The following is a 57,671-nucleotide window of genomic DNA, read 5'->3' on the forward strand; positions in this document are numbered from 1 at the left end:
AAAGATTGGCAAGCACTGTCTGGTAATAAATCGGGAAATCCTATTGCAGATGATGCTGCTAGTTTCCGTGGTGTAAGTTCTCTGCAATGTGGTTTGTATGATTTAACGGAAAATAACGAAGTAGACAGGTTTAAAACCTATGATTTACCCGGCATTTTGGGTAATTTAGAGATTGAAGTCTGGACAGAGGCGGGATTTATACGGACACTTAAGGAAACGGCAGAACGTACAGGACAAGCGATCGCTAAAGGTAGATTTGCTCACTGTTTAGCATTTATGAAGTTGCGTTCCTACCGTGAGGAACGGCTGAACTGGAAGTTTACATATTCTGGGGATTTGCAGGCGATCGCAGATACTTGGAAGGTGCAAGTTTTAAAGGGTGTGGAAGTTTGGCAACCTGAGAACTACTGGATTGGGGAAATTAACAAACGACTGAAGAAGGAAGGTTTAGTCTGTTACGTAATTCGCCGTCCTGTAGCGGAAGTGCGGATGCGGCTACGGCTACCGATGCACTTTCAGATTTACCCAATTAGCGATCGGTACAGCTTTCATGATGCGACAGCGCCGTACTCTATGGCTTTTGGCCACTCTGCGCTGTTGCTGGATACTTTGGCTTACACCTTTAAAAGCAAAGGAGATGAGATATGGGTAGCTTGAAGTTTCAATCCCTAATAGGGAGTTTAGTCAATTGAGTAGGAAGTTTAGAGCAACGACCACCATTAGGCTCGCAGTGAATTGTTTCAATCCCTGATAGGGATTAAAAAATTTCATAATGAATTATGAAATTTTTCCTAACTTCACCTACCACTATTATCGTAAATCGTAATAGCAATGATTACAAGGGCTATGTGGGCTGACATAAATATTTTATACGGACACATAAATACGGACATATCTTGTCAAATTCTATTTTGCGTGTCAATATTGTTTTTAGCAACCATGTTTTTTAATCCCTTATACTTTAAAAGGGGAAAGCTTTACAGCTATCTGAGAAACGAGCGCGAGTAGGAACACAGAGATGTCATCCTCGCCCTTCTTGATATATTCACGGAACGGCTTGGTGTCAGTCTATCTGGGGGGGTAAAACCCCACCTATCGTCTTTAGGTAAGGGGTAGCTGTGGGGTTTTCCACCTTCTAAATAGACAGACAAAAGGAGAACTAAATATGCCAAAGCCACGCGGTTCTAAATCTCAAGAGCCGTTGCAATTGTTCATTCCATATTCCTGGAAGCCATACCTGGACAACAAGAAAAAAGTCCGGGGTAAAAACAGGAAAATCTTTGAGCAGTTACAGGAAGTTGTTATCCAACTACAAATAGCGCTTGAAAGAGATGAATTTGAGTCATTTGAGGTTAAGGAAGCAACTCGTGATTTCTTAACACTTGTTCAGGGAAATAAAAAATAGATATAAATTATCTATAAACTCTGAAGTTGTTGAAATAAGGCTCTACAGGGGTAGTTTTATTACACTTGAGCCTGTAGAGCTTTTTTGTCAAAAAATACCAATAAATTCACTTGTCGGGTGAGCCAACGAGAGCGTAATACTTTTACCTTGTTAACTTCTTTTCATCTTTCAAATATGAACGAACAAGAACTTTTGGAACGAATCACAGTGAAACCACAAATATTTGGTGGTAAACCTATTATTCGCGATCGCCGCCTTGCAGTTGAACATATTTTAGAAATGCTGGCGGCGGGAGACACTATCGAAACCTTACTAGAAGCTTACCCCTGGTTAGAACAAGAAGATATACAAGCCTGTTTAATCTGTGCGTCTCGACTAGTTAATCATGACTAAATTGAAAATCCACAGCTATGAGTAAACCAATTCCAGACGAGTATGGAAATTTGCTAGTGGAAGTGAAACAACGTATTCGTTCTGCACAGTATAAAGCACTGAAAGCAGTCAATAAAGAACTCATTACCCTCTACTGGGATATTGGACAGATGATTGTTAGCCGACAGCAGGAAGCAGGCTGGGGTAAATCAGTAGTGGAACAGTTAGCAAAAGACTTGCAAAGAGAATTTGCGGGAATTAGTGGCTTTTCTGCCCGTAATATCTGGAATATGCGAAATTTTTATCTAGCATATAGCCAAAATGAAAAACTGCAACCATTGGTTGCAGAAATTGGATGGACTCACAATCTAGTAATTTTAGAGAAATGCAAAGATGACCTAGAACGAGAGTTTTATATTAAAATGACTCGCAAATTTGGCTGGACAAAGAATGTTTTGATTCATCAAATTGAAAATCAAACCTATGAAAAAACTTTACTCAACCAAACAAATTTTAACCAAACTGTTCCCGCAGAAATTCGTAATCAATTAAAACTAGCCGTCAAAGATGAGTATACTTTTGATTTCTTAGAGTTAGCAGATGAACACAGCGAACGGCAGCTAGAACAAGCAATTTTGGCGAGAGTTGAACCATTTTTACAAGAAATGGGTGGCAGGTTTACCTTTGTTGGTAGCCAGTATCGCTTAGAAATTGGTGATCAAGAATTTTTTATTGATTTATTGCTTTATCATCGGCAATTGAAGTGTTTAGTTGCAGTTGAGTTAAAAACGGGAGAATTTTTACCTGAATATGTAGGAAAAATGCAGTTTTATTTGGCGGCTTTGGATGATTTATCTCGACTACCCGATGAAAATCTATCAATTGGAATTATTCTCTGTAAGTCTAAAAATAAAACTGTTGTTGAATATGCACTACGAGAATCAAATAAACCGATTGGTGTAGCAACTTATAAAGTATTTTCAACATTGCCTCAAGAATTAAAAAATCAGCTTCCCGCACCAGAACAAGTTGCCAAATTACTGGAAGGTATTGAATAGAATTGTAAAGTGAGGAAATAAATGTTAATCCCTATGGAGAATCATCAAATGCAAAACAATACTCCAACAATCAGAGAACTGCAAGAACTTTCTTTACAAATACCTGAAAAAATTCCTTACTTAAAAATGTTAGTTTTGTTTGGTTCTAGGGCTACTGGTAACATCAACGCTAAGAGTGACTGGGATTTTGCTGTTCTGTATGATCAAGAACAACGTGAGGCTTATGTAAAAGATAATAGTTTCCGTTTATTTGAATTACCTCTAATAATTGGCGAAGTATTCAAAGTAAATTCAGATCAAATTGACGTTGTAGACCTTGATCATTGTTCAGAACTTATATCACATTTTATTGCTCGTGATGGAATTATGTTATTTGAAAAAGATAACGGAGAATTTGAAAAGTTTAGATTAAGGTCACTTAAATCTGAATCTGAGTTAAAACATTTCCGTAAAGAACAACATAAAATTATTGAAATGGAATTGAAAAGGTGGGGTGCATGAGCAACATAGAACCAGAAATAGTTTTGGTTAGGCTAAGGTTAATTACCAAATATTACAATACTTTAGAAAAGTTTCGCTCCACTAGTCCTGATGAATTTCTCAATGATTTTGAAAAACAACTTGTTGTAGAAAGACTGCTGCAATTAATGACTCAAGCAGCAATAGATATTAATGAACATATATTATCAAGATTAAATCCTGGCAATTCTGCTACAAATTTTGAAGGATTTATTGAAGTTGGCAAATATCAAGTGATCACACCAGAACTAGCAAGACAAATCGCACCGTCATCGGGATTAAGGAACCGTCTTGTGCATGAATATGACGAGATAGATCCGCAAGAAGTTTTTAAAGCTATTCGTTTTGCATTGCAACAATATCCGCTTTACGTGCGCCAAGTTAGCTCTTATTTAATTTCTTTGAGTCAAGAAGATGGTTAAAAAAAGTAAAAGTTCAGATGAATATCAACAGTTATCACTTTTAGAAACCGAAGATGATGATTGGTTATCGGGTGATTTTGGATTTGATAGTGATGGTAGTCGCACTATCGAAACACAAGGAGAATTACTTAGCTTGAAACTACTACGCGAAGCAATTCAGGCGCAAAACCCTGATGATCCAGTTATGGCAGATTTCGCTGAGTATGTGTTACCAAATCTCTTACGAATAGCGATTGGTGTAACTGCTAAAGGTGGTAAGTATTTTGATGCAATCGATCAGCAAAGAGAAGCAGCAGGAAAAAGCAAAGTTAGGCGAGATAATGCTGCTGATCAATCATTGAATACACATTTATTAAATGGCTTATTCCCAGCAAATTTAATTGAGAGACGTTTACAACAACTCGATACTACAGTCCGGCGAGTAGTGAAAGAAAAAGAACGGCGTTTAGTGATTGCTGGGTTTATTTTACATGACTTTGAAAAGTTTCCTGATGTGCCGAATGATTGCCGAAAATTGCCGTTAGCAGAACATCGCCCAATTATTGATGTTAAAGTTCGTCAATTGGGATTGGATAAGTTTATCAATCCAGAAAATTCAGAAGCTTATCAAGAATATATTGATGATTTATTGTGCATGGCTTATAATGCACAAAGTAGGTGGGATACTAACTGGAATTTTTCAGAATTTGGGTTAAATCCAGTATTGCGCGATCGCACCCTACGCCAACTATCAGCTTTGACTTGTTTAGCTGACTCTCTCGCGTCAATTGTCAAACATCCCCAAGACGCAGAACACCCCAAACTTAAAGAAATTCTCCACTTATTAAGTGATGGACAATTAAAACTTACCTATCACAGCATTGCTGAAAATAGAGGGGTTTTAACTAATGTCGTCAACAATGCTCTAATTCAAGCTTATACCAGTCTGAATACAGATGAGCATACCTACTACGAACCTTTGTTATATCTGCCGACAGGCGTAATTTATTTAGCTGCGCGTAATGCACCGCCTATTTTACTGCAAGATTTACCAGACAGAGTAGTTGATAATATTAAATCACTTTGTGCAGGACAACTACGCCTGAGACAAACAGGTTTTGGTAGAGATGGTAAAGGCATGAAATATGCCGAATATTACAACTTATTTTTTGAGTCTCCAGGCTTGATGCAGGTGGCGTTGGATGCAACTTTACGCATCTTAAACCCTAATAAAGATTCAGTTGCTAAAAGTCGTAGTGAGAATTTAATTAAGTTTCAGCAACAAGGTATTTTATCTGCTGACTATGACTTTAATTTCGCTGATGATATCCGTATTGATCAAATTGCTGAGTTTGGTGATTTAGTTAGTCGGAAAATTTGGGATGAGACAGTAAATCGGATTGAGGATATCCGTAAGAAAGATAAAAAGCTGCCAGAAGTACCAGCCTTAGATTTAACTCATAAGGTTGCACAATTCTGGAACTTGACAGCATACTTACCCCAAGTTCGAGAAATTCAGCGCATCAACGAAAGCCTCAAAGAAAATAAATTGAAAGGAAATACGGGAGGTGTACCTTATGAATGGTATTACTTAGCAGCTAAATATCTCGAACATCATCCTGGTATTGAAAGTGTGCGTGCAACTTGCCAAGAAGTTATTCAATATCTCACAGGCTTAATTTCACCCATCATTACACAGTATGAACTACCTGATGGTTGGGATGATTTAAGGCTTTGGGTATCACGAGTTGTCATGTTGCCAAACCCGAATCAAGCAGTATCAGATAAAACTCAAGTCGATACATTTGTAGCCGAGTTGAATAACTATAATGCTGCCAAAAAACCAGGACGGGGAAAACAATTAATCTGCTCAATTTCTCATTCTGCTTATACGGTGACAGAACAGATGGAATCGGCAGTTTTATTTACTCCCCAAGTTTATACAAATAAGCAAATGTTAGGAGGTTCTAACGCTAAACGTAACATCTCTAGTATTGCGGGTGTAGAGATGATGCTGAGGCAAATTTTAATGAATCAAACTCAAGCGGTGGGTAAAAGATTTGAAGATGGGAAATATCGCTATCTCTATTTTTATCCGACTTATTACTTCACCCCAGAAACCAACAAGTTTTTACAGAAAGCTTACAACGGTATTGCTCAAACTCGTTTTGATACTAGCATCCGTAATCACTTTATTAGTAAGGATTTACAAGCAAACTTAGAACGGGAAAATTATCAAAGTATCGATGCTTTTTTAATTGATGAAAACTTAGAACGGGACAAAGACCGGACATTTAAACTGTCTTATCCTGAAGACCAACCTTTAACATTTTACTTCATGGCGCTACCTCCAGGCAGAGATAGCAGCGATACCGAATCTTGGATTATGCCAAGTTGGTTGGCGTTTGCCTTCCCGATGATTTTAGATGTTAAAACTGTGGTGTCTGAGTCGCCAATTCCGCCTTTTAATGATGGTGCAGAATTTGAAGAAAGCGTTTTTCTCGATAGTGCGCCTCATGCTTTCCGTGCATTAGTCAGACGCGATCGCTTCCGTCTAGATTATATCCTTGAAGGCTGGCAGGATAACGGTATTCAATACCCAGCGCCGTTAAATGTGCTGACAGCCGCCTATGCAATTCACTTGGATGTGAATGCTAGGCAAGGTAAATCTGGTTACGATGCTAACTGGGGTAGATTTACTGAACTAGCAAAGGATTTTGAAACGAGTCCTCTGCACGTTTTTTCTTACCTCAATCGTTGGGTGCGTAACCAAGGAATAGAAACAGCACGTATCGAGAAAATTAGGCTTTATGCTTATCATTTTTATCCTTGTTTTGACCCTTATGTACAGTATGAGATGAATACAAAAACCTTGAATGTGCAACCAGAATCGAGTTTGAACCATCCACAGAATTTAACAGAACTTTATCGCCGCTTTTATCGAGCGAATAAGCGTTACAATCCTAAATCTAATGCTGTCCTAAAACCTATCGATATTGCCGCAGACACTATTCTCAAAGGTGAATCGAATGTATTTCAAGGGGAAGCCTTAGTTGCAGCCGTCGCAGCCGAAGTTTTTAAACTCATGGATCGGGTTCATGCTTCTACGGCTGAAGGACGCTGGGTAATGAGTAAACGAGAAGAAGAAAGACAAGCTGTTTTGGACTTTGCCAAGTATTTTGTTACAGAAGTATTTGAGAAAGCATTTGCAGGCGATCGCGCACGTTTAGCAGGTCGTCAACTCAATTTAATTCGTGACACTTGTGAGTTTCTTTATCGTTTAGCCGATGACAAGGAAAATGCAGGTAAAGATGATAAATCGACTGAATCTGATGATGATTAATTAGCCATTTTACTCGACCATTACTAAATTATTTGGAGAGAAATTATGTCCTTGCTAAAAACTGTTGAATCTAAGTTATTCCAAACTGAAATTCCCTACAAACCAATGGGTAAATACGCCCATTTTCTCACAATCCGCATCACCGAATCTTACCCCTTATTTCAAACTGATGGAGAATTAAATAAAGCCAGAGTTAGAGCCGGGGTTAAAGATAAGACTACAATTAGTCGTTTGTCGATGTTCAAGCGTAAGCAATCTACCCCAGAACGTTTAGTAGGAAGAGAATTATTACGTAAATATGAATTGATGACTGATAAAGAATGCGAATATAACGTTAACTTTGCAATGGATAATCCTGATTGCATAATTTACGGTTTTGCTATTGGTGATTCTGGTTCAGAAAAATCTAAAGTTGTAGTAGATACAGCATTTTCAATTACCGCATTCGATGAATCTCATGAAACCTTTACCTTAAATGCTCCCTTTGAAAATGGGACAATGGCTTCTAAAGGTGAAAATGGTTCAAAGCCAGGTGAAGTTACTAGCCGAATTAACCAACAAGACCACATCAGACCGCAAGTTTTCTTCCCTAGTATTGTCACACTCAAAGACCCTACGGAAGCTAGTTTTTTGTATGTTTTCAATAACATTTTACGCACACGCCATTATGGAGCGCAAACAACCCGTACAGGCAGAGTCAGAAATGAGTTAATTGGTGTTGTATTTGCTGATGGCGAAATTACCAGTAATCTACGCTGGACTCAAGCCATCTATGACCAAATGAAAGCCAATAGTTCATTAAATTCTCCTGACCCTTTGGATGAAGATGAAGTAATTACGGCTGCTAAAAATGCAATTGAAACTTTAATGGCTGAAGAATTTATTGTTCACAATGACTTTATTGGTGATGCTTTTGAACCTTTGTTAAAAGAAGTTAAAAATCTCACTGCTAATGAAGCAGGAATTAAAAGTATCTTACAAAAAGCTGATGCAGAAGCTAAGGCTTACGCTAATAAGCATATTAGTAAAAAGAAAACGACTGCGAAGGCGGGGAAAGAGTAATGGTATTGATTTACCGTTGTCAATTAGAATTGCACGACAGCCTTTATTATGCCACGCGAGAAATTGGCAGATTATACGAGACAGAGCCAATAATTCACAATTATGCTCTCTGTTATGCACTAGGTTTAGTTGATAGCGAAACCTATTCTACTACCGTATCTGAAGAACATTCTTATCGCTATTTCTGCCCAGAACAAGTCCCCAAATATGAGGAACATCTAACTCCGCTTAATCAACAAGGTATTTACGTTACCCCAGCATTGGCAATTAGTCATTCTGCTATGCTCAACACATGGAAATATGCTAATAATAACTATCATGTGGAAATGGAGAAGACCCAGAAAAATATCCCTAGTTTTGGCAGAGCTAAAGAAATAGCGCCGGAAAGCGAATTTGAGTTTTTTATTATCTCTCAAAACAAACTCAACTTACCAAAGTGGATTCGTTTGGGTAAATGGATGAGTAAGGCTGAAATCACAATTGAAGAGTTACCAAAACCTAGAACTAATGAGGGTCTATTTACTTGTACCCATCCTTTAAATCCCTTAGATGTGATGTTTACTAATCATGTGATTAGCTACGATGTGGTAAACATGCCTCCAGTTAGTCTAATTCAAAATGTGCAAATGCGAGGGCATTATTATCAATTTGATGAGCTTAAAGCTATAAAAATTCCCGCACAGATGGAATATCGTTTTCGTAGTTAGCTATAACTATAAGATTCCTAGATACGTAGGGTGTGTTAGCGACAGCGTAACGCACCTACCACCAAGGCCTACATATACTTAGCTTTTTATGGCTACGCTCCCGTAAGGGATACAGAAATCAAATCGGATTCCTATATTACTTACTTAGGAAATATATGCCCCACAGTCTTGTGATTAACCTAATTCCTCAGTCTCCCATATATCCTGATTTTCTTACAGGTAGACATCTTCATGCTTTGTTCCTGACTTTAGTTAGTTCTGTAGATAAGGACTTGGGAGATTACTTACACTCTGCCAATACTGATAAAGCCTTTACTCTTTCTCCTTTACAAATACAGCGACAACAAAAGCCAAATTACCATAGTTTACAATTTATCCATCAAAAACCTATAGCGGCTGGGACTGTTTGCTGGTGGCGCGTTTCCTTGCTGGATGATACTTTATTTAGTCAGTTAACCCCACTATGGTTAAGCCTTAACCCCAAACACCCTTGGCATTTAGGTTCGGCAGATTTATATATTACTAGCATCCAAGGAACGCCACAATCAACGCAACCTTGGGCTAATGTTTGCACCTATGAGCAGTTGTATGAACAAGCTAGTGATAGAGAACGCAATCTTGATTTTACTTTTGCTACGCCTGTATCGTTCCGCCAAGGTGGATATGACAATGTTTTACCTGTAAAAGAATCTGTATTCAATAGCCTTCTTGGTCGTTGGAATAAATATAGTGGGATGGAAATTGCTAATATTCCCATTGAGTCGGTTTATCCCAGTTCTTTTAATATCAATACTGAAGTTTTGACTAATTATGAAAGCAAATTCATAGGTTGTGTTGGTCGCATGAGCTACCGCATATTGGGTGATGTTGAACCTTTAGCCATTAAGCAGATGAATACACTAGCTAATTTTGCCCTATACGCTGGCTTAGGACGTAAAACAACGATGGGTATGGGAATGGTACGCCGAGGATAATTAAATTATGAATGAGACTGATTACATCCCAATTGCAGCATTAAATCAATATAATTACTGTCCGCATCGTTGCTGGCGAATGTTTTGTGCAGGAGAATTTATTGATAACCAATATACGATTGAAGGAACAAGTTTGCATGAGCGGGTACATACTGTAGGAGAAGGAACCCGTGAAGAAATATGGCAAATCAGAGCAATCTGGCTAAAATCTGATCAATACAAACTCATAGGCAAATCCGATTTAATCGAGTCAGACAATGGTGAGTGGTATCCGGTAGAGTACAAACGCGGCTCTAAGGGCGAATGGGATAATGATGAATTGCAAGTATGCGCCCAAGCATTGTGTTTAGAGGAAATGACAGGGCAATCAATCACTATCGGCTATATCTACTATGCACACTCCCACCAACGCCAACGAATAGAGATTTCCCACGAATTACGCCAAAGTGCGATCGCCACTATTGAAGCGGTACAAACACTGTTATTTACAGGCGCAATGCCTCAAGCTATCAAGACTAAGCGGTGTGAAGGATGCAGCTTATATTCTTCATGTTTGCCCCAAGCTGCCCAAAAAGTTAGCCAATATCGGGAAGCGGCTTAATTAAAATTTGCTCACAAACAATAGATTTTCGAGGTAATCATGGGTACAGTTTACGTAACTCAGGAAGATGCGTTTATCGGTAAAGTCGATGAAAGGCTTCATGTCAAGTACGAAAAAAAGACGATTTTGGATGTTCCCCTAATTAAAGTAGACGGTGTAGTTATTCTCGGACGAGCAACTATCTCGCCAGCCGTCATCTCAGAATTACTCCAGAGGAATATATTTATTACATTTTTAACCCAAACTGGCCGTTACATAGGAAGGATAGAACCAGAAGTTACCAAAAATATCTTTGTGCGGAAAGCTCAATGGCAAGCAATAGGTGAGTCAGCCCAAGCAATTCATGTAGTACAAGGCTTTGTCCGTGGTAAGCTCAAAAACTATCGTAACTTTCTCATCCGTCGCCAACGTGAAAACCAGGGGTTGGATTTATCTAGTCATGTCACACGTATAGAGCAAGCGATCGCCGCTATTGATTCTACAAAAAACATTAACTCATTACGTGGGTTAGAAGGCGCTGGCAGTGCAGCTTATTTCGGTTGCTTTGATCAATTAATTCGCTCTACCGAGTTTACGTTTCATAGTCGTGTGCGTCGTCCACCAACCGATCCAGTTAATTCTTTACTCAGTTTCGGCTATTCCTTACTACGCCATGACATTCAGAGTGCAGCCAACATTGCTGGATTTGATCCGTTTTTAGGATACTTGCATTGTGAACGTTATGGTAGACCATCGCTGGCATTAGACTTAATGGAAGAATTTCGCCCTCTAATAGTAGACGCAGTAGTATTATCTACATTAAATAAGCAGTTGTTGACAAAAAGCGATTTTGTCACAGAACCCGTAAGTGGTGCAGTCTCCTTAACTCCAGAAGGTCGAAAAAGATTTTTGCAGCAATACGCGCAAAAGAAACAGTCCGAGTTTAAACATCCAGTCTTGGGACGCAAATGTACTTATCAAGAAGCATTTGAGCTACAAGCTCGATTATTGGCTAAATACTTAATGGGAGAAACCGAAAAATACCCCCCATTGGTTTTGAAGTAGGAACAGGAGAGGCGACCAATGAATGTGATTGTTTCCTATGATATTCCTGAAGATAAACGCCGTACCAAAATCCACAAAATACTCAAGTCTTACGGTCAATGGGTGCAGTATAGTGTGTTTGAATGTTCGCTCACTGATACTCAGTATGCAAAATTGCGATCGCGCTTGAATAAGTTAATTAAGCCTGAAAGCGATAGCATCCTCTTTTACTCCATGTGTGCCTGCTGTGTAGGTAAAATTGAACGTATTGGTGGAGAAAAAATCCGTGATGATAGCATTTTCTTTGCAGAATGCGCGGATGGGTAGGTGTTCCAAACCTAGTTTTGGAAAGACGGCTTCAAGTCTGCCCAGCGCAAGAGTTTCAGGGGAAATTGCTTCCAAAGTACCCGCGCTCCTTACACAGTCTGGGTTTTAGCAATTTGTTAGCTAATCAATCCATATTCTCCGTGCTATGATTTTCTCATCCGCGCAATAGAACCTTGAAAACTAAATATATATATAGTTTCGGGCTGTTGCCGTTGAAATTTCATTAACTCCCTATTAGGGATTGAAACTTGAACGGTGTAATTGATGGCCAAGAGTTTTTCGTTGAAATTTCATTAACTCCCTATTAGGGATTGAAACTGACAACTGACAAACTATTTTTTTACCAGATTCACGTTGAAATTTCATTAACTCCCTATTAGGGATTGAAACTTCATTTGATGATATCCGGTAGCGATATTCTCTCAAGTTGAAATTTCATTAACTCCCTATTAGGGATTGAAACGGAGAGTAGTAAGCCGTGGCTGATGAGCCTTTGCCAGTTGAAATTTCATTAACTCCCTATTAGGGATTGAAACAGTTTTTAATTATCAATAAAGCTGACCTTCCTTTGTTGAAATTTCATTAACTCCCTATTAGGGATTGAAACATCGAGTAAGAGTAAACGCTCATACTCAGCTTTCGTTGAAATTTCATTAACTCCCTATTAGGGATTGAAACCATTTGTACTATATCTGCAATACCGAACACATCTAGTTGAAATTTCATTAACTCCCTATTAGGGATTGAAACAGCGTGGTAATTAACGAAAAAACAACTGGTATTGAGTTGAAATTTCATTAACTCCCTATTAGGGATTGAAACAGTCTGTGCTGAGAACCGTATGTGGGAGGAGTTTCAGTTGAAATTTCATTAACTCCCTATTAGGGATTGAAACACTCATGGTGTGCTAATTAATAACACCACATCATGGTTGAAATTTCATTAACTCCCTATTAGGGATTGAAACATGCTGCAACATCTCTACACAAGTTAGCATCATTGCGTTGAAATTTCATTAACTCCCTATTAGGGATTGAAACGTCAAAATTATCAGAGGCGGCAACAACAATAGACGAGGTTGAAATTTCATTAACTCCCTATTAGGGATTGAAACAAACGGAGGAAATCAAGTATATGGGTCTATTGAGTGTTGAAATTTCATTAACTCCCTATTAGGGATTGAAACTTGGAGGTAGAGAACGCTGGGTCAACTGCTATTATTGTTGAAATTTCATTAACTCCCTATTAGGGATTGAAACGTACACGCACAGGAAGACTAGCAACAAACAACCCCAACGTTGAAATTTCATTAACTCCCTATTAGGGATTGAAACATATTCTATGTCATTCCAAGTGACATACGATATGTTGAAATTTCATTAACTCCCTATTAGGGATTGAAACATGATGTGTGGTGAGTGTCATGCACTGAGTTAACGTTGAAATTTCATTAACTCCCTATTAGGGATTGAAACGAAATCATAGCACCAGTCTAGCACGCTGGTATAGTAAGTTGAAATTTCATTAACTCCCTATTAGGGATTGAAACTTTGCTTTTTAACCCGCAAATTGTAATCACTGGGTTGAAATTTCATTAACTCCCTATTAGGGATTGAAACTCGACAAGGAAGACTTCCTACTCCCTGCTACCGTGTTTACTGGTTGAAATTTCATTAACTCCCTATTAGGGATTGAAACAACTTACTTTAGTGAGAGACTAGTTATAGGTCTAAGGGTTGAAATTTCATTAACTCCCTATTAGGGATTGAAACATAAACCAAATATTCTACAAGCTGTGAAACATCAGTTGAAATTTCATTAACTCCCTATTAGGGATTGAAACAATGCCTGATAAGCTTGTAGACTTCTTTAAAAACGTTGAAATTTCATTAACTCCCTATTAGGGATTGAAACTGAAGTAGTTTCACCGGGGACTGAAAAGCAAAAGAAGTTGAAATTTCATTAACTCCCTATTAGGGATTGAAACAAAGTGCGCGAGTACAACGGGGAAAAGTATTTTGAGTTGAAATTTCATTAACTCCCTATTAGGGATTGAAACGCAAACAGCATTTGCCCAGACGATGGGGTAAGCCGTTGAAATTTCATTAACTCCCTATTAGGGATTGAAACTATTTTTCTTATAGATAGTGCGGCATCAGGATTCGGTTGAAATTTCATTAACTCCCTATTAGGGATTGAAACACAGGGTGATCCCAATCCTAACTGGTTTATAACTAGTTGAAATTTCATTAACTCCCTATTAGGGATTGAAACCTTTTTCTTGGATTTCGGTTGCGATCGCCTGCTTGTTGAAATTTCATTAACTCCCTATTAGGGATTGAAACATGCAGAGGGATTTCACATTATATCTTGTACTGGCGTTGAAATTTCATTAACTCCCTATTAGGGATTGAAACCACTTGATTGGGGCATCGAAACGCAAAGAACACGCTGTTGAAATTTCATTAACTCCCTATTAGGGATTGAAACCGTGACGATATTTATAAGAGAATTAGGCATCTTTTAAGTTGAAATTTCATTGACTCCCTATTAGGGATTAAAACGACATCTCGCAGTATCACTTTGATGTGGTGTTTGGTTGAAATTTAATTGTATCTTCTGTTGAAATTTTGCGTTGCATATTTGCGGGATGATTTTACTATTTTTGTGGGATGGGCATCTTGCCCGTCCCTTGTATTTCAGGGCGCTCATGATGCCTACCCTACAAGAATCATCCCTTGATTCAGCAACGCCTAAATTCCACTAACTCCCAGTGAGGGATGGAAATTGCTAGTGATGACGTTAGCGTTAGAGCTTGTTTCTTTCCTCCTGGGTTAAATTTCTGCAATTCCCCCTTCAGATGACTTAGATGGCAAAAGCTGGCTCCATTTTTAGAGTAGGCAAAAAAATTGTGTACAGTTTTCCACCTATATTTTTTTGACTTGACTGGAAAAACGAACAGGGATTTATAATTATTTTTTAACAAAACACAAGCATGGCAGCATTGTTAGGACGAGACTTGTTAAGTCTGGCTGACTTAACTCCTACAGAACTTCACCAACTCCTGCAATTGGCAACCCAATTGAAATCTCAACAGTTGCAGTTGCGGTGTAATAAAGTGTTGGGTTTGTTATTTTCTAAAGCCTCAACTCGTACACGAGTCAGTTTCACGGTAGCTATGTACCAACTCGGTGGACAAGTAATTGATCTCAATCCCAACGTGACTCAAGTTAGTCGGGGAGAACCAATACAAGATACTGCACGAGTGTTAGATCGATATTTGGATATTTTGGCAATTCGCACTTTTGAACAGCAAGAATTGGCAACTTTTGCTGAGTATGCGAAAATTCCGGTGATTAATGCCCTTACAGATTTAGAACATCCTTGTCAAATATTAGCGGATTTATTAACTGTACAAGAATGTTTCGGCACAATTTCTGGCTTAACTTTAACCTATGTGGGCGATGGTAATAATGTCGCTAATTCCCTCATGTTGGGTTGTGCGTTGGCAGGAATGAATGTGAGAATTGCCACACCCAAGGGTTATGAACCAGATGCGAAAGTTGTCGCCCAAGCACAAACAATAGCTGATGGAAAAACGGAAATTCTCTTGACTCATGACCCAGAATTAGCGACTAAAGGTGCATCTGTACTTTACACTGATGTCTGGGCGAGTATGGGACAAGAAGCAGAAGCAAGCGATCGCTTTCCTATTTTCCAACCATATCAAATTTCCGAACAGTTATTAAGTCTGGCTACACCAGAAGCAATTGTTTTACATTGCTTACCAGCCCATCGTGGTGAAGAAATTACCGAAGAAGTTATCGAAGGTTCTCACTCAAGAGTTTGGCAACAAGCGGAAAATCGTCTGCACGTTCAAAAAGCTTTGCTTGCTAGTATCTTAGGAGCAGAGTGAAAAGTTAAAAGTCAAAAATAAAGGGGTAAAAGAAATGTAAATTGTCTTTCTTTTGCCCTTTTAATTTTTGTTTTTATCTTGTTATTAGAGGTTTTTTGTAGTACTAATGTTCTAGGGACATTTATAATTAACCTCCCTATTATTTTATGGAACGCCTAACAGAAGCTCAACAAGAACTTTATGAATGGCTGGCAGAATATATCCGCATTCACCAGCATTCACCATCAATTCGCCAAATGATGCAGGCAATGAATTTAAAATCACCTGCACCCATTCAAAGCCGTTTAGAACATTTACGCACGAAGGGCTACATTGAATGGACTGAGGGGAAAGCGCGAACTATTCGTATTTTACAACCAATTAAGCAAGGTGTGCCAGTTTTAGGAACGATCGCCGCAGGTGGTTTAATAGAACCATTTACTGATGCTGTAGATCATATCGACTTTTCTAACTTCACTTTACCCGCACAAACTTACGCTTTGCGAGTAACTGGCGACAGCATGATTGAAGATTTAATTACCGATGGGGATGTGGTCTTTTTACGTCCAGTTCCCGAACCAGATCAGTTAAAGAACGGCACAATTGTTGCCGCCAGAGTGGACGGTTATGGTAATACATTAAAACGTTTTTACAGAAGTGGCGATCGCGTCACCCTCAAACCCGCCAACCCCAAATACAACCCCATCGAAGTTGCCGCCATGCAGGTACAGGTACAGGGTTCTCTCGTCGGCGTTTGGCGCGGTTATATGTGAGGGGAGTAGGGAGTGGGGAGTAGGGAGTGTTAACTTCCTATTTTCAATCTCTCTACCCTAAAAATTCTAAAATTTTGAATTTTGAATTTTGAATTGCCATAACCTATGTACCTGAAGCAAGAACCAGTGCAGTATCCCGCTTTCCGGCTCAAATTACCATTTGTCAGGGAAAACCGGGGTAGTTATCAGACTCAGCCATTACCAGGGTGTCCTAGAATGCCGCTATCTGTACAGTTGCGGCAGTATCAGCGTCAAGCTATGACTAACTGGTTTGCGAACAATGGCCGAGGAACGCTAAAAATGGCGACTGGTAGCGGTAAGACTATTACTGCACTGGCGATCGCTTGTGAATTATACCAGCAGATTAATTTGCAGGTACTATTGGTAGTGTGTCCCTATCGTCATCTGGTGGCACAATGGGCGCGAGAATGCGAGAAGTTCAACTTGCAACCCATATTAGCTTTTGAGAATCTCCGCAGTTGGCAAAGTCAACTTTCTACCCAACTTTACAATCTGCGTTCTGGTTCTCAAAGCTTTGTTACCGTAATTACTACCAATTCCACATTAATAGGTGATGGTTTTCAATCCCAACTCAAGTATTTTCCTGCCAAAACTTTCATTGTGGGGGATGAAGCCCATAATTTAGGCGCACCCAAATTAGAAGAAAGTTTGCCCAGGCGAGTGGGTTTACGGCTGGCTTTATCTGCCACACCGGAAAGGTATTTTGATGATGATGGGACACAATCTTTATTTGATTATTTCGGCCCAGTTTTACAACCAGAGTTTACTTTAAGGGATGCGATCGCTCAAGGTGCTTTGGTGCATTATCTGTATTATCCCATTTTGGTAGAATTGACGGAAGCTGAGAGTATTGCTTATTTAAAGCTAACTAAAAGGATTGGGCGATCGCTATTATATCGAGAACGCAATACTGGTGAATCACCAAGTTTTGAAGATAACGAAGATTTAAAACCATTATTAATGCAACGTGCCAGATTAATTGGTGCAGCACAAAATAAACTCAAAGCCTTACGTCAATTAATGGCAACACGCCGCGAAACTACCCATACCCTATTTTATTGTAGTGATGGTTCGCTAGAAATAGGTCAACGCTCATCCCTGCATCAACTCAAAGCTGTGGCAAAAATTTTAGGTGGAGAATTAGGGTATAAAGTCAGTACCTACACAGCCCAAACATCTTTACAAGAAAGAGAAATTTTACGCCGTCAGTTTGAAAATGGAGAATTACAAGGTTTAGTAGCAATTCGCTGTTTAGATGAGGGTGTAGATATTCCCGCAATTCAAACGGCTGTAATTTTATCAAGTTCAGGTAATCCTCGCCAGTTTATCCAGCGACGGGGTAGAGTTTTACGTCCTCATCCCGATAAAAAACGAGCAACTATCTACGATATGATTGTCTTACCGCCAGATTTGGATAGAGACACAATAGAAGTTGAAACAACAACGATTTATTAAGCATTACAAGCCTTAACTCTAGTATTTCTAGTAACTATATAGTAGAAGTCAGTCTTTCCCGCTTAAAATCGCTTATTAGCGTACAAATGTACTATATTACTCATCTAGTAATTTTCTATTTTACCACCTCACTGAATCACTTACACCCGCTTAAGCTATACGTTCCTATCCTTTAGTGTTGTCTGAAATTCTTGAAGAAGTTTTTCAAGTAATTACTTCAAGTAATTTAGACCATAGTAGGAGACATAAAAAGACGCTCCCACTAAAGTTAGTACATAAATACTAAAACATATTCTGTATAACCACCCTGGACGTTACGTAATCAAGCCTTGATTCTGTTACGTTATCAAGTTATGATAGTGGAACGTACATTACATAACTGAATAGATGCCTAAATACCTAGTGGAACTGAGAGACGCTAACGGTGAGATGCAGTTAGTCCAGCTAGAACAGTCCAGCCTAGAAGATGCCTATAACAGTGCGGTAGAAGCTAACCCAGACTGTGAAGTGGTAAAGGTTAAGCATACACACGGTGGAAAGCGTAGCGGTGCTGGTAGAGTAAGTAAATGGGGTGATGGAGTTAAAACACAGGTTTATCGTTTACCTCCCTCCCTCGGTGAGAAAGTTGAGGATATCGTCACTGAATTAGAGATGGTTAACCACATCCTTGATAGCTGGCAATCAAAAGTTGATGAGTCAAAATCAAAGTCAGCTAACGGTCAACCGAGTGAGAGATATAAGTATGTAGCTCAACTGGTGACTGACTTGAGGGAAGCTATGAAGGTGACTGGTGAAAACTTACGGTGAATATATCTCTGTATCTTAGTGCTGTGTAAAATTCTTGAAGAAGTTCTTGAAGAAATTCAGAGCATAGTGAGAGAGGCACATATTAAGGTTTCTGTGTGTTGTGTAATTTTATCCAATAACTTATCCAATAACTTTTAACCATACAAAAAAAGAGGGGATAATAACCCCTCCTAACATTTCACAGATAATTCAACAATTAATTACATCGTTCCCAGTAGCTCTATAACCTCTACTAAATGATTCCTGACTTTATAGAGATTAAGTAATCTCTCCTGTTGATATCTGTCAGGGTATGTTAAATTCTTCCCTTCAAAAGTCACTCTAATTAAAGCTGACTGCTCAGGTGTTAACTCTCCCATCTCATCTAAAATCACTCCTATCTGTTCAAACTGAGAGAGAGTAGGACGTTTTAAACCTCTGTTATCTTCTAACTGCTTAACCGCTAACGCTGGGAATGCCATTAATGTTGTGATATAGCTCGTCTTCTGGCTACCTGTACCAGTCGGTTTTAAACCATACCTCAGTAACACCTGTCTCAACTCAGGAATTGTTAACAGTTCTAGTTCTTGTCTGCTAAACACCATAAAATAGGAATCGCCTCTATAAAAGTGGTATCGGTGGGTAACAACTTTTCCAGGGTTTACTACCCACTGATTAAAAACTCTATTCTAATGGTTTCGTTAGATTCAAGCCTTATTTACACTTCTCAACAATGCCTAACCCAAAAGGGAACCCTCAAAACTTTGAACCAGCACAGCCAAAGGGTGAAGAACCGTTAACCCAGCAAATAAGCTTTAGGTGTACCGAGTCAATGAAGGAAGCTGTTAAATCACAAGATGACCCTCCTGAATTTTGTAGGAGGGCAATACAGAAAGCTTTAGATGAAACTAATCAGCAATAATTAGGCATAAATAATAAACATGAGGGAGTGATGGTATTCCCTCTTTTTTGATTTACATTACAGAGGATTAGAATTAATGAATGATTTTATTCAATCGGCAAGTAATCAAATTTTTTCTGTGATGGATGAAAATATCGAGCAGTGTGTTGAAAAAATAAACAATTGGGGTGAAGGATATAGTATAAAACAAGATGATGAGGGATATTACTTTTGGACTTATGGTTGCATAACCTCTTTCGATGAAGATACTCAAGAAATTTATGAAACTCCAGAAGCTTGCATTACTGGATTATGTATATGGTTAGCAAACAAATTAAAAGAAGTCGATACATTTGTTCTAGCAGCGATTGAGAGAAACAAGAAGAATTAATTTAGTGAAAACAGCAAAATGTAACGCTTGAAAGAGGGATTTAATTTATTCCCTCTTTTGTTTGTGCTTATCAATTAAATGGTTCCCGTCTCTCCATTTTCTTATCACAATCACCACATTTAACATTTGTCGAGTATTTACCCTCTACACCTTGACGACACTCAGGACAAATAAATTTAAACTTCTTACCATTTTTACTTAACGGATTATCTAATTGTGCTGCAACATTTCTAGGTTTTAATAACCTTAAATCATCACCTTTATCAATCAGTTCTTTTGCTACTTGCATAAATAAACCATCGTGGTTAATTGATTGCTCATTAGAGTATCCAGATTCAATAATTAACCCTAAATTCTGCATTTTATCAACAAATTCTTTGTCATGATAATTTTTAGTTTTCTTTTTAAGACCATGTTGGTGTTGCCATAAATGAGCCATTTGATGAACAAGCACAGCTAACCAGTATATTGAATCTTCATTCAATAAATTTTCATCAACTAATATCTCATGATAACTTTGCTTCTTGGAATCATCCCATTTATCATGCAAAAACATACCTTCAGTTCTCAGTTTATAACTGAAGCCTAAATATATTTTGTTTTCTAATTGGTGGTCGAAAAGATAACGATTGAAGTGGTCATAAATATTCCTTAAATAAATCGCTTGTTCTATACCTTGCATACAGTCATACCTTGTGTGGACATTCCAGCCACATTGTAATGTACATTACAAAAACTGTAGGCTATTATGTAATGTACATTCCAAAAATTAATACCTTGTTCCGGGGAGCCTGTTTGTTGGCTCCTTCTTTGTTTGTGCTGATGCTCTCGCTGTTATCGCTGACTGCTGTAGTGCTTGTCATGAACTCACATAGAGAAATTACAAACCCTATAGGGTTTATGCAATAGAGCAATATAGCTGAACAGTGGTTATTTTTCACCGGAAGGGGTAAACCGTTCGGCTGTTTTTTCTAAAGAAATTCTGGTTATAAACGCCTGTTACTTTCAACCTCCAAAATGTGACCTATAGTTCTATAGCTGAAATTACTTGGAGTATTTACTTGAAGTAATTTAGTACATAGTGAAAGAGGCAAGCATAAACGCCCCATGCACATCTTGACAGTACCCTCTGATATCCTCCCATGTGTGATTTTTGCAATACTCCTCCAGTGCGTTAGCTGTTTTATTCTCATACTCATCCTCAGTTTTCACCTGTTGGAATACCCTATCTAATCTCCTCTCTAAAGCTTCCTCAGCACAGGCACAGACTAGAGCTAAAGCCTTATCATTACCCTTTCTAGCTTGATAACCCCAGAATAGACTAGCTAGATTAGGGGGAATAGCAATCACTCGACTACTTCCCCGTTTACCCTTCCCATTGCTTTCAACCTCTAAAATGTGACCCGTATAACCCTGATTCTTGCGTAGTTCATCAATAAATCTTGTGGTTGAATATTTATGGATTCCAAGTATTTCAGCTACTTGTGATTGACTGAGAAAGTATTTACCGTTGTTTTCAAACCCGTCAATCTCGATACCTGCGATTTTAATTACTGCGCGTTTAGCTTTGTTCATCTCTACCTAAAATTACTTGAAGAACTTCTTGAAGAAATTAACTTGGTAATTAATATCAGCAAAAAAAATACCTCCTAATAATTAAACTAGGAGGTTTATAAATTATTGATTTGTTATTAGTTAGATATCTTTTAATGTTGAATCTCTATCCTTGTCTAAATAATGCTCAATAATTACGTCAACACTATTTCCACAACTATCAGCTAATAACGCTAAGTCAGCACCATTGTTAGCTTGAATACTGATAAATGTATGTCGTGTTGAATAGGGTTTTAAGTATTGTAGTTTGCCCTCTTCTGCTAGTTCCATCACTACACCGTTGTAAGTGTATGGTCTGCCATTCACGACAACAGTGTTGTATTGCCATGCTCTTTGGATATAAGTTCTTCTAAGTCTCTTCCCGTCCGGCGTTGTAAACACTAATTCATCATTGCTTTTACCCTCCCCATACAACCGTTTTAATAAATTAATTAATCGTGTCATTCCCTGCATTTTAAACAGTCTATCAACATCGGTTTTAGTTCCTTTGGTGATGTTTGTTTGGGAGTCGTAGGATTCTTTAAAAATTATCCATCCTTTATCTAACTTTATACGTCCCCATGTGAGTGCTAACGCTTCCCCGTGTCGGCATCCTGTAAGGAATAAAAACTCGATTAAATCAGAAATTTGATTGACACTAGGCTTAGGATGGCTTCTGAAACTATCAATAATTAAGTCTCTCTCTTCGACTGTATAAGCTTTGTAGTCCTCAACTTCCGATAATTGCTTACTCTTCTTGGGAATAGAGTAATGAGATTTAACTTCATAAAAATAATCGGTTATACCGTTTTTTTGACAAAGTTGAGATAACAGACAAAGCAGAATTTTAACCACCTCCTTACCTTTAGTTCTGTTCACCATATCTTCTATTAAACTATTGGCTGTTTCTTCTGTTAACTCCTTATCCAAATAAGAGGAGAGAACGTGTTTATAGCTTATGCAATACTTTTTTAAATAGGTTGTTTCAGCTATTTGCTTAGTTCTGTATTTCCACTGGCTGAAATCATCCCACAACTCGCCCAACTTAGGTAAAGGTTTTGCTGTAGGTAGTTGAATCACTGAAGTCATAGCCTTGACCTCTAGGTACTTGACTAGGGTAGGGTCAAATAATCCGTCTGGGTGGTCAATGTCAGCTTGTATCCGTCTAGCTATACCATCAGCCCATTGTCTATTTTCTGTGGTATCGCTTCTACCCAGTCCTTTGTAGGCTTGTTTTTTCTGGTAGAACTTCTGACTGATTCGAGATGAGAACTGTAACCGTAAACTCCCTTTGTCGGTTCCTACTCTTACATCGGCTGCTATTGGGATGTTCTTTGCTTGCTTTAAGTACATATGTATTATCTAGTAAAATTCTAGTAATTGACCACAAAAAAAAGAGGTTTATCCCCTCTCAGTAAAGTATATGGCTTATTGAGTCAATTTTGGTATAACTTCAATAGAAGTTGAACGCAATCTTTTAAGAAAAGAATTGCGACGCTTTGTCGAGTTTGCTGATTTAGCTGATAACGCAGGCGAAGCGAGAATTAAGTTGCTTGACTTACAAAAGCGATACGGATTACTGGATGTTTAGTTATCAATTGATAATTGACAATTGATAATTGACAATTGTTTCATTCAAGTTTTAAGGAGAAAAAATCAAAAAATAAATCCTTGTCTCCAATCCTCTCACTTCCAGGGAGAGGAAAAAAGTCAATTGTTAATTGTCCATTGTCCATTGTTGAAGAGTATATAGGACTCAGGTTTGACTTCTGTTGGCGCTGCTTTCTTGCTGTCTCTTTCTTTCATAACTATATAGTAACGCTCCGCAAACGCCAAACCTCAACCAAGGGCATTTCTCTCCATATTCGCTAGTCCTTTTCCCTTCCTGCGCAAGTAAGTTCAGTAATCAAACTGGATTTCTAGATAGCATACCTAATTTAAAAGCGGGAATGACGGCAAACTTCAGTAATTTCACTCTAACTAAAAATATGGAGAACTTGTATTCTTATTGTTGTTCTGATATAAGTATTAGTTAAAATAAAATTACAAAATTAGAAAAAATAAATAAATATTAAATTATATGATGGTAAAGAAAACTAAAATATTGCCATTTATGTAGATAAAATAGACCGCTTATAAACACAGACAAGTATTAAAAACTAGTTAGATAAATTAATCACTAATTCATAAAATAAATTTCCTATTTTATTGATATAGCATAAATCCCTGCCCATATATGGACAGGGATTTTATTTTGTATGCAAATTTATCAACAATCTCTTATGGACAGATTAATTTATTAAGAATATTTAAGTTTAATTAGCGACACAAACGATATTAAAAATATTATTCTCTATTCTCCCTTTCCTTCCTCCTGTAAGCAGTTAAGGATTATATAACTATTTATTGCCAAGCATAGGCATTATATAGAAAATATTTTCCGTTGTATAAATAAAAATACTGAGAACAGAGACAACTCAAAAATCATGCGTACAAACACTGAACATTAGAGTTAGTCCACTAATAAATTCAGTGAAACAACGATGGTTTATTCAGCCCCAACTAACGAAAATAATTACAGCTTTAAAGAAAATATTACGCAACTCCAATTTGATAAGAAAAGGAGTTACAACAAAGGAATTTTTTATATGGCAGCAATTGAGTCCTCTATGCAAACTGATGGTATGGAGTTATTGCGCTTATACCACCAAAATCCTTCTATTAAACTTCGTAATAAACTGGTTCAATTACACACTGGTTTAGTCAGAAAGATGGCTCATAAATTTAGCCATCAATGTAATGAACCTTATGAAGATTTGGAACAAATTGGTTATTTTGGTTTAATTAGAGCGATAGAACGCTTTGACCCCAGTCAAGGTTATGCTTTTAGTTCTTTTGCTGTACCATATATTCGTGGTGAAATGCTGCATTTTCTCCGCGATCGCAGTAGTTTATTAAAAATTCCTCGCCGTTGGCAAGAACTATATAATGAAGGGCAGAAAGTCCGTAAAGAATTAGCAATATCTTTAGGTCGTCCCCCCAAAGATTCAGAAATTGCCAAGCATCTCAAGGTATCTGTACAAGAATGGCAAGAAACCAAATTAGCCGCCCAGAACCGGATGCCTTTAAGTTTGGATGCTACCGCAGTACACTATGTTGATTGTCAAATTACTTTAGGCGAAGCGCTTCCTTGTCCCCGGACAATTGCCCAACAACAACAAGAAGAAGAACGGCAACAACTCCAAGGGGCAATTAGCCTGTTAGAAGACAAGCCTCGCCAAGCAGTAGAAATGGTATTTTTGAAAGAACTGTCTCGCAAAGATGCTGCCAAAAATATTGGCACTAGCCCCATGACAGTAACCCGCTACTTGCAAAAAGGTATTCAAGATTTAATTTGTTATTTACAACCCCAAGCAATGCCAACAGGTTCATAGTCAATAGTCAAAAGTCCATAGTCCACAGTTTATTTACTAATGACCCCTCCGGGGTTCGCCAGTCGCTCATGGGGGAAACCCCCTTCGCGTAGCGTCTCGTAGAGAAGACCGCGCTGGCTCACTATTGACCATTGACTAATGACTAATCTAACGAGATTTTAAATCAGCGATCGCCCCTTTAGTCATGGCAGCAATGGCTTTATCGGTGGCTTTTGGCAGATGATAATATTTACCTCCTGATGTTTTTGCTAATTCCTTAGCAAAGCCAGTGGAGACAAATTTACTTTCAGTATCTATAACGAGTAACTGCATCCCCAAAGCGCGAATCCTGGCGGCGATATCTAATAGTTCCGCTTTGATGTCTGGTTTCTCTCCTGGTTCTTGGGGTTCACCCAAGGAACGCGACAAGGGAATATTTCCCCGTCCGTCGGTGATAGCGACAATCACAACTTGCCCAATATCTCCACCCATCTGGGCATTCACACCGACACGGACAGCTTGGGTTAAACCATGCGCTAGGGGTGAACCACCGCCACAGGGTAATCTTTCTAAGCGGTTTCGTGCTAAAGCGATAGAACGGGTGGGTGGTAATAAGACCTCTGCTTGTTCTCCCCGGAAGGGAATTAAAGCTACTTGGTCACGGTTTTGGTAGGCTTCGGTGAGTAGCTGCATGACTGCGCCTTTGGCTGACTGCATCCGGTTTAAAGCCATTGAACCAGATGCGTCTACTACAAACACTACTAACGCCCCGGCTTTGCGGACTAAGCGTTTTGAGCGAATATCACTCTGTTCAACAATTACCTTTCTATCTGGCTGTCTTTCTCGCCGTGCTTTTTGATAAGGTGCAGCCGATCGCAGGGTGGCATCTACGGCAATCCGCCGGACTTTACCCTTGGGTAACATGGGTTTAATATAGCGTCCCCTGTCATCGGAAAAGATGATGCTGCGACTACCAGATTTACCTTGACGCTGTGCCATTTGCGCGAAATACAGCACACTGTTATCTAAAATTACACCCTCTGGGTCGAAGATAAATTCTTCGGGTATGCTGGGGGGTTCTTGCTGTTCTTGTTCTTCCGGCTTGTCGTCTTGTTCTTCTTCCTGTTCTTCTTCTTGTTGTTCTTCTGACTCGTCCTGGCTTTGTGGTGGTGGCGGCGGTGGTGGGGGTGGTTGGTCTGGTGGCGGTGTCTGGATGACTGTTGCCCGTGGTACAATTACTAACTCTACAGCCCGACGCAAATCATCAGCATTGACAGTGGTGCGTCCATCTAAAGCCGCAGCCGCTTTGGCAACTCGTACAGCAAATAATTCGGCGCGATGTCCTTGTACAACGCCGCGAATGGCTTCATCTACTAAGTAAGCAATTTGTTCTTGGGTGATGGTAACTTCTTTCAACCATTCCCGCGCCAGGATGATTTGAGTTTTGAGCGAGTCTAAATCTTCGTTGTATTGTTGGAGGAAATCTTGGGGAGATTGGGAATAGGCGATCGCTTGCTCTACTGCTGCTACTCTTTGATCTAATCCGAGAACACCATCAGCAGAGAGGGCGATCGCAATTCTATCTAATAAATGCTCTCTTAAGGCTCCTTCTTCTGGGTTGTAAGTAGCGATAAACAGGGATTTACACGGATGCTGGAAGCTGATTCCCTCCCGTTCGATTTGGTTGCGTCCTTCGGAAAGTACGGTTAATAGTTGATTGGATATTTGGTCATCTAATAAATTTAGTTCATCTACGTACAGTACACCCCGGTTAGCTGTGGCGAGTAACCCTGGTTGAAATACTGTATCTCCTTGTTTGACTGATTGTTCCACATCCACGGAACCAAGGAGTCGGTCTTCTGTCACCCCCAGAGGAATTTGGACGAAGGGTGCGGGGATAATCTCCGTGGGGACATCCTGAATATTTTTATCAGCATTCTCCGCTATTAAGTAATCATCCCATTCTTCTGGGCGGCTGGGATCGCAGTTACTTAATGAGCCTTTAACAACTTCAATGGGTGGGAGTAAGGCGTGGATAGCACGCGCCATGACAGATTTTGCCGTACCGCGACGACCTGCGATCGCTACTCCACCCAAACCAGGATCGACGGCTGCTAATAGCAGGGCGAGTTTGATGGCTTCTTGACCGACTACGGCTGTCAAGGGAAAAGCAGTTATTGTGGGATTTAAAGTAGGCGCAGGCATGGTTTGCAGATGATGATGAGCAAAAGTATAGTCTTGTCAAGACTTTATAACTAGGAATTTTGACTCAGCAGTCAGCAGTCAACTGTCAACCGTCAACACTTTCAAGCTAGTCTCGGCTTTTAGCATATCAATTTCTGGCACATTTACAATAAGGGTTATAGGATATTAGGGCTTTATGCTGTCTTAGAGGTAGGATTTTATGAGTATTGCTCAAGCTAAACGCTTCACACTAGGCGAGTACCACAAACTAGCGGAATTAGGCTTTTTTCATGAGGACGACCATATTGAATTAATTAACGGGGAAATCATTCAAATGGTAGCTAAGGGTACAGCGCATGAAACTTGCTTACGCAACTTACTGAGAGAACTACCCAAGTTAGTTGGTGATAGGGCTACTTTACAGTGTCAAGCGCCAATTACTTTACCGCCTAACAGCCAACCAGAACCAGATTTTGCTATTGTCAAAAACAGAGATGACAACTATCTATCTGCTCATCCTAGCCCTAGTGATATGTTGCTGGTAATAGAAGTTGCAGATTCTTCTTTAAGTTATGACCAAGACATTAAAATACCTCTGTATGCCAAAGCTGGTATTGCAGATTATTGGATATTCAATTTATTTGATAATTACTTAGAATCTTACAGTGAGCCTTATCAAGATAATCAAGGAAAATATGGTTATCTCAACAAGCGGATTGTGTTAGCTACGATGGCGATCGCTTTACCCTGTTTCCCTGATTTGTCCCTTGATTTAAGTAGAGTATTCCCAGCAAAGCTAAACATGTAAGCTTTTTGGGCTATAGCCGAGCTTCCGTAAAAAAATTTACAAACGTTATATTGACATTAACTTAATTACTATGTAAGTCTAGATATAGACAGTAAAATAACACCATCTTAAAACATAAATTTTGGATGTTGTCTCAGCAGCAGAGTTCCTTGTTTCTTACCAAGCTTTGTTTCCTTCCATCGGCTGAAAATTTAGCCAAAGCCAAGTTAATTACTTAACTTGACATTTAACGGAAAGATACGATGATTGGTTGGATAAATGTTCAGAGGTAGGAATGAAGCAAAACTGGGTGGGAAGCCAGGAGTTCTACGGTTGAGACATCAGCTAAATCAATGGTTGAATAGCAAACTCAATTATAGAGAAAGATTTAGTTTTAATCTCTTCTCTAAATAAAATTTGTTATGGCATAGATGCGTGATATTCCAATGCTGTTACAAGCAACAGTAATAAGGAAAATCAACTCAATGAATCCTAAACAGAAGCGCAATAAAAAGCAGCGTCTTATTGATTTATTCGGCTCTCAATGTTGGTGGTGTTCTAAGAGCTTACCGCAAAAAGATTTAACAATTGATCACCTTTTGCCTAAAAGTCGTGGTGGAACTAACTCTTGTGAAAATTTACGGCTTTCTTGTTTTCCGTGTAATAATCATCGCGGTAACAGCCTCTACCCACCTAACTACAAAAGTCTGAACTATTTCTAGATAGCATTCAGTTTTTTAATCTCCTACATCATAGGGTAGGTATCTTGCTTGCCCTTGATTATTCATTAATTTCTAATAGATAAAATGCACGAAATTCTCAAATTCAATAATGAAAAACTTCTCCGCCAAGCACTCACACACCGTTCTTATGTAAATGAACACCCAGGCGAAGATGTACAAGATAATGAACGCCTAGAATTTCTCGGTGATGCCATATTAAATTTTTTAAGTGGTCAATATCTCTATGATAAGCATCAGGATAAAGGAGAGGATGAATTAACCCGTCGCCGTTCTGCATTAGTAGATGAAAAACAATTAGCTAAATTTGCTATTGAAGTAGGGTTAGATTTTCGGATGCGTTTAGGACAAGGCGCAATTCGAGATGGTGGTTTTCAAAATCCTAATTTACTTAGTAGTACCTTTGAAGCAGTTGTTGGCGCTTATTACTTAGATAATAATTCTAATATTGAAGTGGTTCGTGCTATAGTCAAACCTCTTTTTGATTCTGTACCCGAACAAGTTGTTGTTGGTCGTTCTAATGTAGATTCAAAAAATCGCTTTCAAGAGTGGGTACAAAGTACAGGTATTACAAATCCTCCTAAATATGATACAAAACAAATAGGCGGCCCCTCTCATGCACCAGAGTTTGTTGCTAAAGTTTTGGTGGAAGGGAAAGAATATGGTGAAGGTAAAGGACGCAATAAAAAAGAAGCAGAAAAAGCTGCGGCTGAAGATGCACTCATGAAATTGAAAAAGAAAGGACTGTTATAAAATCAACCTCTTTTATTAAAAAACCTCCGTGCAACTCCGCGCTGAACTCAGCGTTCCTCTGCGTTTAATTAAACCTCTACTGTCAGAGGAAAAGTCACTGTAAAAGTAGAACCCACACCTTCTTGGGAAACTAGGCTAATTTCCCCTTGCAATAATTTCACTAGGCGGACAACTATTGCTAACCCTAAACCAGTGCTATCAGGTGCGTAAGGACGAGATTGAGAAGTAACACGAAAATAAGGTTCAAATATCTTGGTTTGATCTTTTTCGGCAATACCAATTCCTGTATCTGAAACTGCGATCGCCCATTTTTCACTATCCACTACTTCACACACTATACTAATAGTGCCTGTCTCTGTGTAGCGAATCGCATTACTCACAAGATTTGTAACGATTTGTTGTAGTTGAAACCCATCTGTGGTTACTTCATTAGGCGCACGTTGCCAATCGACTAAGATTGATAAGTTTTTTTCAGATGCTAGAGGTTCCAACATTTCACAGACATTATGGATTAATTCTCTAGTATTAGTTGGTGCTACTTGCAACTGAATTTTTCCAGCTTCATAGCGCGACAGTTCTAATACATTATTAATTAAGCGTAATAAATGTCTGCCGTTACGTAATACACGTTCAATATGTTCTATATTAACTGGGTTATCTTTTGGAATTGTTCGTCTTTGTTGTCTCAGAAATAAATCTGAGTAACCAATAATTGCTGTTAAAGGGTGTTTAAGCTCATGCGCTAGTTGTGACAATTTATCTTCATTCGTACTGACTAAGCGTGTTAGTTCGTCATTATGTAGCCGTAAAGAAGCCTGGAGGTGTTCTAATTCGCGCAAGCGTTCCCCTACATAACTATGAAAACATCTGGCGATCGCTTCATCAATCACCGCGTCAATTAAACGCATATAACGAACAATCTCGGCGGGGGTTGCTTGTAACAAGTCAGTTTCCACAGCATCAAATATCACTTTTCTTAACAGGCGATACTCACGGGCAATCTCGGACGGATCAAAGCCTTGTTCAGCGCGTAGTAACCCATGTTTCCAACTGGCGGTGACAATGGATTTAATATCACTCTCCTGAGATTGAGACAACACTGTCACCATTGCCTGAAACACATCAGGTATATGATTCTTAATCGCTGTGTAGGATAAGTCATCAGCACTCTCAATCTGCCTGTCTTCACGAACTGCGGCAACCCATTTGGTGATGATAGTGTTACTATTGTCAGCCAGAACTTGACTAAATTCCATTCTCTTAAATTCAGCTACGCGATAGAGGAATTAATTCTATATGGAATTAGTTTAACTAGCGTAGTGGACATTATCATCATTGATGAGAAAATTCACCTACCAGATGATATAAATTTTGCATATAACAGTGAAAATGCTGATTAGCTCTTTAGTTGGATTGATTATTTTGAGTTTCTAAAAATAAGATTAAGTATGTTACGTCACTTAGATAGTTGTGATTATGGTTAAGCGCACTTAAGTACAATACTTACCATAACATTTATTTATAGTAGATTAGGGAAATATGAGTTAATCTAATGTAATTATATAAACAACATTTATCAATCGGAGATTGTTTTTCTGGCTTGAAGATGTTAAATTCTTTAGTACTATTATCTTGAATTAGAGTAAGTCAGCCTAATCCGACGCAATACAGTAATTAAAGTTGGAACGGAGGAACCACCTTGTGGGGCGTATCTCCAAATAAAGTGTTAACTAACGAGTCAAAAGTGAAGAATAACTCAATTTAAGTTATTTAACTCAGCAGGGCCTAAACGCCCTGCTACAGCTAACAGAACTCATTACTCAGCACTAAAAGGAGAGGGGCATCTCTCAGCCCTAGCCCGTCAGCTAACTTCGTAGGCATTGAGAGGAGACTGAAGAGACAGCATTTACTTAATGCTTAGTTCTCATCAGTGTCCGAGGCTGGTACTGCTCGTTTTTTCGTACCTGCATTGAACCTGTTGAGGGGGCATAATGATATTGCAATTAAATTTAGCAGCGATCGCAGCTGTTGCTAGTCAAGCTGCATGGAAAAAAACCAAGCCAATTCTCGTTAGGGATGTAGTCATACTTCCTGCATTGGGATTTTTAGGAATTATCTTGTTGTGGTGGATTATTGCCTTGGCAAATCATGAATTAATGCCAACGCCACCAGAGGCACTAGTTGCTAACTTGGACTATATATTAAACCCCTTCTATGAGAGAGGCCCTGGTAACTTAGGGATTGGTTGGTTATTAATAGCCAGTTTGCGACGAGTGTTAATAGGTTTTCTACTAGGTGCAGTAGTCGCCATTCCTTTAGGGTTTTTGATTGGGATGTCTAGAAGTGCGATGTTAGCACTCAATCCCATCATTCAAATCTTCAAACCCGTATCGCCCTTAGCATGGCTACCCATTGCCTTAGCTATCTTCAACTTAGCAGATCCCTCATCAATTTTTGTCATTTTTATCACCTCCCTCTGGCCGACTATTATTAATACGGCTTTAGGAGTAGCCAGCGTTCCCAAGGATTATCTCGATGTGGCGCGAGTGTTGGAAATGCCCCGTTGGCGGAGAATTACGAAAATTATTTGGCCTGCCAGCTTACCCTATATTTTTACAGGCTTACGCATCAGTTTGGGTATTGCTTGGCTAGTCATAGTTGCGGTAGAAATGCTTACAGGCGGTATTGGGATCGGCTTCTTCGTTTGGGATGAATGGAGTCGTTTGAACCTCAGTTCAGTCTTCCTTGCCGTCTTGGTTATCGGCTTAACTGGACTCATCTTAGATTTTGCCGTCAGCAAACTCCAAGAATTTGTCACTCATCGCCCGACAGCGAATAACTAAGGGTTATGTACTTGTTTGTAGTAAGCCCTTTAGTGCTTTGCAATTAAGGACTAAAGTCCTTACTACGAACAATTTGAAATTACGAATTAGCCACAACATGAATAATCATCACTGGACTCGACGAGACTTTATCAAAGGCATAGGAGCCACCACAGCCGGAGTTAGTTTATCATCCTGTGCCATCTCAGGGGATAGATCCGCCAAAGGTTTGACAGAGGAAGCTTTGGCGGTGAAACCTGTAGTGAAATCCAGCGACTTAGAAAAACCCGATATAGTTGTGGGATACGTGCCTGTAAATGATTGTGCGCCATTTGCGATCGCCTGGAAAAAAGGTTTTTTTAAAAAGTATGGTTTAAACGTCAAACTCAACCGCGAAGCTAGTTGGGCTACCTCCCGCGACGGCATAATATTTGGTCGTCTTGATGCTTCCCCTGTGGTATCCGGTGCTGTTACCAACGCACGTATTGGTGCAGAAGGTGCGCGTCACGCCCCTTTGTGCGCCGCCATGACAATACATCGTCACGGGAACGCTATGACAATGAACAAAGCCATGTGGGATTTTGGCTTGCGTCCTTGGTATGAATATCAGCAGCAATATGGCGAAGGGGCGTTAGAAGCCTTTGGTAAAGACTTTCGCGGCTACTTTGATAAGCAGTCAGCAGAAAACAAAGTCTGGGCGGTAGTTTTAAGTTCCGCAATATACGAATACTTCGTCCGTTATATATCGGCGGCGGCTGGTGTTGATCCCTTAAAAGAATTTCGCATTATTATCGTCCCACCACCGCAGATGGTAACAAATGTACGCATAGGTGCAATGCAAGCATACATGGTAGCAGAACCTTGGAACACCAGAGCCATTACAGGTAATGAGGGTATCGGCTTCACCTTCGCGCAAGGTAAGGAAGTTTGGTTAGGACACCCCGACAGACTGTTGGGTGTTTTGGAATCCTTCATCGTCAATTATCCCAAAACCTACCGTTCCTTAGTTAAGGCGATGATAGAAGCTTGTCAGTATTGCAGCAAGCCAGAAAATCGCCAGGAAGTAGCCGAATTAATTACAGACCGTTCCTTTACAGGTGCAAGACCGAAAAAACAGGGTGCGCCAATCACGAAGTTTACAGGGCCAGCTATTCTTGGTAACTATAACTACGGTGGTTTTGATGGTAAAGACCGCACTATCAAAGCTGACGACACCACAATATTTTACGATATCCCTGACAATTTACCCAAACAACCAAACGAACACTCGACATTTTTATGGCGATCGCGTAGTCTGTGGTTAATGACTCAAGCCGCCCGTTGGGGACAAATCAAAGAATTTCCCAAAAATGCTGATAAATTAGCCGAAAAAGGCTGGAGAACAGATTTATATCGAGAGATAGCTGCCGAAATGGGGATTGAATGTCCCAAGGATGATTACAAGGTCGAACCACCAGAAGTATTTATAGATAAAAAAGGTTTTGATCCCAGCGATCCCGTTGGTTACTTAAATAGTTTTGCAATTAGGGCTAACGCTCCCACTCGTTTTTTCATGTCTTAGATTGATTGGGATTTTACACATATATAGTTACTATTTTTAGGAGCTTTTGAGATGAAATATACACCATCAGTAGTAGATAGCCATGAAAAAGCTAAGTCTAACCCTAATTTTTTAGAAATAGAAAATTTAGTTAAGTCTTATCCCACACCAGATAAAGGTAACTTTGTAGTTTTAGATGGGGTTAATTTAACTATAGGTGAAAATGAATTTATTTCCGTAATTGGGCATTCTGGTTGTGGTAAATCAACGCTATTAAAAATAGTTGCCGGGTTAGAAAAATCCACATCTGGTTCAGTTAGGCTTGATGGTAAAGAAATTAACAAGCCAGGGGCAGAAAGAATGATGGTGTTTCAGAATTATTCTTTGTTACCTTGGTTAACAGTCAGAGAGAACATCCGCCTAGCGGTAGATGAAGTGTTAAAAAATGCTAATAGGTCTGAAAAAATTAGCATTGTGAACGAACACTTGGCAATGGTAAACTTAACCCCGGCAGCAGATAAATATCCTGATGAAATCTCTGGAGGTATGAAACAACGAGTAGGCATTGCTAGAGCTTTAGCAATTCGTCCCAAAATGTTACTTATGGATGAACCTTTTGGTGCTTTAGATGCACTAACAAGAGGCAAATTACAAAGACAAGTATTAGATATTTGGGAAAATAATCGGCAAGCCGTAATGATGATTACCCACGATGTTGATGAGGCAATTTATATGAGCGATCGCATCGTCTTAATGACAAATGGCCCAGCCGCAAACATTGGCGAAATATTAGAAGTACCCTTTCCTCATCCCAGAGATAGGGCTGCTATGCGAAACTCCAAAGAATATTTTGAACTGCGAAATCACGCCTTAAATTTCCTCGACAAATATTTTACACAAGAAGAATAATTTAGTTTATTATTTCTTTAGTGGGTAGCCTAATTCAAATTAAGCCTGAAATAATTTGGAACGGAGGAACCATCTTAAGGGGCGCATCTTACAAACGAGTCGCCAACCTAGAGTCAACAGTAAAAGCAATTAACAGTTAACTCAGCGCTCAAAAGAGAGACACCTTCCAGTCTTAGCCCGTCAGCTAACTCCGTAGGCAATGGAAGGAACCCCCAAAACTTTGGCTTTAATACCAGTTGTTATTGGGGTTTCCTTGCGGATATAAATTCCGTTTTACCCTACTTCTCATTTATTAGTTCGTTGAGTTTAGGAGAAGTTAAAGCTGTGAAAATTAAGCCAATGCTAGCACGCCTACAAAGTGCTATGGGTCGCAATGATCTAATTGACAAAATGGTATTATTACCAGAACCTCAAGAAACTCAAGTAACGTCATCAATCAACTTAATTGTCGGTTATGACGCTTCTCCTAATAGTCATGCTGCACTAGATATCGCCTTTTGGATTGCCCACCAAACCAGATTAGCGACTAATCAACAAGTCACAGTGCAAGCTGTTTATGTATTAGAAGAAAGTTGTCCAGTTGACTATAGTAATATCTTGAGCTTTGGTAAACGTACACCAACAAAAGAATTGTCTATAAGTGAACAAACAAAGTCTGTGACATCTGTGATAACTCAACCACAATTGACAGACATCAAGTCATATTTGCAAACAGACACAATCACACCTTTGCAAGAAGCAGATAGAGTTCTTTGGCAAGCTAGAAGTTTAGCCGAAGAATGGCAAGGTTCGTTTAAATCTCATTTACGCTTTGGTTGTGTGAGTACAGAATTAAGAAAAGTGGCAGAGTTAGAAGCTGCTGACATATTATTTATAGGTTGTAAATCTGCCTATCATCCCTTAATTCAAAATTTAGGTTCTGATTTTCCTTGTGCTGTCTTAGGTATTCCCGAATCGATGGATGAATAATTTCCTCTCAATAGTTGAGAAATTATTCATAGCATCTACTCAGCATTGAAATATAAACTTATCAGCCAACATCGACTTTTTCCTCTTTATCGTCGGTTAATTCACTGTTTCTAATAGAAGGAAAATCAGAATAAAATAACATACACAGAAAAGCCACCTGTACTTCAGTGGCTTTTTTCGCTATTATGCAACCAAATAAACTCCAAGGAGCATAGTGTGGAAAACTGGCAAGCACTCCTAAGTGTCATAGTATTTATCAGCGTTATTTTCCTAATTATGACCGAATGGGTGCATTTAACTATTGCTGCATTGTTAGGAGCATTAATATTAGTCTTTACCAACGTCATGACTTTACAAGAAGCTGTTGCTTACATTGGTAATAGTCATGGCACATTAGGTTTATTCTTTGGGGTAATGGTCTTGGTGAGAGCATTTGAACCCACAAAAATATTTGATTATTTAGCAACACAAATAGTAATACTGGCAAAAGGTGATGGTAAACGCCTCCTGTTGGGTATTGTTGGTATCGTGACTCCGATTTGTGCAGTCTTACCCAATGCCACAACAGTAATGTTATTAGCACCTCTAATTCCACCAATGGCTCAGGAAATAGGCATAAATTTTGTTCCCTTACTTATATTGATGGTTTTAATAGCTAATAGTGCTGGATTGCTCACATTAGTTGGTGATCCAGCTACATTTATTGTGGGTGATGCTGTTAATATTAGCTTTATAGATTATTTAGGAAGATTAAGCTTAGGCGGTGTTATCGCTGTTGTCACCGTGACTGCAACCCTACCATTTTTATTTCGGAAAATTTGGCATACCAAATTAGAAAATTTGGCAGAACTACCACATCCACAAATTAATCATCCACGAGTATTAAGTTTAGGTGCAGTAATTGTTGCCTTTGTACTACTGTTTTTTGTCATTGGTGAATCTCTACCTATACCAATTTCCCCGGCTGCGGTGGCTTTATTAGGGGCAGCTTTAGCTTTACTATTAGCTCATCAGAGTAAGCTGGACACAGTTAATAATATTTTACGAGATGTAGACTGGAGTACATTGATATTTTTCATGAGTATTTTTGTGCTGATTGGTGGCTTAGAAAAAACAGGTATAATTAACAGTTTATCGGGAGTATTAGCTGCAATTTTAGGTAAAAATATTATCTTGGGTTCCTTGGTTTTATTATTTCTGGTTGGTATATTATCCAGTGTTGTTCCCAATATTCCCCTAGTTGTGGCAATGGTTCCCTTACTCAAACAATATGTTGTGACAGTAGGGTTAGCACCAACAGAAGTTTTAGCGCGAGATTTTTCAGGACAGTTTCCACCGGAGGTTTTACCTTTGTTTTATGCAATGATGTTTGGTGCAACGTTGGGAGGTAATGGCACACTTGTAGGCGCATCTTCTAACATCGTGGCTGCTGGTATTTCGGAACAGCACGGACGGCGTATTTCTTTTAAAACTTTCCTTCACTATGGCGTTCCAGTAACAATATTACAACTGGTGACTTCTGCTTTATATGTGTTAATTCGGTTTTTGATATAAAGTACCTAATTTATTGAATTTCTACTGATAATTCTGGATTAACTTAAGTATTTGGTTCATCTGGATAACCACTGCGATCGCAAATAAAATGAAATACTTAGCCAACTTTCTGGTACTGACCGTTTAGACTGCGCGAGTCATAATCACAAACTTTTCCCTACTACTAATTTTGCTAAACTCTTCTACCTGCTCAAATCCTAACTTCTGCCACACACGTTGCGCTCGTTTATTGAACTGCGCTATCGTCACCCGAAATAATTGCGCTTCATATCGATCAGCCCCATACTTGATCACACCTTGGGCATAGTACTTGCCATGTCTAAGTCCTGTTAAGTCTGGTCGTATCCCCATACCTAAGTCCAATGCTTCAACCCTATAGTCGCCACCAGGCACTTGACCATCCGCTCCGAAAGAACAATAGCCTTCGAGTTCTCCTAGTGAGTTTAAAATTACGTAAAAAGCATTTTTTGGGTCAAGCAGATAGCGCAAATCTTCAAGGACGGTATCAGCGTTAAAGTTATAAAAATCGTATGGGGGAGTATAGCGCCAGTTAAGAATTGCCAACGCATGATCCTTGTGGAGTGTTTGAAATGTAAGTTTCATCTTAACTTTCCTCAAAGTTTATGCAGCAACTCTTTAAAGCGTTTACAGTGTATACACATCATACAAATACCCGACTTCACAAAGAAGTCGGGTATTTGCAAGTTCTTATTGTAGGCTTCTTGGCAAAGATTAACTATCGTTGCCAAGAAACGTTATTTAAGCTTAGTAACCGATGATGCGTAATACGTCACGCAGGACGCTGTAACCTGCTAAATCCCACAGCAAGTAAGCTAAAAAGCCGATCGCAGCCAAGCGACCATTCCACAATTCCGCTTGGGGTGTCCAACCAAAGATGAAAGCGTTACGGTCTACACCGTTGTATGCTTTAGCAACTGTTGGTAAATCAGTAGATGGACGAGTTTCAGTGTTAGCCATTGTTTTGTCTCCTTAAATTTTGCGATTTCTGTCAGTCGTCAATCGACTAATGACAATTTATACTAAGTTGCGTTCAGACATAATATTCCTACTCCCTATTCCCTACTCCCCACTCCCAGCCCAAGTTACTATCTTTGACTGCAACTTGGTATTAGTAACCGATGAGGTGCAATACATCACGTAGGACGCTATAGCCTGCCAAATCCCACAGCAAGTAAGCTAAGAATCCGATCGCAGCCAAGCGACCATTCCACAATTCCGCTTGGGGTGTCCAACCAAATAGAAAGGCATTACGGTCTACGCCGTTGTATGCTGTAGCAACTGTTGGTAAATCGGTAGATGGACGAGTTTCTTGATTAGCCATTGTTTTTATCCTCAAATTTTGCAAGTTGTTAGTCAACTCATGACTGATGACTATGGACTAATGATTTAGTAACCGATGAAGTGGAGTACATCACGCAGAACGCTATAGCCTGCTAAATCCCACAGCAAGTAAGCTAAAAAGCCGATCGCAGCCAAGCGACCATTCCACAATTCAGCTTGGGGGTTCCAACCGAAAATGAAAGCGTTACGATCTACGCCGTTATATGCTGTAGCAACTGGTGGTAAATCGGTAGCTGGACGAGTTTCTTGAGTAGCCATTGTTTTGTCTCCTAAATAAATTGTTTTTTTAGTAAATATTTAATTTTCTAATAACCAATCAGGCTTAAAACATCGCGCAAAACGCTATAACCTGCTAAATCCCACAATAAATAAGCTAAAAAACCAATCATGGCGAAACGGCCATTCCAAAGTTCGGCTTGGGGAGTCCAACCAAACTCAAAAGCATTACGATCTAAGCCGTTATATTCTGTAGCAACTGTTGGTAGGTCGGTGGAGGAGCGAGTTTGCATTTTTTTGTTCCGCAGCATTTGTTACTTAACTTAACTTTAGCTATTCATTAACAAGCTGCTTTCTGTCAATGGACACAAACTATAGCCACTTCTCAAGGACGATAGTTAAACATACTTTTATACTGTCAAATACCCCTTGAGGGGGTGATAAAAGTAGTATTTGTAAATAAATGTAAAGCCTTGAATTTTTCACTTTAATAAATAGCTAATTTTAAGAAAGAAATTAGCTGAAAATTAAGTAATTAAAAATAAAGCGGACATAACCTTAACTAGCAAGCATTTTCACGCTATTTTATAGAAAAATTGGTGAATAATTACTAGCCTAAATAATATAAATTCTATCTACCGCAGGATATAGGTTTCAAACTTTGGAGAGATGCTTTGATGTACTAATTTCTTAGATTCTGTAAACAAGAAGATTTGGGTATTGCGATAGATACAGAAATTAGAGATTTTGCTGACTAAATTCTAAAACCATGCAAATTTATATTGTTTAGAAGAAGGAAATACAATGTTTCAAAGTACGGAAATTTCATTGGAACTCTTATCGCCCCTATGGTGGGCGGCACAGATTCCAGTGGATACTACGACAAATGTAACACCAGCGCAGGCTTCGGTGCTTACTTCTGGGCCGCGCTTTTTTGTGGCTTTACTATCTGGGGTAATTTTGGCTTTTGCCTTCCAGCTAGTATTAACCAACCTCTCCGTCGCCGCAGGTATTTCTTACCTGGGGCGTTCATCTGACTCAGATCCCAATTCAGGGGAGTCAGATAGTTTTGGCGGTACAATTCGTAAGATAGGTACGGCTGTAGGTTTGTGGACATTAATTACTGTCACCATTGCCTTATTAGTTGCCTCTTTTTTGGCTGTAAAACTTAGCCTAGTAATTTTAGACCCCAGATTGGGTGCAATTCTTGGTCTAGTAATTTGGGGTGCATACTTCTTGTTGCTGGTGTGGGTTAGTTCCACTACCGTTGGTTCCCTCGTTGGTTCAGTAGTTAATACTGCTACCTCTGGCTTTCAGGCAATTATGGGAACAGCTACAGCCGCTTTGGGTGCAAAAGCTGTAAATCAGCAAGTAGTAGCCACAGCTGAAGCCGCAGCCGCAGCCGTCCGTCGCGAGTTGGGCAGTGCTATTGACCCTATCAGTATCCGCGAAAACATAGAAGATTATATTGAAAAACTGCGTCCACCAGAGTTAGACATATCTAATATTCGCAGTGAATTTGAAAGGTTGTTAAATGACCCCCAACTAAAAGCGATCGCCGGGAGTCCAGACTTACGCAATATTGATCGCCAAAAGTTCATCGACCTAGTTAGCAGTCGTACCGACCTTTCTAAAAAAGATACGAAGCGAATTGCTGACACCCTATACAAAGTTTGGCAACAAACCGTATCTCAACACGAACCCACCCAAGACCGTTTGTCTGAGTTGGTTGATTACCTCAAATCACTACCACCAGGACAAGCGAAAACTGACGAACTCAGTGCCAAGTTAGATAGGTTAATTGCCGAAACCCGTTCTACTAAGGATGATGCCCAAAAATCTGCACCCGTAGGGCCAATTCAAAGCAGCATCCAACAAGGTATCTCCGCCTTAACCGGAATTGCTTTGGGTAGAACAGACTTGTCTGATATAGATGTAGAGAAAATCTGGCAAGCACTGACCACAGCTAAAGACAAAGCTACAGAACAAGCAGATAAATTAGGTTTACCCGTTCCTTCACAACCCTACAGTCCCATTCGGGCGGATGTAGAAAACTATCTGTCTAACACCTATGCTTGGCAGTTGAGTGAACAAAGAATTGCCGAAGAGTTCCGCGATGTTATCCATGACCCAGCCGCCGACCCTGGTACAGTACGCCGGGAATTAGAAAGACTTTCTCGCAATGATTTTGTCAATCTTCTCCAACAACGGGGACTACTGACTCAATCCCAAATTCAGCATATTGCTGACAGACTAGAAGCTGTACGTCAATCGGTGTTAGTGATAGTTACCGCCGAAGAAGAAAGAGAAGTTACCCAAGATTTACAACGGCGGATCGAAAGTTATCTACTGGTTACAAACAAAGCAGATTTGACTTCCGAAGGTATTGAGAGAGATTTCAAACCCATCTTAGAAGACAAAGATGCAGATTATGAAACCCTGTCACGGCGGCTGGTAATAGTTGACCGTTATCCCTTGCAGCAAATATTGCTAGAACGCAATGATATGCAGCCAGGAGAACCGGACAGAATTATCGATGAGTTGGAAAGACAGCGCGATCGCGTCTTGTTAGAATCCAAAAACCTCGCAGACCAAGCCAAATATCAAGCAGAAACCCTGTGGTTAAATGTCGAGTCATATCTGCGTAACACTGGCAAAGGTGAATTAAATCCTGATGCCATCCGCGCCGACTTGAAGACCGTATTGTCTGATCCCCAAGCTGGAATCTCTGCAATTCGCGCTCGCTTGTCTCGCTTTGACCGCGATACACTTGTACAGTTGCTCAGTCAACGCCAAGATATCAGCGAAGACCAAGTACATCAAATTATCAATACTGTAGAAGAGTCTTGGCACAATGTCCGCCACACACCCCAAATAGTAGCCGACAAAGCCAAAGAACAATACGACTCTGTATCCACAACCATTTCCGAGTATCTGCGTAAAACTGGCAAAGAAGAACTCAACCCCGAAGGGATTCAACGGGACTTAACTAGACTGTTTGAAAACCCCAGAGAAGGTGCAGTGGCTTTGCGTCGTCGCTTGTCGCAAGTAGACCGCGATACACTTGTACAGTTGCTTAGTCAACGCCAAGACTTGAGCGAAGAACAAGTCAATCAAGTAATTGACTCTGTACAGGGTTCTATCCGCAATATTGTCCGCGCCCCCCGTCGTTTAGCTACCCGTACTCAGCAACGGGTACAGAACTTCCAAACTTATTTGGAAGAATACTTACGGCAAACTGGCAAGGAAGAACTCAATCCAGAAGGAATCAAGCGGGACTTGCAACTATTGCTGCATGATCCACGAGTCGGTGTAGACAGCTTGAGCGATCGCCTAGCTCATTTTGACCGTTCCACAATTATCGCCCTGTTGAAGATTCGGGAAGACCTCAGCGATGAGGAAGCTGCCAGAATTGCCGACAATATAGTTTCCGTGCGGGATCAATTTGTCGAACAAGTACGCAGCATCCAACGCCGGATTCAAGACGTAATTGATGGGATTTTTGCCCGGATTCGTAACTACCTCAATAGTTTGGAACGTCCCGAACTCAACTATGATAGTATTAAGCGCGATGTGCGTACCTTGTTTGATGATCCACAGGCAGGATTTGACGCTTTGCGCGATCGCCTATCTTCATTCAACCGCGAAACCTTAGTCGCCATCATCAGTTCCCGTGAGGACATCTCCGAAGAAGATGCCAACCGGGTTGTTGACCAAATTGAACGGGCGCGTAACACCGTCTTACAACGCGCCGAACGCCTACAACTCGAAGCGCAACGCCGCCTAGAAGAAGTCAAACATCAAGCCCAACGGCAAGCGGAAGAAACCCGCAAAGCCGCAGCTTCAGCCGCTTGGTGGTTGTTCGCCACAGCCATAGTATCAGCCATCTTCGCCGCTATAGGTGGTGCGATCGCTGTTGTGCTGGTGTAGGTAAATTTGTCTCCGCTCATTATTTCACCTCCCATCACGGGAGGTTTTTTCATTAGTCCATAGTCCATAATCCATAGTCAAAAGGCAGTAATAATTATTCTCGCTCCCTCATCTCCCGTACCTCCTACCTTTTTCAAAGGGCTACTTATGATAGAGGAATTATTTTCAGTAAATACCTATTATTAAAACCTTAGAAGTATAAATGCAGACAAGACTGCTTTTAAATTATGGATTTTAGATATAAATGGAAGAATGGAACACCACCCAGCCGAGATGCGGCTGTAAGGGAAAAACATCTATTAGACGAAAGTCAGTTTAACAGTGAACAAGACCATAAATTAGCAGAAGAAGCAGCCAGAAAACACTTAGGTATACCTCTGATCACCCCCGATGAAGAGATATCCACGCTACCTCATGCTGCTCCACCTGAGAAGAAAATGTAACAGTAAGTAGAGAGCAGGGAGCAAGGAAGAAAAAGTAATAACTATGGACTATGGACTAATGACTAATGACTAATGACTAATGACTAATGACTAACGAAATAAATCCCCCCTTGCCAGGTAAAACAGGGGGGGTGTATGGAGCTAAAGCCCGGTTGGGCAATCGGGCTACTAGTTATTTAGTATTTATTTGCTTAAATTTAATTCCTCCTAAAGATAGAGAAATATATAAAATGGAATAGTACTAAGCTTAAAACCCTTATATTGAATGCCTTTTAAATAATCCATATCCTAATTTATTTAGTAACAGCTATGGTCTTTCTGATTAAATACGGCTTCGTAAATTATGAGTTTTTAATTCATACTAAGTTGCGTTCAGAAATAGTATTCCTACTCCCCACTCCCTACTCCCAGCCCAAGTTACTATCTTTGATTGCAACTTGGTATCACTTGATTTAATATTATACCAATTGGAAAAATAATTTTGCTGTCTTTATATCTTTACGTATTTTTATTTACAAAACTATAGGCAGCAGAATGAGGAATAATCAAACCTTGAGCTTCTAAAAATTGCAGCACTTGGCTAACACATTGTTCAATAGTAGATTGCTCAGTTTGACAGATAATCTCTGGATTAATAGGTTCTTCGTAGGGGTCAGAGATGCCAGTAAAATTTGCAATTTGTCCTGTCCTAGCTTTGGCGTAAAGCCCTTTAACATCACGGGATTCACAAACTGCAAGTGAAGCCTGAACGTAAACTTCGATAAAGTTGGTAGTAGTCTGTTTGAGTTCTTCTCGAACTTGGCAATAAGGACTGATAGCAGCAACGATCGCAATTATGCCATTGCGACTGAGTAAGTTAGCAACAAAGCCAATACGACGCACATTGATATCTCGGTCTTGTTTGCTAAAGCCCAGTCCTTGAGAAAGATGAGTGCGAACGATATCCCCATCTAAAACTTCTATGAGGTAATTTCGCTTGAGTAGTTCTTTGGCTAAACCTTGAGCAATAGTGGTTTTACCAGCGCCACTTAAACCTGTTAACCAAATAATTGCACCTTGCTGTTGCATAACAATCTTCTATCTACTATTGCTCATGTTATCTTCAATTGGTGTTTTCTCAAATTCTGATATTTTTAAACTTCTTTAAAGACTCACACTCATTTATCTACCGATAAACTTAATGGTAATTGAATTGTGAATGTGGTCAAATTTTGATTACTTGTAACCTCTATTGTGCCTTGAATATACTGCACGAGTTTTTTCACTAGAGTCAACCCTATACCTGTACGACTGCTTTGTGGGTAATCAATCCGTGATATTTGATCATTTTGCTCAAATACAGACAATTTGTCTATTATTTTTTTGGGAGTAATCTTGTAGAAAGGCTCAAAAATTTTGGCTTGTTCTGCTAAAGGAATTTCTACCCCAGAGTTGTTAACTTTAATTTGGAAATAAGAAGATGAAGAGACAGAAGATAAATTAGACTGTGCCTCTTGAGGTCTTAAAGATTTTGAGTTTTGGTAGAAATGAACTGTAATAGTAATTCGCTCATTAGAGGGAGTATATCTACAAGCATTAAGGAGGAGTTCTGAGACAATCCTCGCCAAGATATTAGCATCAGAAACTAAAGCTGGTAAATCATTAGCTATACTAACTTCTAAAACTTGTTTTTGAGATTGAGCAATTTCTTGAAAACTGTTAATAATTTCAGGTAGCCAAGACTGAAGATAAATATCAGTTAATTCTAAAGGATAAATTTCTGTGTCTATGATTCGCATATTCAGCAAATCATCTACTAAATTTAACTCTCGTTCGCACTCCTGACGCATTATATTTAGATAGCGCGATACAGATGCAGAAGCAGTATTAACAGATGAAGACAAAATACCTTGTTGATTCATGACGTTTTCTAGCATAGAAATTGCCATTTTAATATTTGATAACGGTGTTCTCATTTCATGAGAGGTAGCCGTTAAAAAATCTTCTTTCAACTGGTTAAAGCGTTCCATTTCTGCCATTTGAATCTCTAACTGGCGATTGCGTTCAGCTGCAAGATTGCGTTCTTCTAGGAGTCGTCGTTGAGTGTCATCCCGAAAAACCATGACTGCGCCAGTGATTTCACCATTGTTGTTGCGTAGGGGTGTAGCACTATCAGCCACAGGAATCATTGTTCCATCTTTAGTAACTAGTAAAATGCGATCGCCTAAATAAATAGTTGTTTGTCTCTGAATAGCCGAAATCATCGGATTTTGGATAGAGCCTAGTGTTTGTTCGTCAATTAGCTGGACGACATCAGTTAAATTTTGGTTTTTTGCATCATCAAATTGCCAACCTGTGAGCGCTTCGGCTACTTGATTCATGTATTTGACACGTAACTCGGTATCAACGACAATTACCCCATCCCCCATACCCCGTAGTACGGAACTTAGAAATTGTTCGCGTTCATAGCGGTTAAGAGCGGTTTGAATGGCAACATAGAGTTCTTGTTCTTTAACGGGTTTGAGAATGTAGCCAAAGGGGAAAGTGAGAGTTGCCCTTTCAACCGTGCTTTGATCGGAATGTCCGGTAACGTAGATGATGGGAATTTGTAGATTATGCCAAATTTGCTCTGCTGCTTGAATACCATCCTTGTCACCCCGGAGTCTAATATCCATCAAGATGAGGTTTGGTAGTAGTTCTGTCGATTTCTCTATGGCTAACTCTGCCGAATCAGCTATGTCTACAACCGTATATCCTAATGATTCTAGACTTTCTTGGAGGTTAATTGCTAAGATATACTCGTCTTCCACAATCAGCACTCTGACTGTCTGAAGTTTATGTGTTTGTGAATATGTACTGGTCATGGTTAAACCCGGCTTGGCGTAAAAGAAATTTTAAATTTAGTTCCTGCTTGGCTTTGGATTTCTAACTGACCTCTTAGTTGCTTGACTAGACCTTGAACCAGAGTTAAACCCAGTGTTTTTGCCTTTTTACTATCAAATTCCGCAGGTAAGCCAATACCATTATCTTCAACAATCAGTGTTAATGTTTGGTCATTTTCTTGGTATAACTTGACTTGAATTTCGCCGCCGCGATTATCGCTAAAGGCATATTTCAAAGCATTAGAAACTAATTCATTGATAATCAAGCCGCAAGGAATTGCTGTTTCGATATCCAAACTGACATCATCAACTTGAATATTCAGGCGAATACAGTTTGAACTAACATTATACGAGTCAAACAGGTGAATTGTTAAATCGGGAATATATTGAGCGAAATCTATGTTAGCTAAATCATCAGAGCGGTAGAGTTTTTCATGTACTAGCGCAATCGAAGCAATGCGGTTTTGGCTATCGCGCAGGATGGCACTTGCTTGATGGTCTTGAGTCCGTCGGCTCTGCATTTGTAGTAAACTGCTGACAATACCTAAATTATTCTTTACCCGATGGTGAATTTCTTTGAGTAATACTTCTTTTTCTTTGAGGGAAGCTTTGATTTGTTCTTCTGTTTGTCTTTGCTCTGTAATATCTTGTTGAACAGCAACTAAGACAGTTCCATATTCAGGATGTTTAAACACAGATGTTGTTGCTCGACACCAAAAGGGAGTGCCATCTTTTTTGATATTTTGGACTTCATAGGTAGCCTCACCATATTGCTTAACAGCCGCCGCGATCGCCTCATAAACTTCTGTAGCGTTGGTGTTCTCATCTTCATAGTTGATGATCGAGATATGCTGACCAATTAATTCGCCGGCATCATAACCAAATATCTTGTCAAATTTGGGATTAGTATAGACAATTACACCATCATTGAAGCGAATTAAGGATAACCCCTCTGCCATATTGCGAGTAATCACAGCCTGTAACTCTAACATCTGTTGGGCGCGTTTCTGCTCGGTGATGTTAATACTACTACCGATAATGCGGTAAATACGTGAGTTTTCATCTCTTATGGGAGTGAGGTTAGTTATCCACCAAGTATCTTGATCTTGAAAAGTTAAACATTCTTCATAAGTAATAGTTTTTCCTACATCTATGCAAGCTTGATAGTTTTGCCGTACAGTTGCCGCTAAAATAGGCGGAAGAACTTGCTCTGGAGTTTTACCTTGTAATTGATGAGAAAGCAACCCTGTGATTTTTTCATGCGCCGGGTTTAAACCCATGTAATGAAAATTACTATCTACAACATCTACAACAAAAATTGAATTAGCAACACCATCATATATACTGCGTAAAAACTGCTCTTTTTCCTGAAGTTCTTGCTCGGCTCGTTGGCGTTCACTGATATCACGACCTTCGGGAATTAACAAAACCACTTGTCCTGTCTCATCATGCAGTGGGCGTAAGGAAAAATCAATAGTTGCTATTTGATTATTCGCTCCTAAAACATCTACTTCATAACGGATAAACTCTCCTTGAGCAGCTAAAGTAATTGCTTGTTTTAATTTTTCTTGAGTTTGGGGTGAAATCTGCCACCAATGAGTTTCCCAAAATGGGCGGTTGATCACATCTTGGGATTGTATTCCCGCAAAAGTCAGCGCAGTCTGGTTGGCTTCTAGCAAAATACCTTCAACTGTCAGCAATCCTGTAAACTGGAATGTGTTGTTAAAAATGCCTCTAAATCGTCTTTCACTTTCTTGTAGGGCAGATTGTGCTTGTTCGCGTTCAATGAGAGCAGATTGCCTTTCAGTGATGTCCTGAGCAGTTCCGTAAAGACGAATTACTTTTCCTTGGCAATTCAATTGTGCATTGCCGATCGCTTCGATATAAATTATCGTCCCATCAGCTTTAAATGCACGTAGAACCAATTTGTAAGATTGCCCTGTGGAAATGGTAAGTTCTACTGCTTGGTGTAATTTGGCTCTATCTTCAGGGTGGTGAAGTAGCAAATTTTCTTCGTAGTTTGGTGTGCCTAATGCTGGATCTCGTTGAAACAGTTCAAACAAACCCTTAGACCAAGTAATTTTTCCGGTGGCTAAATCATAATCCCAGTTACCCAGACGAGCTACGTGCTGGGACTCGGCTAATAGTGCTTCACTCTGGCGTAATATTTCTTCGGTAAGTTTAATGTCGGTAATATCAACAACTAACCCATCCCAAGCTACACGGTTATCTGGTAATAGGCGGGGAGTAGAACGAAAATGCAGCCATCTCAAATAACCTTTGGGGGTTTGTACTCGTAACTGTATATCGAATACAGATAAATTTAAACGAGACTCATTAACAGCTTGTTCTAAGCGTAGCGAATCTTCGGGGATAAACTGGCGGTAGAGTAAACTTGAATCTCTTAGGGCATCTTCAGCTCTAATTTCCATCAATCTTTCAATTCCTGCACTTAGGTAAGTAAAGCGATCGCTCCCATCTAATTCGCGGACTACCTGATATACTGCCCCATTAGGTAGGTTATCTCCTATACTCCGCAACATAGTTTTTCGCTCATGCAAGGCAAATTCTGCCAGTTTACGTTGGCTAATATCGGTGACACGTACTAAATTAATTTTTTCCCCAGCAACGTAAATCTGCTTAACAGCTAGGTTTCCCCAAAAAGAATCACCTCGCTTGGTGATATATTCAACTTCTCGACTCCAAAAACCTTGATAATTAAGTTCTTCGATAATGCTATTGATTTCATCAGAGGTAAACCTTTGTTTTTGTAGAGTTTGACCCTCAATACCAATCAATTCTGCTTTACTGGAGGCGGCAAACATTTCTACTGCGTGTTGATTACAATCTATAATCAGTAGCGTTTGCGGACTTACTAGAAACAAAGCATCGGCAGATTCATTATAAATAGCTTGTAGTAAATCTCGACTGTGAATAATTTCTAACTCAGCCAGTTTGCTATCAGTAATATCTTGAGTTGTACCGAGAACTTTATTAGGGCGATTATTCTCATTCCTAGCAAATACTACCTCCCGTGACCTTAACCAGCGCCAAGTACCATCTTTATGTTTCATTCGGCACTCAGTTGTTAACACTTCGCCATCAGCTGCATTTTCCCAATGGTTGAAGTTCCGTTGTAATAAAGGTAAGTCATCAGGATGCAGAACATCCAAGAAAAACTGAGCGCCTCGTTGCTGAATTTCTTCTGGAGGATAACCTAAAATATCCTCAGACTGGCGATTGAGATAAACATTACTACCTGTTATGGGGTCAAAAATATATAAAAGTTGCGGAGAGTGACTAATAACTTGCTCAATAAAATGTTTGCTTTCGCGCAGTTGCGCCTCAATTTGTTGGAGTTCGCACTGTGCAGCTTTTTGTTGTGTAATATCTTTAGCTAAGACAAATTTTGCCGGCTTTCCTAACCAAGTAATGAGATGAGAATTAATTTCTATATCTATGACCGTCCCATCCCGTAGACAGTGTTTAGCTTCACAGGTGAAGATAGTAGTAGAGCTATTGATATCAGACATGGAACTGAACAAAGCAGGAATTTCTTCATGGGGGCGAATATCACAAAGTGTCATTGAGAGAAATTCTGCTTCACTGTAGCCATATTTATGAATTGCTGCCTGATTTACAGCCAAAAAACGCAAAGTTTCGGGGTCAAAAATCCACATGGGATTGGGATTATTTTCAAACAGCAAGCGATATTGAGCTTCCGATCGCACTAAAGCTGTTTCTGCTTCTTTGCGTTGGGTAATATCTGCCAATGAACCAACTAAGCGGATGGGATTTCCTTGTTCATCCCATACAGCTTTAGCCCGTGAACGAAACCACCTGTAGTAGCCATCTCTGCATTGCAGACGATATTCAACATGATATGACGCTATTTCTTGTTTTAAATAAGCTTCTTTAGTGGCTATTACGTGGTTATAATCATCAGGATGAAGACGAATCCTCCATTCATCATTAAAGCTACTCAGTTGGTGGCGTTCATATCCTAACATCTCAAACCAACGCTCTGAACGGTAGGTGTGGTTAGTGGTTATATCCCAATCCCAAATCGCTTCATCTGTGCCTGCGATCGCTAATTGCCACCGTTGTTCACTTTGTCGCAAAGCTGCTTCTGCTTGCTTGAGTTCACTAATATCAATGTTAGTAGCTATGACAACCCAGCAGTCTGCTTGCGCATCGTAGCGAGAAGTGTAAGTAGAACCAAGCCAACGCAAAGAGCCATCTTTGTGATAAAACCGATACTCCAAATTAAAAGGTTTTCCGGCAAAGATATCTGCATAACTAGGTATGATTACCGTCTCTCTATCTTGTGGATGTACTCTAGACATCCATAATTGCTTATCATTAAATAATTCCTGTGATGTATATCCAAAAATGGTTTCACAGCCGATAGAGTGGTATTCATATTCCCAATCGTAATTAGGATACACTCGAAAACTGACAATAGCAGTACCAATAGCGTTATTAATAACATCATTTAACTTTGCTTGCGAGGCATGATACTGAGCATCTTTTTGGGATAGTAGATGGGATAGTTGCTCTTTTTGGGCTTTTTCTTGTTCTAATTGTGCGTTTTTAGCCTGTTCTAATGTCACCACACCTAAGATTCCCCTACTACCAACTACGGGTAAGTGACTAATATTATTTTGCCCAAAGCGCTCTAAGATATGAGTTAAATTCTCAAGTTCTGACTCCTTGATAGTAATGACAGGTTGACTCATCAGTTCCCCAACAGAAATTTCTGCCAACTGTCTTTGCTGGGCGATCGCTCTCATCACATCTGTTTGTGTAATAATACCTACTAAATTGTGCTGATTCACAACTAATATACAACTACATTGAATTTGATACATCTGCGCGATCGCTTCCATTACTGGTGTATTTTGCGCGACCATCACCAATGCTTCTTCATCGTTTTGCTTCAACAAACGTAGTTGGGGAATATTCATCAAAGTGTCAGTGATTCTGTGATCAATAATTGAAACTTAAGATTATGATAGATATTTTAAATTGTAAAATTTTTTACAAATATTTATTTTCTTAATTAATACTATATACACAATTACACTCACAAGGGTATTCTTCTTTTTATTAGTTTTCAGTAGATAGGGTTATACAAAAGTTGCTACCTACATACTTCTACGTTAGCAAGTACTTAGAAGATATTTGGGTAAGGACACAAGGTCTTCCGTCCCTACAGATAATCGATGTGTTGGAAATATTTTTTGAATCGATATCACACCCAATAACAAAAATCCCTCTGCTGCTGAACAGTCAGAGGGAGATGGTATGGTGTGAGGAGCAAACTGAATGTTCACTTAATATTTACAATAACAAGCGATTGTGACATCGTTGTCACAATGTTATGAAAATCATGCGACATCTCATAAGTAAGAACACAAGTTGTAAGTCTCTATAAATAGTCACACAGACAAATTAATAATCTCGGTTCGCCAGCAAAAGCTGCTAATAGATGAACCAACGCTACTGACCAAAATTTGGCGTTCCTGTAATATCTACTGATAATGAATATCATCGACAACAACTATTAAATCTAAATCAGAATACTCATCCATTTCTTGGCTTAAATAAGAACCAGCGATCGCCACACCTAATAAACGTTCATCCTGGCTTAATTTTCCTAAAACCTGCTTTAAAAAAGCCTGATGGACTTCAGGAATCAATATATTCTCTTCCATCTTTGTTATGTCTCACTTAAATATGAAAATTCTAGAGTAAATTTACGAAATCCCTAATAACTCAGGTGATATTTCTAGAAGATCCGTATTTTTCTAGTTGTTAATCTTATCTTTTCTTTTGACTATATGACAATGAAACTCATCCAGGGCAACTTTAGAATCCTTAAAGCTGCACCTGATGGCGATTCCATTCGCTTCTATCCCAACAACCCTGAACTGTGGGATGAACGAGTTCAACCAAACCGTACTGGCGGCGCACAACTGCGCTTAGATAGTATTGATTCTCTAGAAACACATTTCCAAGCCAAAGGCGGTTTAGGTACACAACACCAACCTTTAGAATTAGCAGATGGTGCGGCTAACGAATTACTGAAATTTTTAGGCTTTAAAAAGATTACGCGCAACGACAGAGAAGTTGTAACGGCGGCGGAACCAGAAGAAGTTCCTGGCTATATTCTCACCAGCTTTGCTGATGTGTATGGTAGGAGTGTAGCTTTTGCCTTCAAAGGTAAATCGGATGTAGCGGATGGTAGTGAGATTTTTATAGATAAATCCCTGATTAAAAAAAGTGCTAACTACCACATGTTGAATAAAGGGTTAGCATACCCCACCTTTTATTCCAAGTTATATCCTGATATCCGCAAAGAGTTGACCATTGCCGCCGAGAAGGCGCGGAAAGAGAAAAAAGGTGTATGGGAATTAGACAAGACTAATGAAGGTTTTGTTTTAGAAGACTTAAAAACCATCACTGATGATGTAGTCATCTTGCCTAAACTATTTCGCCGTCTCCTTGGCTATCTCGGCATCAATGATGGTAGTGCAGAATTAGATGGATTTTCTAAATATTTAAAATCTTTGGGCGATCGCGTAATTATTCTACCAGAGGGTCATGTCACCGGCTTCCATTACGTTGTCAAAGTTGAAGGACAGAAGATTCAGTTAACTGTGCAACCAGAAGATTTAATTTTCTTGGAAAAGTAATTTATTGTTTGTAGTAAGGACTTTAGTCCTGATTTTCTTAGGATTAAATTCCTTACTACGAACTTTAACTTTGAGACAAACGCTGCAATTCCTCACCCGCTAAAAGTTGATGCGCTTTGGCTAGAAATTGAGGAATCTTATCAGCGTGGGGACTAGAGGAAAGACATTGTTTTAAATCCACCTCTGCTAATTTGTCGGCTTTGTTACCAGGGAACCAATGACTAGCGTTACCTAGCAAGTTGTACCGCATTTTGGCGTAATCTACTAAATCGTAAGCAGTAGCTAGATTCAACAACCATAAAATCACGCGGATATTTACTTGACCTGGGGTATCTTCTAATTTAGGTAAATTAGTTTGCCAAGTCTTTACCCAATCTTCGCCCAAGGTAGCGATCGCCGCTTCTTCCAACCTCGCTAAAATAGGTGGTAATATTTCAGATGCTCGGTCTACTAAGTCTAATGTCTTCAAGTGTTCATCAAAATCTTGAGGTTTAGCTGCACCTAAACTCAAGGTGTGTACTTGCGAATGACTCAAGCAAAACAAATCATTGAACACTATTGGACTCAAAGGTGTGCATAAATCCACTAATTTTTGAGGTGGACTATATAACTTACCTCCCTTATCCGTAGGACTAATAATAAATACACCCATATCATGACGGGTAGCCGCTTCAATAGCTGGCCAATTCCATTGATTAATGTAGTACCAATGCAGGTTGACATAATCAAATTGATTGGTATTAATTGCCTTTACAATTACATCCGTAGCACCGTGAGTAGAAAAGCCCACAAACCGGACTTTACCCTCGGCTTGCAACTGCCGTACTACATCCAAACAACCCCCTGGACGTACACTATAATCTAATAACTCAGCATTATTAATACCATGCAGTCCCAGTAGGTCTACATAATCTAACTGAAGATAACTCAGGGATTGCTCAAATGTGTTGCGGAACTCTTTTGCATCCGCTACTGGCGAAACTTTTGTTTGGACAATCAACTTTTCACGGGGAAACTTAGGTAATATTTTCCCTAACTGCATTTCCGAACTACCATAACCACGAGCAGTTTCAATATGATTAATACCAAGTTCAACAGCTCGATTAATAGTAGCTTCTAGATTTGCCTGATTATCAGCCGGAATATCCGAGTAACTAACATCTTGCCATTTATGTTGGTATCTCATGCCGCCGCAAGAGAACACCGGTATCTGTAATTGGGTGCGTCCAAATCGTCTATATAACATTAGTGGGAAGGGGAAAAGGGGAAGGGGGAAAGGTAAGAATTTGTTGTCTTAACCCTTTGCCCTTCCTATGGACTATGGACTAATGACTTTTTATGCTGCATTTTGCAACTCAGCTGTCCGTACTGATAACTGCTGTGTCTGATTACCCCGTTGTACTCTCACCTGTAAAGCTTGACCCAAGCGGCTATTTTCCACCACATTCTGTAATTGTTCAGCAGAAGTGATGGCTTGACCATCAACTTGGAGAATTACATCACCTCGACGAATACCAGCACTAGCAGCCGGAGAGTTGGGAACAACTCGAATCACCAAAACACCGTTTACTTCAGGAATGGCAAAAGCAGAGTTGGGGTCATTATTATTTTGTTGAGCTAATTCTGGTGTTAAAGTTGCCATCTGCACACCTAAATAGGGGTGAGCGACTTTACCATCTCGTTGTAGTTGTACCGCGATCGCTTTCGCTTTATCAATAGGAATCGCAAACCCAATCCCCATTGCATCAGCACGAATAGCGGTGTTAATCCCAATTACTTCACCCTTATCATTTAACAGGGGGCCACCAGAATTACCAGGGTTAATGGCTGCGTCAGTTTGAATAAAATCTAAACGCTTATCAGTAATCCCCACTTGGGCGCTAGAACGCTTGAGAGTGCTGACAATACCCAAAGTAACAGTATTATCGAAACCCAAAGGATTACCAACTGCGATCGCCCAATCTCCCACTTGCACAGAATTAGAAGAACCAAGCGGTGCAACAGGGAGACTATTACCAGCGTTGATTTTCACCACCGCTAAATCTGTAACTTCATCAATCCCTTGCACCGTACCCTCAAAACTTCGCCCATCCTTGAGCCGTACAGTCACGCGATCGGCCTTATCGACCACATGGGCATTAGTTAAAATTAAGCCACTTTTATCGATGATAAACCCAGAACCTAGACCACGCAATTGTTCTGATGGCAATTGGCCTTGAAAACCCTCACCAAAAAAACGCCGGAAAAATGGGTCTTCCATAAATGGGTCAACCCGCCGTGTAATAGTACGTTCCGTATCAATTCTCACCACAGCCGAACCAACACGGTTTACAGCTGCTGTCACAAAGCTGCTATTACCAACAGCCGCCGCAGCTGCTGATTGTTTTTGCGCAATTAATTCTGGTGCAGTAGACGTAGGTGCAGGTTCCGCTTGTGAAGGTAACACCCACAGACTGCTAACAGTTAACACAACCCCTATAAATATAGCTATTACATGAGTACCGAGTTGGCGTATAGTCTGTGGTATTTTGGCAAATTTCATATTTACAACCTAATCTAGAAGCCTAATTGTTGCCTAATAGTGAAAAATCCATTTAAAGTTATTTTGGCAAACTTATTTGGATAATCAACCCTACATACCGACTTCAGCATTCTAGTTGAAGCCTAAAGCAGTAACCTGTATGTAAATAAAGTTAATTGAACATTTCACCTAATAGCTATTGTAGAGATTCCCACTCCAGAGGTTCGGGTTTCACCAAAGAGTAGGGAGTGAGGGGAGATGTAGCTTTAGCTTCCCGTAGGGGAAGTGGGGGAAGAGGAGGAAGAGGAGGAAGACAAGCAAGACAAGGGAGATTAACAACTGTCAACTGGCCAATTAGGCTACGATCTGAAATATTACCAGTGCCATATTCAGCCATGAATGGATCAAACCGATTAGTTAAAGAATCCTTGCCTGTATCTCAAAAAGCCGAAGAACACCATAATCATGATGCAGAACACGACCATACAAATCACTCTCACGGGCAGGTCGAGTCGGTTCATCCCCACGTTCACAGCGAAGAATCTTTACGGCGAATTGTCAACCGCCTATCACGCATAGAAGGACACATTCGCGGAATTAAAACAATGGTGCAACAAGGTAGCCCTTGTCCAGACGTATTGTTACAAATTGCTGCTGTTCGAGGCGCGTTAGATAAAGTAGCAAGAATTGTTCTTGATGAACATTTAACCGAGTGTATTGCTAGAGCCTCCAAAGAAGGCAACATAGAAGTAGAAATTGAACAACTCAAAGCTGCTTTAGATCGATTTTTGCCTTAATTATTAAATTAAATTTGATTAAATAGGCTAAATAATAATAAGAAGATGGATAAAGTTTTTTACACTTGCTTCTTACTGCAATTAATTTGTAGGGTGGGCAATGCCCACCACATTATTTTAATAAAATGCAATGTGTTAATTAACTAAAGTTGTAAAATATTTGGACTAACCCAGTATCAAAAGTTTTGATGTTTTTCAAATCTAGTTGCGTTTCTAAACTTGAGTCATTAACAATCAAGGGAATCCCAGTACCTAAAATAATTGGATGTATTGAAAGAATCAACTCATCTATCAAATGATGTTGTAGAAAAAAATGAATTAATTGCGCACCACCAACTAACCAAATATTATTTCCATGAGACTGACATAATATGTTAACAAAATTTAGCCAATTACTATTAACAAATTTTGCATTATTTGCTGTTTCTCCTGATTCGGTTTTAGAAAATACAAAAACTTCCTTGTCCATGTAAGGATATTCTTCAAAGCTTAAAACTTGTTGATATGTCTTATTACCCAAAATTAAAGTGTCAACTTGGTCATAAAACTCGGTGTAACCATAATCTTGGTCAGTAAATAGCCAATCTATCTCTCCTGATTCTCTGGCAATGTATCCATCAAGACTAGAAGCAATGAATAAAATAATTTTTCGCATAATCTATATAACTTTTTAACTTGCGTAGGAATAATACAATTTCCTATTATGGTTTTACGGAGAAGTTATATAGATTATGCTTATCAAAAACTACCAATTCAATTATTCATTCATTAATAACTCAAATAAATCCGTTATTCTTCTACTTCACGGATTCATAGGTAATATAGATGAATTTGATGAAGCAATAAAATTACTAGGTGATGATTTTTCCTATCTAAGACTTGACTTACCTGGACATGGGAAAACTCAGGTATTAGGCGGAGATGAATATTATTCGATGGAAAAAACTGCTCAAGGTTTAATTAATTTATTAGATGAACTAAAAATTACTAAATGCTTCTTAGTCGGTTATTCAATGGGCGGAAGATTAGCATTATATCTAACTTTACATTTCCCCGAACTGTTCTATCAAGTAGTGTTAGAATCTGCATCCCCAGGTTTACCTACAGAAGTAGAACGATTAGAAAGAGTTAAACGTGATGCACAAATAGCTAAAGAATTAGCAAGAAGTGTCAATAAATCTGATTTTGCATCGTTTTTAATCAATTGGTATCATCAACCCATTTTTGGCAATATCAAATATCATCCAGAGTTTGAATCAATGCTAAAAAGTAGGTTACAAAATCAGCCTATTGAGTTAGTGAAATCATTACAATTCATGGGAACCGGAAGCCAACCCTCTCTATGGAAAAAGTTACAAGATAATCAAGTTCCTCTATTGTTATTAGTTGGTGAGCATGACGAGAAGTTTATAGAAATCAATAGAGAAATGGCTAAGATATCTCAATTATCCAAGCTCAATATTATCACTGATGCGGCTCATAATATCCACTTTGAGAATACCTTAGAATTTGTCCAGAAACTACAAGAATTTTTCTCTATTGCTTCTCTTTAGTTTGACTCTTAG

Annotated in this window: 54 protein-coding genes, 1 CRISPR repeat array and 2 riboswitches (2 of these 57 cut by a window edge); of the genes, 34 read left to right on the forward strand and 20 right to left on the reverse strand. The window is 39.4% G+C overall.

The window, feature by feature from the left end:
- From cas3 to NSMS1_RS24435, 17 genes are all read left to right on the forward strand, one after another.
- Positions 1-657, forward strand: the final stretch of a protein-coding gene (cas3, locus tag NSMS1_RS24355) for a type I-D CRISPR-associated helicase Cas3' (RefSeq protein ID WP_224087267.1). 1,524 nt of this gene lie to the left of the window's left edge; only the last 657 of its 2,181 coding nucleotides appear in the window; its start codon lies beyond the left edge, outside the window; the stop codon is at positions 655-657.
- Between the two features lie 508 nt (positions 658-1,165).
- Positions 1,166-1,405: a hypothetical protein gene (locus tag NSMS1_RS24360; protein WP_224087268.1), complete on the forward strand. Its 240-nt coding sequence runs from the start codon at positions 1,166-1,168 to the stop codon at positions 1,403-1,405.
- 174 nt (positions 1,406-1,579) lie between these two features.
- Positions 1,580-1,798 carry a DUF433 domain-containing protein gene (locus NSMS1_RS24365; protein ID WP_224087269.1) on the forward strand — a complete coding sequence of 73 codons (219 nt, stop codon included), beginning with the start codon at positions 1,580-1,582 and terminating at the stop codon, positions 1,796-1,798.
- Positions 1,799-1,815: 17 nt separating this feature from the next.
- On the forward strand, positions 1,816-2,835 hold the full coding sequence (locus NSMS1_RS24370) for a YhcG family protein (protein WP_224087270.1): 1,020 nt from the start codon (positions 1,816-1,818) through the stop codon (positions 2,833-2,835).
- Between the two features lie 48 nt (positions 2,836-2,883).
- Positions 2,884-3,336 (forward strand): type VII toxin-antitoxin system MntA family adenylyltransferase antitoxin, encoded by a 453-nt coding sequence (gene mntA / locus NSMS1_RS24375; RefSeq protein WP_224087271.1) that lies wholly within the window; start codon positions 2,884-2,886, stop codon positions 3,334-3,336.
- The gene (hepT, locus tag NSMS1_RS24380) at positions 3,333-3,776 is read left to right on the forward strand and encodes a type VII toxin-antitoxin system HepT family RNase toxin (protein WP_224087272.1); all 444 of its coding nucleotides are present in this window, start codon (positions 3,333-3,335) and stop codon (positions 3,774-3,776) included. The genes mntA and hepT overlap by 4 nt, the downstream gene beginning before the upstream one ends.
- A complete protein-coding gene (cas10d, locus tag NSMS1_RS24385; protein WP_224087273.1) occupies positions 3,769-7,098 on the forward strand; it encodes a type I-D CRISPR-associated protein Cas10d/Csc3 in 3,330 nt (1,109 codons plus the stop codon). Before hepT ends, cas10d begins: the two co-directional genes overlap by 8 nt.
- Before the next feature lie 45 nt (positions 7,099-7,143).
- Positions 7,144-8,160, forward strand: a complete 1,017-nt coding sequence (gene cas7d / locus NSMS1_RS24390; RefSeq protein WP_224087274.1) for a type I-D CRISPR-associated protein Cas7/Csc2 — start codon at positions 7,144-7,146, stop codon at positions 8,158-8,160.
- Complete coding sequence (cas5d, locus tag NSMS1_RS24395; protein WP_224087275.1) at positions 8,160-8,867, forward strand: type I-D CRISPR-associated protein Cas5/Csc1; 708 nt, start codon at positions 8,160-8,162, stop codon at positions 8,865-8,867. The genes cas7d and cas5d overlap by 1 nt, the downstream gene beginning before the upstream one ends.
- A 155-nt stretch (positions 8,868-9,022) precedes the next feature.
- Positions 9,023-9,841: a CRISPR-associated endoribonuclease Cas6 gene (gene cas6, locus NSMS1_RS24400; RefSeq protein ID WP_224087276.1), complete on the forward strand. Its 819-nt coding sequence runs from the start codon at positions 9,023-9,025 to the stop codon at positions 9,839-9,841.
- Between the two features lie 7 nt (positions 9,842-9,848).
- Positions 9,849-10,442 (forward strand): CRISPR-associated protein Cas4, encoded by a 594-nt coding sequence (cas4, locus tag NSMS1_RS24405; RefSeq protein WP_224087277.1) that lies wholly within the window; start codon positions 9,849-9,851, stop codon positions 10,440-10,442.
- 39 nt (positions 10,443-10,481) lie between these two features.
- Positions 10,482-11,486 (forward strand): type I-D CRISPR-associated endonuclease Cas1d, encoded by a 1,005-nt coding sequence (gene cas1d, locus NSMS1_RS24410; protein WP_224087278.1) that lies wholly within the window; start codon positions 10,482-10,484, stop codon positions 11,484-11,486.
- Between the two features lie 18 nt (positions 11,487-11,504).
- A complete protein-coding gene (gene cas2, locus NSMS1_RS24415; protein WP_224087279.1) occupies positions 11,505-11,792 on the forward strand; it encodes a CRISPR-associated endonuclease Cas2 in 288 nt (95 codons plus the stop codon).
- 211 nt (positions 11,793-12,003) lie between these two features.
- Positions 12,004-14,356: a CRISPR direct-repeat array (repeat unit 37 nt; unit sequence GTTGAAATTTCATTAACTCCCTATTAGGGATTGAAAC).
- Positions 14,357-14,787: 431 nt separating this feature from the next.
- Positions 14,788-15,708, forward strand: a complete 921-nt coding sequence (argF, locus tag NSMS1_RS24420) for an ornithine carbamoyltransferase (protein ID WP_224087280.1) — start codon at positions 14,788-14,790, stop codon at positions 15,706-15,708.
- A gap of 146 nt (positions 15,709-15,854) precedes the next feature.
- Positions 15,855-16,460: a transcriptional repressor LexA gene (gene lexA / locus NSMS1_RS24425; protein ID WP_224087281.1), complete on the forward strand. Its 606-nt coding sequence runs from the start codon at positions 15,855-15,857 to the stop codon at positions 16,458-16,460.
- Positions 16,461-16,565: 105 nt separating this feature from the next.
- Positions 16,566-17,936, forward strand: a complete 1,371-nt coding sequence (locus NSMS1_RS24430) for a DNA phosphorothioation system restriction enzyme (protein WP_224087282.1) — start codon at positions 16,566-16,568, stop codon at positions 17,934-17,936.
- A gap of 387 nt (positions 17,937-18,323) precedes the next feature.
- Positions 18,324-18,743: a hypothetical protein gene (locus tag NSMS1_RS24435; protein WP_224087283.1), complete on the forward strand. Its 420-nt coding sequence runs from the start codon at positions 18,324-18,326 to the stop codon at positions 18,741-18,743.
- A gap of 200 nt (positions 18,744-18,943) precedes the next feature.
- Here the strand turns inward: NSMS1_RS24435 and NSMS1_RS24440 are convergent, their stop codons facing one another.
- A complete protein-coding gene (locus tag NSMS1_RS24440) occupies positions 18,944-19,327 on the reverse strand; it encodes a hypothetical protein (protein WP_317986533.1) in 384 nt (127 codons plus the stop codon).
- Positions 19,328-19,455: 128 nt separating this feature from the next.
- On the opposite strand from NSMS1_RS24440, the gene NSMS1_RS24445 reads away from it, so the two are divergent.
- Complete coding sequence (locus tag NSMS1_RS24445) at positions 19,456-19,644, forward strand: hypothetical protein (protein WP_224087284.1); 189 nt, start codon at positions 19,456-19,458, stop codon at positions 19,642-19,644.
- A 76-nt stretch (positions 19,645-19,720) separates the two neighbouring features.
- Entirely contained in the window at positions 19,721-20,014 is a 294-nt protein-coding gene (locus NSMS1_RS24450) for a hypothetical protein (protein ID WP_224087285.1), read from the forward strand.
- A 70-nt stretch (positions 20,015-20,084) separates the two neighbouring features.
- On the opposite strand, the gene NSMS1_RS24455 is transcribed toward NSMS1_RS24450, so the two are convergent.
- The 3 genes from NSMS1_RS24455 to NSMS1_RS24465 all read right to left on the reverse strand — a co-directional run bounded on the left by NSMS1_RS24455 (position 20,085) and on the right by NSMS1_RS24465 (position 22,960).
- Complete coding sequence (locus NSMS1_RS24455) at positions 20,085-20,696, reverse strand: SprT-like domain-containing protein (protein ID WP_224087286.1); 612 nt, start codon at positions 20,694-20,696, stop codon at positions 20,085-20,087.
- 389 nt (positions 20,697-21,085) lie between these two features.
- Positions 21,086-21,589 (reverse strand): helix-turn-helix domain-containing protein, encoded by a 504-nt coding sequence (locus NSMS1_RS24460; RefSeq protein WP_224087287.1) that lies wholly within the window; start codon positions 21,587-21,589, stop codon positions 21,086-21,088.
- A 120-nt stretch (positions 21,590-21,709) separates the two neighbouring features.
- Positions 21,710-22,960 (reverse strand): tyrosine-type recombinase/integrase, encoded by a 1,251-nt coding sequence (locus NSMS1_RS24465; protein ID WP_224087288.1) that lies wholly within the window; start codon positions 22,958-22,960, stop codon positions 21,710-21,712.
- Between the two features lie 1,295 nt (positions 22,961-24,255).
- Here NSMS1_RS24465 and NSMS1_RS24470 point away from each other — a divergent pair.
- The gene (locus NSMS1_RS24470) at positions 24,256-25,041 is read left to right on the forward strand and encodes an RNA polymerase sigma factor SigF (RefSeq protein ID WP_224087289.1); all 786 of its coding nucleotides are present in this window, start codon (positions 24,256-24,258) and stop codon (positions 25,039-25,041) included.
- A 147-nt stretch (positions 25,042-25,188) separates the two neighbouring features.
- Here NSMS1_RS24470 and bchD read toward each other — a convergent pair whose 3' ends face one another.
- Positions 25,189-27,225, reverse strand: a complete 2,037-nt coding sequence (bchD, locus tag NSMS1_RS24475; protein WP_224087290.1) for a magnesium chelatase ATPase subunit D — start codon at positions 27,223-27,225, stop codon at positions 25,189-25,191.
- Positions 27,226-27,424: 199 nt separating this feature from the next.
- Here bchD and NSMS1_RS24480 point away from each other — a divergent pair, with 199 nt between their 5' ends.
- The 3 genes from NSMS1_RS24480 (at position 27,425) to rnc (ending at position 29,484) form a co-directional block, all read left to right on the forward strand.
- Entirely contained in the window at positions 27,425-28,012 is a 588-nt protein-coding gene (locus tag NSMS1_RS24480; RefSeq protein WP_224087291.1) for a Uma2 family endonuclease, read from the forward strand.
- A 464-nt stretch (positions 28,013-28,476) separates the two neighbouring features.
- Positions 28,477-28,713: an HNH endonuclease gene (locus NSMS1_RS24485; protein WP_224087292.1), complete on the forward strand. Its 237-nt coding sequence runs from the start codon at positions 28,477-28,479 to the stop codon at positions 28,711-28,713.
- Between the two features lie 84 nt (positions 28,714-28,797).
- Positions 28,798-29,484 carry a ribonuclease III gene (gene rnc, locus NSMS1_RS24490; RefSeq protein ID WP_224087293.1) on the forward strand — a complete coding sequence of 229 codons (687 nt, stop codon included), beginning with the start codon at positions 28,798-28,800 and terminating at the stop codon, positions 29,482-29,484.
- Between the two features lie 68 nt (positions 29,485-29,552).
- Here the strand turns inward: rnc and NSMS1_RS24495 are convergent, their stop codons facing one another.
- Positions 29,553-30,740 (reverse strand): sensor histidine kinase, encoded by a 1,188-nt coding sequence (locus tag NSMS1_RS24495; RefSeq protein WP_224087294.1) that lies wholly within the window; start codon positions 30,738-30,740, stop codon positions 29,553-29,555.
- Positions 30,741-31,123: 383 nt separating this feature from the next.
- Positions 31,124-31,379, forward strand: a riboswitch (cyclic di-AMP (ydaO/yuaA leader).
- A gap of 96 nt (positions 31,380-31,475) precedes the next feature.
- On the opposite strand from NSMS1_RS24495, the gene ntrB reads away from it, so the two are divergent.
- The 5 genes from ntrB (at position 31,476) to NSMS1_RS24520 (ending at position 37,278) form a co-directional block, all read left to right on the forward strand.
- A complete protein-coding gene (ntrB, locus tag NSMS1_RS24500; protein ID WP_224087295.1) occupies positions 31,476-32,327 on the forward strand; it encodes a nitrate ABC transporter permease in 852 nt (283 codons plus the stop codon).
- 97 nt (positions 32,328-32,424) lie between these two features.
- Positions 32,425-33,867 carry an ABC transporter substrate-binding protein gene (locus tag NSMS1_RS24505; protein WP_224095341.1) on the forward strand — a complete coding sequence of 481 codons (1,443 nt, stop codon included), beginning with the start codon at positions 32,425-32,427 and terminating at the stop codon, positions 33,865-33,867.
- Positions 33,868-33,918: 51 nt separating this feature from the next.
- On the forward strand, positions 33,919-34,755 hold the full coding sequence (locus NSMS1_RS24510) for an ABC transporter ATP-binding protein (RefSeq protein WP_224087296.1): 837 nt from the start codon (positions 33,919-33,921) through the stop codon (positions 34,753-34,755).
- A gap of 16 nt (positions 34,756-34,771) precedes the next feature.
- A riboswitch (cyclic di-AMP (ydaO/yuaA leader) is annotated at positions 34,772-34,966 on the forward strand.
- Positions 34,967-35,094: 128 nt separating this feature from the next.
- Positions 35,095-35,724: a universal stress protein gene (locus tag NSMS1_RS24515; protein WP_224095342.1), complete on the forward strand. Its 630-nt coding sequence runs from the start codon at positions 35,095-35,097 to the stop codon at positions 35,722-35,724.
- Positions 35,725-35,940: 216 nt separating this feature from the next.
- Positions 35,941-37,278: an SLC13 family permease gene (locus NSMS1_RS24520; protein WP_224087297.1), complete on the forward strand. Its 1,338-nt coding sequence runs from the start codon at positions 35,941-35,943 to the stop codon at positions 37,276-37,278.
- 123 nt (positions 37,279-37,401) lie between these two features.
- Here NSMS1_RS24520 and NSMS1_RS24525 read toward each other — a convergent pair whose 3' ends face one another.
- From NSMS1_RS24525 to NSMS1_RS24545, 5 genes are all read right to left on the reverse strand, one after another.
- Entirely contained in the window at positions 37,402-37,881 is a 480-nt protein-coding gene (locus NSMS1_RS24525; protein ID WP_224087298.1) for a GNAT family N-acetyltransferase, read from the reverse strand.
- Between the two features lie 162 nt (positions 37,882-38,043).
- Positions 38,044-38,256 (reverse strand): high light inducible protein, encoded by a 213-nt coding sequence (locus NSMS1_RS24530; RefSeq protein WP_224087299.1) that lies wholly within the window; start codon positions 38,254-38,256, stop codon positions 38,044-38,046.
- 151 nt (positions 38,257-38,407) lie between these two features.
- Positions 38,408-38,620, reverse strand: coding sequence for a high light inducible protein (locus NSMS1_RS24535; protein ID WP_224087300.1), 213 nt, complete (start codon positions 38,618-38,620; stop codon positions 38,408-38,410).
- Positions 38,621-38,685: 65 nt separating this feature from the next.
- Entirely contained in the window at positions 38,686-38,898 is a 213-nt protein-coding gene (locus tag NSMS1_RS24540; RefSeq protein WP_224087301.1) for a high light inducible protein, read from the reverse strand.
- 47 nt (positions 38,899-38,945) lie between these two features.
- Positions 38,946-39,149, reverse strand: a complete 204-nt coding sequence (locus tag NSMS1_RS24545) for a chlorophyll a/b-binding protein (protein ID WP_224087302.1) — start codon at positions 39,147-39,149, stop codon at positions 38,946-38,948.
- A 511-nt stretch (positions 39,150-39,660) separates the two neighbouring features.
- Here NSMS1_RS24545 and NSMS1_RS24550 point away from each other — a divergent pair.
- The 3 genes from NSMS1_RS24550 to NSMS1_RS24560 all read left to right on the forward strand — a co-directional run bounded on the left by NSMS1_RS24550 (position 39,661) and on the right by NSMS1_RS24560 (position 43,468).
- Positions 39,661-42,786 carry an MFS transporter gene (locus NSMS1_RS24550; protein WP_224087303.1) on the forward strand — a complete coding sequence of 1,042 codons (3,126 nt, stop codon included), beginning with the start codon at positions 39,661-39,663 and terminating at the stop codon, positions 42,784-42,786.
- Between the two features lie 227 nt (positions 42,787-43,013).
- On the forward strand, positions 43,014-43,229 hold the full coding sequence (locus tag NSMS1_RS24555) for a bromodomain-containing protein (RefSeq protein ID WP_224087304.1): 216 nt from the start codon (positions 43,014-43,016) through the stop codon (positions 43,227-43,229).
- 86 nt (positions 43,230-43,315) lie between these two features.
- On the forward strand, positions 43,316-43,468 hold the full coding sequence (locus NSMS1_RS24560) for a hypothetical protein (RefSeq protein WP_224087305.1): 153 nt from the start codon (positions 43,316-43,318) through the stop codon (positions 43,466-43,468).
- A 259-nt stretch (positions 43,469-43,727) separates the two neighbouring features.
- Here NSMS1_RS24560 and cysC read toward each other — a convergent pair whose 3' ends face one another.
- The 4 genes from cysC to NSMS1_RS24580 form a co-directional block, all read right to left on the reverse strand.
- Positions 43,728-44,297, reverse strand: coding sequence for an adenylyl-sulfate kinase (gene cysC, locus NSMS1_RS24565; protein ID WP_224087306.1), 570 nt, complete (start codon positions 44,295-44,297; stop codon positions 43,728-43,730).
- 89 nt (positions 44,298-44,386) lie between these two features.
- Positions 44,387-46,072: a response regulator gene (locus tag NSMS1_RS24570; protein ID WP_224087307.1), complete on the reverse strand. Its 1,686-nt coding sequence runs from the start codon at positions 46,070-46,072 to the stop codon at positions 44,387-44,389.
- A 2-nt stretch (positions 46,073-46,074) separates the two neighbouring features.
- Positions 46,075-51,057, reverse strand: coding sequence for a PAS domain S-box protein (locus tag NSMS1_RS24575; protein ID WP_224087308.1), 4,983 nt, complete (start codon positions 51,055-51,057; stop codon positions 46,075-46,077).
- 567 nt (positions 51,058-51,624) lie between these two features.
- Positions 51,625-51,807 carry a nucleotidyltransferase domain-containing protein gene (locus NSMS1_RS24580; RefSeq protein WP_224087309.1) on the reverse strand — a complete coding sequence of 61 codons (183 nt, stop codon included), beginning with the start codon at positions 51,805-51,807 and terminating at the stop codon, positions 51,625-51,627.
- 132 nt (positions 51,808-51,939) lie between these two features.
- Here NSMS1_RS24580 and NSMS1_RS24585 point away from each other — a divergent pair, with 132 nt between their 5' ends.
- Entirely contained in the window at positions 51,940-52,788 is an 849-nt protein-coding gene (locus NSMS1_RS24585; RefSeq protein WP_224087310.1) for a thermonuclease family protein, read from the forward strand.
- A 64-nt stretch (positions 52,789-52,852) separates the two neighbouring features.
- Here the strand turns inward: NSMS1_RS24585 and NSMS1_RS24590 are convergent, their stop codons facing one another.
- From NSMS1_RS24590 to NSMS1_RS24600, 3 genes are all read right to left on the reverse strand, one after another.
- Positions 52,853-54,034, reverse strand: coding sequence for an aldo/keto reductase (locus NSMS1_RS24590; RefSeq protein ID WP_224087311.1), 1,182 nt, complete (start codon positions 54,032-54,034; stop codon positions 52,853-52,855).
- Positions 54,035-54,124: 90 nt separating this feature from the next.
- Positions 54,125-55,330, reverse strand: coding sequence for an HhoA/HhoB/HtrA family serine endopeptidase (locus tag NSMS1_RS24595; protein WP_224087312.1), 1,206 nt, complete (start codon positions 55,328-55,330; stop codon positions 54,125-54,127).
- A gap of 175 nt (positions 55,331-55,505) precedes the next feature.
- Positions 55,506-55,706: a hypothetical protein gene (locus NSMS1_RS24600; protein WP_224087313.1), complete on the reverse strand. Its 201-nt coding sequence runs from the start codon at positions 55,704-55,706 to the stop codon at positions 55,506-55,508.
- On the opposite strand from NSMS1_RS24600, the gene NSMS1_RS24605 reads away from it, so the two are divergent.
- Complete coding sequence (locus NSMS1_RS24605; protein ID WP_224087314.1) at positions 55,705-56,106, forward strand: metal-sensing transcriptional repressor; 402 nt, start codon at positions 55,705-55,707, stop codon at positions 56,104-56,106. The genes NSMS1_RS24600 and NSMS1_RS24605 overlap by 2 nt on opposite strands.
- A gap of 139 nt (positions 56,107-56,245) precedes the next feature.
- On the opposite strand, the gene NSMS1_RS24610 is transcribed toward NSMS1_RS24605, so the two are convergent.
- The gene (locus NSMS1_RS24610; protein ID WP_224087315.1) at positions 56,246-56,761 is read right to left on the reverse strand and encodes a dihydrofolate reductase family protein; all 516 of its coding nucleotides are present in this window, start codon (positions 56,759-56,761) and stop codon (positions 56,246-56,248) included.
- 76 nt (positions 56,762-56,837) lie between these two features.
- Between NSMS1_RS24610 and menH the strand changes: the two genes are divergently transcribed.
- Positions 56,838-57,659, forward strand: coding sequence for a 2-succinyl-6-hydroxy-2,4-cyclohexadiene-1-carboxylate synthase (gene menH / locus NSMS1_RS24615; RefSeq protein WP_224087316.1), 822 nt, complete (start codon positions 56,838-56,840; stop codon positions 57,657-57,659).
- Here the strand turns inward: menH and NSMS1_RS24620 are convergent.
- Positions 57,643-57,671 carry the 3' end of a glycoside hydrolase family protein gene (locus NSMS1_RS24620; RefSeq protein ID WP_224095343.1) on the reverse strand. The gene runs 655 nt beyond the window's last position, so 29 of the gene's 684 nt are visible here — the last part of the coding sequence; its start codon lies off the right edge, out of view; the stop codon is at positions 57,643-57,645. The two genes, menH and NSMS1_RS24620, sit on opposite strands and share 17 nt — an antisense overlap.

This window comes from Nostoc sp. MS1 (assembly GCF_019976755.1).
GTDB lineage: Bacteria > Cyanobacteriota > Cyanobacteriia > Cyanobacteriales > Nostocaceae > Trichormus.

What these genes read in the sequence shown, in the direction of transcription:
- NSMS1_RS24360 (WP_224087268.1), top strand. Translation starts at nt 1,166, where the DNA reads ATGCCAAAGCCACGCGGTTCTAAATCTCAAGAGCCGTTGCAATTGTTC.
- NSMS1_RS24365 (WP_224087269.1), top strand. Translation starts at nt 1,580, where the DNA reads ATGAACGAACAAGAACTTTTGGAACGAATCACAGTGAAACCACAAATA.
- NSMS1_RS24370 (WP_224087270.1), top strand. Translation starts at nt 1,816, where the DNA reads ATGAGTAAACCAATTCCAGACGAGTATGGAAATTTGCTAGTGGAAGTG.
- mntA (WP_224087271.1), top strand. Translation starts at nt 2,884, where the DNA reads ATGCAAAACAATACTCCAACAATCAGAGAACTGCAAGAACTTTCTTTA.
- hepT (WP_224087272.1), top strand. Translation starts at nt 3,333, where the DNA reads ATGAGCAACATAGAACCAGAAATAGTTTTGGTTAGGCTAAGGTTAATT.
- cas10d (WP_224087273.1), top strand. Translation starts at nt 3,769, where the DNA reads ATGGTTAAAAAAAGTAAAAGTTCAGATGAATATCAACAGTTATCACTT.
- cas7d (WP_224087274.1), top strand. Translation starts at nt 7,144, where the DNA reads ATGTCCTTGCTAAAAACTGTTGAATCTAAGTTATTCCAAACTGAAATT.
- cas5d (WP_224087275.1), top strand. Translation starts at nt 8,160, where the DNA reads ATGGTATTGATTTACCGTTGTCAATTAGAATTGCACGACAGCCTTTAT.
- cas6 (WP_224087276.1), top strand. Translation starts at nt 9,023, where the DNA reads ATGCCCCACAGTCTTGTGATTAACCTAATTCCTCAGTCTCCCATATAT.
- cas4 (WP_224087277.1), top strand. Translation starts at nt 9,849, where the DNA reads ATGAATGAGACTGATTACATCCCAATTGCAGCATTAAATCAATATAAT.
- cas1d (WP_224087278.1), top strand. Translation starts at nt 10,482, where the DNA reads ATGGGTACAGTTTACGTAACTCAGGAAGATGCGTTTATCGGTAAAGTC.
- cas2 (WP_224087279.1), top strand. Translation starts at nt 11,505, where the DNA reads ATGAATGTGATTGTTTCCTATGATATTCCTGAAGATAAACGCCGTACC.
- argF (WP_224087280.1), top strand. Translation starts at nt 14,788, where the DNA reads ATGGCAGCATTGTTAGGACGAGACTTGTTAAGTCTGGCTGACTTAACT.
- lexA (WP_224087281.1), top strand. Translation starts at nt 15,855, where the DNA reads ATGGAACGCCTAACAGAAGCTCAACAAGAACTTTATGAATGGCTGGCA.
- NSMS1_RS24430 (WP_224087282.1), top strand. Translation starts at nt 16,566, where the DNA reads ATGTACCTGAAGCAAGAACCAGTGCAGTATCCCGCTTTCCGGCTCAAA.
- NSMS1_RS24435 (WP_224087283.1), top strand. Translation starts at nt 18,324, where the DNA reads ATGCCTAAATACCTAGTGGAACTGAGAGACGCTAACGGTGAGATGCAG.
- NSMS1_RS24440 (WP_317986533.1), bottom strand. Translation starts at nt 19,327, where the DNA reads ATGGTGTTTAGCAGACAAGAACTAGAACTGTTAACAATTCCTGAGTTG.
- NSMS1_RS24445 (WP_224087284.1), top strand. Translation starts at nt 19,456, where the DNA reads ATGCCTAACCCAAAAGGGAACCCTCAAAACTTTGAACCAGCACAGCCA.
- NSMS1_RS24450 (WP_224087285.1), top strand. Translation starts at nt 19,721, where the DNA reads ATGAATGATTTTATTCAATCGGCAAGTAATCAAATTTTTTCTGTGATG.
- NSMS1_RS24455 (WP_224087286.1), bottom strand. Translation starts at nt 20,696, where the DNA reads ATGCAAGGTATAGAACAAGCGATTTATTTAAGGAATATTTATGACCAC.
- NSMS1_RS24460 (WP_224087287.1), bottom strand. Translation starts at nt 21,589, where the DNA reads ATGAACAAAGCTAAACGCGCAGTAATTAAAATCGCAGGTATCGAGATT.
- NSMS1_RS24465 (WP_224087288.1), bottom strand. Translation starts at nt 22,960, where the DNA reads ATGTACTTAAAGCAAGCAAAGAACATCCCAATAGCAGCCGATGTAAGA.
- NSMS1_RS24470 (WP_224087289.1), top strand. Translation starts at nt 24,256, where the DNA reads ATGGCAGCAATTGAGTCCTCTATGCAAACTGATGGTATGGAGTTATTG.
- bchD (WP_224087290.1), bottom strand. Translation starts at nt 27,225, where the DNA reads ATGCCTGCGCCTACTTTAAATCCCACAATAACTGCTTTTCCCTTGACA.
- NSMS1_RS24480 (WP_224087291.1), top strand. Translation starts at nt 27,425, where the DNA reads ATGAGTATTGCTCAAGCTAAACGCTTCACACTAGGCGAGTACCACAAA.
- NSMS1_RS24485 (WP_224087292.1), top strand. Translation starts at nt 28,477, where the DNA reads ATGAATCCTAAACAGAAGCGCAATAAAAAGCAGCGTCTTATTGATTTA.
- rnc (WP_224087293.1), top strand. Translation starts at nt 28,798, where the DNA reads ATGCACGAAATTCTCAAATTCAATAATGAAAAACTTCTCCGCCAAGCA.
- NSMS1_RS24495 (WP_224087294.1), bottom strand. Translation starts at nt 30,740, where the DNA reads ATGGAATTTAGTCAAGTTCTGGCTGACAATAGTAACACTATCATCACC.
- ntrB (WP_224087295.1), top strand. Translation starts at nt 31,476, where the DNA reads ATGATATTGCAATTAAATTTAGCAGCGATCGCAGCTGTTGCTAGTCAA.
- NSMS1_RS24505 (WP_224095341.1), top strand. Translation starts at nt 32,425, where the DNA reads ATGAATAATCATCACTGGACTCGACGAGACTTTATCAAAGGCATAGGA.
- NSMS1_RS24510 (WP_224087296.1), top strand. Translation starts at nt 33,919, where the DNA reads ATGAAATATACACCATCAGTAGTAGATAGCCATGAAAAAGCTAAGTCT.
- NSMS1_RS24515 (WP_224095342.1), top strand. Translation starts at nt 35,095, where the DNA reads ATGCTAGCACGCCTACAAAGTGCTATGGGTCGCAATGATCTAATTGAC.
- NSMS1_RS24525 (WP_224087298.1), bottom strand. Translation starts at nt 37,881, where the DNA reads ATGAAACTTACATTTCAAACACTCCACAAGGATCATGCGTTGGCAATT.
- NSMS1_RS24530 (WP_224087299.1), bottom strand. Translation starts at nt 38,256, where the DNA reads ATGGCTAACACTGAAACTCGTCCATCTACTGATTTACCAACAGTTGCT.
- NSMS1_RS24535 (WP_224087300.1), bottom strand. Translation starts at nt 38,620, where the DNA reads ATGGCTAATCAAGAAACTCGTCCATCTACCGATTTACCAACAGTTGCT.
- NSMS1_RS24540 (WP_224087301.1), bottom strand. Translation starts at nt 38,898, where the DNA reads ATGGCTACTCAAGAAACTCGTCCAGCTACCGATTTACCACCAGTTGCT.
- NSMS1_RS24545 (WP_224087302.1), bottom strand. Translation starts at nt 39,149, where the DNA reads ATGCAAACTCGCTCCTCCACCGACCTACCAACAGTTGCTACAGAATAT.
- NSMS1_RS24550 (WP_224087303.1), top strand. Translation starts at nt 39,661, where the DNA reads ATGTTTCAAAGTACGGAAATTTCATTGGAACTCTTATCGCCCCTATGG.
- NSMS1_RS24555 (WP_224087304.1), top strand. Translation starts at nt 43,014, where the DNA reads ATGGATTTTAGATATAAATGGAAGAATGGAACACCACCCAGCCGAGAT.
- NSMS1_RS24560 (WP_224087305.1), top strand. Translation starts at nt 43,316, where the DNA reads ATGACTAACGAAATAAATCCCCCCTTGCCAGGTAAAACAGGGGGGGTG.
- cysC (WP_224087306.1), bottom strand. Translation starts at nt 44,297, where the DNA reads ATGCAACAGCAAGGTGCAATTATTTGGTTAACAGGTTTAAGTGGCGCT.
- NSMS1_RS24570 (WP_224087307.1), bottom strand. Translation starts at nt 46,072, where the DNA reads ATGACCAGTACATATTCACAAACACATAAACTTCAGACAGTCAGAGTG.
- NSMS1_RS24575 (WP_224087308.1), bottom strand. Translation starts at nt 51,057, where the DNA reads ATGAATATTCCCCAACTACGTTTGTTGAAGCAAAACGATGAAGAAGCA.
- NSMS1_RS24580 (WP_224087309.1), bottom strand. Translation starts at nt 51,807, where the DNA reads ATGGAAGAGAATATATTGATTCCTGAAGTCCATCAGGCTTTTTTAAAG.
- NSMS1_RS24585 (WP_224087310.1), top strand. Translation starts at nt 51,940, where the DNA reads ATGAAACTCATCCAGGGCAACTTTAGAATCCTTAAAGCTGCACCTGAT.
- NSMS1_RS24590 (WP_224087311.1), bottom strand. Translation starts at nt 54,034, where the DNA reads ATGTTATATAGACGATTTGGACGCACCCAATTACAGATACCGGTGTTC.
- NSMS1_RS24595 (WP_224087312.1), bottom strand. Translation starts at nt 55,330, where the DNA reads ATGAAATTTGCCAAAATACCACAGACTATACGCCAACTCGGTACTCAT.
- NSMS1_RS24605 (WP_224087314.1), top strand. Translation starts at nt 55,705, where the DNA reads ATGAATGGATCAAACCGATTAGTTAAAGAATCCTTGCCTGTATCTCAA.
- NSMS1_RS24600 (WP_224087313.1), bottom strand. Translation starts at nt 55,706, where the DNA reads ATGGCTGAATATGGCACTGGTAATATTTCAGATCGTAGCCTAATTGGC.
- NSMS1_RS24610 (WP_224087315.1), bottom strand. Translation starts at nt 56,761, where the DNA reads ATGCGAAAAATTATTTTATTCATTGCTTCTAGTCTTGATGGATACATT.
- menH (WP_224087316.1), top strand. Translation starts at nt 56,838, where the DNA reads ATGCTTATCAAAAACTACCAATTCAATTATTCATTCATTAATAACTCA.